A 51,078-nucleotide genomic window follows, 5' to 3' on the forward strand; every position below is an offset into this window, starting at 1 on the left:
GTTGTCGCGTTCGTGCGGGGAGAGCTGGCGCTCGTTGCCGGCCTGGAGCTGGCTGTCGGGGATGCAGCTGATGCCGACCCCATTCAGCAGGTAGCAGGTGACGCCGCGCTGGCTGTCGTGCTGCACGTCGATGACGTTCTCGGTTGCGCTGGCGCCGGTGGCCAGCAGCGCGAGGAGAAGTGCTAGGCGGGCCATGGTCAGCCCTCCGTACCCATCAGGTAGCAGGGCTCAGTTGCCTCTGCCAGCCACTGGCGAAGGCAGCCGCATTCAGCGTGTGGCGGATCTTCGTCGACCCACTGTTGGTCGAGCATCCTGTCGCTCGTCAGCTCAACGTCCCAGTCGGCGTATTCGGATGGGTCATCACCGTTCATTTCGGCCAGGATTCGGCGGGCCTCTTCTTCGCTGGTTGCCGCCACCCAGTCGCAGTCGCCGACCTGGTAACAGGCGAGGGTAGGCCGCGCCGGCTGGCTTCCATCGAGCGCGAATTCCGGTGCTTGGGTTTCTACAGGCATGACTTCGTCCTTGGCCGCTCGCTCGCGGCAGTGAATAGAGGGGAGAGGGGTTACAGCTGGATGGAGTACAAATGTGCTCTTTCGGTCAGGGCTGCTTGCCTCGCGCTCTGCTGGCGCACCCGAAGCACTTGCCGCAATTGATCCCGGGCCTGCACACAACAGCCGGCACGGGAGGTGACTTGATCGCTTCACGCTTCCACACCGGCCAGGTCGCCACTATCTCGGCGCAGCGGTCGCAGTAGTCGCGGAAGGCCTGCTTTGCGTTTTGCTCTGCGCTGTCTGCTCGCATCCACTCCGCCATCTCGCCCATCTGCTCGACAATTGCGCTCTCTTCGGCCGCTGCAGCTGCGATGATCCTGTCCTTGCGTTTCTGGCAGAGCAGGCAATCGACTTTGGACCATTCGCCTGACAGCTCAGAGGTATCGCCCAGCCAGGTGCCGCACGGCGCTTGCTCAAGGTCATCTAGGTCGGTGAATGGTGCGAAATGCGTCTTCACGACTTCACCTGTGGCGCTGCGCTGGCGGATAGGGCGGACTCGAAGCGCTTCAGATACCAGCGAACCCCGCTGAGAGCCGGAAGGTCAGTGTGCTGCAGCTGATGTTTTTTGCAGTTGTGCACGAACTTTCTCATCAGGTCTTCCAGGGAGTTGATGCGCCCCTTCATGTGGTCCCGATCCATGTCGTAGCTGTAGTCGCTCTGCGAAACCATCAGTTCCAACCGCTTGATCTCGGAGCGCAGCCGCTCAACCTCGCCAGGGGCGGCGCGGGTGTAGGCCAGTTCAATACTTGCATAGCTGTCGTGGTTTCCGGACAGGTCCACCATGGTCTTTGGCGGGGAGCCATCTACCCATTCGGTAACGATCTCGCCTAGTTCGTTGATTCCTCGCCACGCCACCGGCTCGCTCTGGTTCTGCTCGGCTGGCTGCGGCGCGTTCTTCAGCAGTGCGCTCCAGAGGGACCTTGCAAGGTCCGGGTGCATGCACACGCCATTGAGCATTTCGCGGGTCAGCTGGCGCGGCACGCTGACCATCTCTGCGTTGCTGGATCGGTTTTCTGTGGGCATGGGGATCTCCTGCCGGCGGCGTCAGGCGGCCAGGCGCTGATAAAGTTCGATGAGGTCGGAAGCGTTGGCGGCAACCAGCGCCCGGGCTTCGTCCTTGCAGACGCTGTTGCCCAGCAGCTTCACCTGGTTGGCACCGGAGATTGCGTTCCAGTAAAGCTGGCCGGTTTTCTCGTCGAGGAACAGCCCTCGGTCGATGATGTAGTCAGCCCTGAAGCCTTGGGCGCGCTTCAGCTCGTGGGGCTTGAGCATGCGAAGCGTGATGTCGATCATCACGTAGTCACCGACCATCACCACATCGGCGTGCTCAGTGAAGTGCTGTGGAAGATACTTGCGCATGAACGCGGCACACTTGCGGGCGCCGGCCAGCTGTTCGTCCGTCAGAGTATGGGTCTGCAGTTGCACGACTTGAACGACGGCCATGCGATCCTTCGACGGGATCGTATGCATCGGCTCTCGCATGGAAATGCCGTCTTTCTCGGCGCCGTAATACTTGACCAGGTAGGCTGTGACCAGCCGCTGGTTGGAGCCCTTCCCCAATATCGTCGAGAACGGATCGACTGCGCTTCTGCCATCGCCCTTGTAGAACCCGCCATTCGCCTGCTCAAGGTGGGCCGAAGCTATAGCGTGGTGCCCGCCGCTTTGGGTGATGCATCCGACGGGCGTGAATACTGGGGCGCCGACGCAACCGCTGCGAAGGGTGACCAAGTTGGCTGTGATCAGCGCGAAGTGTCCGCCCTTGACCTGGGCCACTTGCGTCCGAAGCGGCTCTTCGGCATCGAAGGTCCGCTGTGTTGAGCCATTGGCGTGCTCCGTCAGGCAGCCGGCCACGGCCAATGTCGGCTGAACCAGGGCGTGATGAGTGCCGCCACCGCTGATGGTTGATACTGGATCGTCGACGCTGTGCGTGCTGGTGTGCGACTTCGAGGTTCCGCGCAGGGGGACAATGAACGGGTCGTTGCAGGCCAGGGTGTGTCGCCACAGGCCTTTGGCGATGCGGTTCATGGTGTTCTCCACCAAGGCATCGTCGCGGAAGATTGTGCGCCCCTGCAGCTCCCAGTCGATACATTCGGCGGCGGACCGCCATGCATTCTGCCCTTTGGCCGGGTTCTTGTGATGCGTCGGCGCCGGCCACACGATTGGCTTGCCGTCGCGCCTGGCGATTCCGTACAGCCGCTTGCGAATGGTTGGTGCGCCCTGGTCTGCAGCGATCCGCACCTGGTGCTCGAAGTTGTACCGCAGGCCACGGACCAAAGCCTCCTTCGGCACGTGATCGCCAATCTCGGCCAGAATCTCCGGCAGGTCCGGGTGGTCCTCCGGAATGCCGTTGCCCAGCACGCTCACGAAGGCCCGGAACGTCCGGCCTTTCTCGGCCTTGATCGGGCGCCCCTCATTGTCGAGCGGCCCCCAGTCGGCGAACTCTTCCACGTTCTCAAGGAAGATCAGGCGCGGGCTGGTCTGGTAGGCCCAGCGGATGATGACCCAGGCCAGGCCGCGTATCTTGCGGTTGCGCGGCTTCCCGCCCTTGGCCTTACTGTGGTGCCGGCAGTCGGGCGATGCCCACAAGATGCCCACCGGCTGCCCTTTGGTGGCCAGGACGGGGTCTACCTCGAACACATCCGCTACGTAGTGCTCGGTCTGCGGGTGGTTGGCACGATGCACGGCCAGGGCGATTGGGTTGTGGTTTACCGCCACATCCGGCTCGCGGTACGCCTCGGCAATGCCACTGCTGGCACCGCCGCCACCGGCGAAGAGATCGACGACCAGCTCCTTCTCGAAGGGCAGGGCGAGGGAGGTCATACAGGTCATGTTGTGGTCCTTGCTTGCAGGCATAGCCATCGCTGGCGCGGGCATGGAGGTAAGTTGGGTTTTCTGTGATCAGAGGTCTGATTTGCCGGCGTCGATCATTCGGAGCTCGACGACTTCGATTCGCTGGGTGCCGTCGGTGATCACCCAGCACGGAAGGTCGAGGTGCTGGAAGGTGCCGCGATAGGTTCGGTAGGCGCCGAGCGCTGCCTTGCGGAAGCAGTCGGAGGCGACCCTGCCGATTGCCATCGGCTTACCCCCCCCCTGTGAGCGTCAGATCGAACAACTCGACCTTCTCGATGCGTTTTGCTGCGGCACGGATGGTGTTCGGCGAGAGCTTGAACTCTTCGGCCACCTCGGCGACGTGCTTGTACAGCAGGGCATCGTGTATCGCCTGGTCGCGCTGGCCATTCCGCAGGCCTGCGTAGATGACTTGCATGGGTAAGCCTCCATGGCCTGCGCGGCCTGGTGCGTTATCGTTGAATAGGGGGAAGGCGCTGGCGGGCAGCGCCGGAGGGTCAGACGTCGTGGCCGTAGTGGAAGTCGTAAGCGTCGACTTCCTGGTACTGGACCTTCACGCCACAGGTGTAGAGGTTCAGCAGTAGAGCGTCGAGACCAAACTTGGCGCCGAGGAAGAGAGTTTTCGACGGGTCGTAATCGTTAATCCTGAGGCTGTAGCACTGGCCTTCTTTGTTGAAGTCCATCTGGATGGCGCACGAGTATTTCGACGTGCGCTCCTCGGCATCCACATACAGGTGCCAGTACCCGGCGCAAACACCCTCTGTGGTTTCGACGAAGATGGCGGGGCGATCCTCGCCGCGGCTTTCGTCGCGTTCACCCAGGCCCTTCGTGATCTGGTTCAGCAGCTCCTTCAAGGTGATGCTTTGCGGGAGGGGCTTGATCATCTCGGCCAAGCGCTCTTGTATGGCCTGCTTCACAGCTTGGTTTTGCATGTCGCCCAGCATGCCAGAGACCGTTTTCACTACCAGGTCTCCGAAGCGGCCAACGTCCTCGATATCGGTCGGCATCACGCCAGCCAGCTTCTCTTCGAGCAGCTCCTTGAACTTCGAGCGGTAGCTGAACTGAGATTCGATGGCGCGCTTCACCGTGTCTTCCACATTGCTCTGGATGATCGGCTGCAGCTTTTCCGGGCTCAGCGCAGCGGCTACCGACTCGGCTACGATCCCTTCGATGTTGATGTCGAGTTGCATGGTGAATCTCCTGGGCATGCGCCGCCCTCCGTGCTGGTGGCGGCATTGTGGCAATTTGGGGTGGAATGGGGTAATACAGATGGTCGGCAATCGGGCCGTCTACAGGGAGTGGTAGAAATGGGGAGCGCTATTGAATCATTGGTGCGAGTCGCGACGGCTGGTGGAAGTGTTGTCGTGAGCGGCAACTATGAAGTAGATGGATTGGTTAGAGTTGCCATGGCGCTCAAGACAAAGGGGCAGGGCACGCTCACAATCAAAACATCAAATGCGGCAGTAGACAGCATGGTGCGGATAGCGATGGCAGCGCCTGGACAGGTCGTTTTCGACTTGACCTAGGGCCTGACAATCTCGTCGCCAGGGTTTCGCCTCAGCTCAGCCGTACTAGCCTCTTCGAACTGACGCGCTAGTTTCGGCGAGATGTAAAAAGCTGGCGCGTCAGGTCGTTCAAGTCGGCGCGCCCGCTCATCAGGATCCTGCGCAATCCACGACAGGGCCAGGTCCTGCCAGAGTTCTTGCACCTGGTCGTAGCCGTGGCGCTCGATCTCGGCTGTCAGCGCAGCCTTTATGCCGGCCGGCATGTTGAAGAACACCTTCTCGATGCCAAGCTTCGCGGCCTTCGTCTTCTCGCGCTCGCGGTAGTCCGCTGAATGCTTGGCGGCTCCCGTCTTCTGCACGGCCATGGACGATACCTCTTGATTTGTATGCGCCGCCCTCCGTGTTGGTGGCGGCATGGTGGCAATTTGGGGTGGGATGGGGTATTAGAGGATGCTCAGCGGTCACAACCTCGAGGAAGTCATGGCATTCAAAATTAATGTGTCCGGGAACACTTTCAACGGAGTAGGCACGGCTGTTTCAGTTCCGCATGATGCAGACGCCGAACTCGATTTTACTGATAATAATTTGATCAATTGCAAAAGCGCGATTGTCCAACGAGACCCAAAAGGGCTGGTTCAGGAACTTGGCCTTCCTGCTGATACCCCTATTGAAGATATCCTTGCAGTCCTAAGGACGCTTCAGGCAATGAATGGGGCTACCCATGAAGATAAAGTCGAATCCGTAAAGCAGTCGAAGCTATGGGCGTTCATTGAGCGGTCTGCTAATGTAACGTCTGTAATTCAGGGGTTAGTTGCTTTAGGTGGGATGGCGGTCGGTTTCCCCGCTGCATTCTGATTAATCGGAAGTTATACGCAGCGGCTCGCGATCGCGGAAATTCTCAAGCTTCCGCACCACAGACGGTGAAACTGTGATTTCGTGGCGCGGAGGCGTCAGCAGCGGCAGAGCGCCGCCAGGGCCAAGCCCATGCAGGTGATGAATCATCAGTGTCATCGCCTCGCCCTGTTCCTCGATCCCAGTCCACTCCATCAGATCCAGCAGGGCCTGCTTAATCCCTGGTCGAACCTTCAAACGCAGGTCTTCTTCCTGAAGGCGCTCGGCCTTGGCGCGTCGCTTCTCGTTGCGCTGCTGCTGGGTCATCGCCATACGGCAACTCCTTCAATCCGCTGGGCGGCAAGTTGAACTGATCACGCCGCCTTGTTCTTTGCAGCGCGCTTTGGATTTTTCTGCTCAATCTCTAGATCCATGTCGTTCCAGCCGGCCAGGAACCAAGAGCCGTGAAACGTGTGATAAGCGAATGGGTTGGCCATCTTGCCGCCACCGTTGCGGCGGCATTCCCGGCCAAGGTAATAGACGCTGGGATGCTCGCCGTGCTCGCTCATGACCTACCCCTGGCGTCGCTGAATTGGAAAATCAATGCCGAACTCATCGATGATCCGCACAAGCCGACAGTTGCCGATGCCCAGCTCAATCGTGGCCCGGCATCTGGACTTTCCGGCGTCACGCAGGGCAAGGATCCTGTCGGCCAGGTCACGATCCTCCTGGCTCTGTTCGGCTTTTACCTTCGCCGGTCTCGCCGACTTCGGAGGGCTAAAGAACCTGAATCCTCCCCGAGCCGCTACGCCCCATAGAGCTGTCTTGGTTTCGCCCAGGAGCTTTGCCACCTCGGCGCAGGTCATGGTCTTGGCGAGCTCTTCGATCTGATCTGTGCGTGCTTTGGCGCGGCTTTTCCGCTCGCCGCCCGGCTCTTGCTTGGCTGGCTTTGCCCGCTTCGGTTTTGGTTCTGGGTGCTTGCGCTGAGGCAGGGGCTGGTAGGTGAAGCTATCCAGCACGACCAGCTGGCCGCCAGAAGCGAAGAAGGCAGCCTTTGCTGCCTCCAGGTCAATTGATGGGTTCATGCTGCTTGGCTCCTAAGTTGTTTCTCGTACCCGTCGACCAGCAACTTGAACTCCCACAGGTCCTGCTCCAGCTGCTCGATGTAGTCATCGTCGCGCTTGAACTCGCGCCACCACAGCTGGCGGCCGACTGGCTTGAGGAGGGGGCAGTACATCCCGATGTGCCACCACTTGCGGCCTGTGATCCACATGCAGCCCTGCACCTGGTCGATCACCTCGCTGGCGTCGTTCTCAATATGGAAGGCGCGCAGCTTGTCGGGGGCAAGGAAGCACTTGTACTCACTGCCGCCGTCTTCGTTAATGAAGCCGTCAGCGCTGGCGCCGAATACGCCGTCGTCGGTCTTGACCAGACCGACCTGAGTGACGATCAGGCCCGTTTGGATCTCATGTTCCATCCTGGCCTCGGGTTCGAGTTCGTGACCTCGGCGCATCTGCCAGGTCTCGAAGCCGCCATCCAGCGGCTTGCCGCCGATGCGTTCGACGGCCAACTCGAAGGCATAGGTGAGGGCGGCATTGGACGGCTCGCCGACTTTCTCGCCATCCAGAGCGCGCTGGACCACCTCGGCCTTGGGGGCGGCCTTGTAGCCGGCCAGCTCCCGAGCGCGCGTCTCAGTGCGCCCGTCGAGCATGGCGTCCACGTAGATGCGCTGCTGGGCGGTCAACCCGTTCACCTTCGAGCGGGCGGTGCTGAACATGCTGGCGGTGATAACGCCGGCGCGGGCCTGCAGCCACTCTGGTGAGCCCTGGGCGCAATTGACGATGATCATTGGCTTGCTCCTGCTTGTGGGGCTGCGCTGAGCTGCGAGCCGCGAGCGCTAACCGCTACTTTCAAGGCCTCGTAGAGCTCGTCGGCCGTTTTCTTGTCAGTGGACTTCAGGTCCTGGGCGAACTTGACGCCTGCCTGCCAGACCGCCGTGAGCGAATCTTTGGAGTCAGCGGCGTAGGCCTTCGGGATCCACTCATTCATCAACTCCCCGAAACTTTGGGGCTGGTCACCATCGCCGTTCCCGTCGTTGTCCTCATTCGTCAGCACGACGTTGAAGATCATCATCGTCAGGTAGCGCCGGGCGTAGCTGTAGGTGGAGCCATTGGCGTGCACGCCGGTCTTGTTCACGCTGCCCTTGATGCCGGTGGAATCAATGGGGAGATCGACGTGGTAGCGCTTGGTGTGCCCGGCCTCGTGCATGCAATCGCAGACGGTGCGGATGTGTCCTGCCAGCGGGCTGTCGTCGGTGCCGAACGACAGCGAAAAACCGTGAAGGGTGTAGGTGGGCGCGATCTTCTTGTCGATCGACTCCAGGGCCGCGTAAGAGCTGTTGGTCTGGCTGTTGTACTTGTCGCGGTAGACCGGTCCGATGTCGGACTGGGCGCGAACCATGGCGGCATTGAAGGCGGCCGCAGCAGATCGGTCGGTGTACCGCTCGTACATGGCCATCATGGCCTGCATCTTCTCGGTATCGAACGAAGGGTCGGTAGCCGCGCGCTGGACCATGGTGAGCATGGCGGTGGCTTCAGGGGTGGCCGCAGCCGCGGCGATTTGGCGAGACTCGCGGTTCTCGGCGATAGCTGTGGCGCTCATGGCGTACCTCAGTAGGAGATGGCGATGTTCGGGATCTTGCGCTGGGCGATCAGGGTGACCGCTTGCTTGGCGCAGGCTTCAGGCATGCCCTCGGCGATGAAGGCCTCAAGGGCAGCGCGGTTGATGCTGGCGCGGTGCGCCTTGTCGGCTTCGCGAGCTTCCTGCTGGCGCAGGATCTCGGCGGCGGCCGCATCGGCCCGGCGGCGTTCTTCCTGGCGGGCCTGCTCGGCTGCTTCCTCTTGCCGGCGGGCGGCTGCCTGGCGCTCTTGCTCCATCCGCTGCTCGGTGGAGACGCGGTCGGCCTCGGCCTGCACCCTGGCGCGTTCAGCTTGCTCGGCCTGAAGCTGCAGCTGTAGTCGTTCGTTCTCGGCGGCGCGCTCTTGTGCGGCGGCCTGGTCTTTCAGGTCCTGCTCGCGCTTGGCGGCCGCGTCACGCTCGGCCTGCTGCTCCTGGGCTACGCGCTGGCGCTCCAGCTCGACAGCGGCTTCCTGTGCTGCTCGAATACGGTCCTGCTCGGCTCGCTCTTCTGCTTCGCGGCGCAGGCGGGCCAGTTCTGCCTGCTCGGCGTCGTACTTCTTGCGGGCAGCCATGGCGGCCACCAGAGCATTCATTGACGATTCCTTGGTTCGAGCCGCCTCCGCTTCGAACTCTTCCCAGGACTCGCCAAGGGCAAACTGGGAAAGCTCGGTGGCGCGTGCTTCAATCTGCTCGGCGTCCAAGGATCCCAGTTCTGTCGCCAGTTCCTTCATCCGCGCAATAGCGTCGTTATGGCGGTCGATCCGGGCATCCTCAGCGGCCTGCCACTCGTTCAGCGGCCGGCGCACCTCTTCCTGCCAGGAATCAAGCTTGTCGCGCATCCGCTTGCGCTCGGCGTCGATCTTCTTCGGGATTTCCTTGAGTTCGGCGACCAGTTCCTTGCCGACGTTATCGAGAGCAGTCTTGGACTTGGCGACGTTGTAGGCAATCGAAGCGATCGCCTTCCGACCCTTCACCGTGCTGGTGTCCGGCACGAATGCGTCGATTTCGTCGCGGATCTTCTGGAGGTAAGGGTCCAGGCCATTCGGCGCCTGGAAGACTTGAAGCGCGGTTTCTTTCGGCGGCACGACGGCCAATTCGGTTGATGCGGACATTGGTACACCTCGCGCCAGGCCGGCGCCGTCAGTTGAAAATGGGAAATGCCAGGTCACGCCGGTGGGTGTCTGCTGGACGCCCTGGCTGCCGGTGATGGTTGCGCGCTCTTGCCGGCTTACGCTCCACTCAGGGTACGGCTATCCGCGAGGCGGCCCGCCGTGCTCGGGTGTGTATTCAGGAAGTGATGCTGCCGGCCAGTGCGCTGGCGAGCATGAAGATGGTGCAGGCGAAGATGGCAGAGAAGGAGCCTCGCCAGATGACCAGGCGGCGGGCTCGCTGGTAGACGGTCATGCCCGCACCTCGTACCCGACCGTCCATTCGCCGCAGATGCAGGCCCGGCACTTCCAAGCCTGCGGGTTCTCGATACTGGCCAGCTCTGCTTCGTGCACCGCAGCTTCGAAGGTCGGCCCCTTGAACAGCATCAGCACCCGGTCGGCCGGCATGGCCTGTGCCTCGGGCAACTCTGCGACCTCCTCGTCGATGAGCGTTTGAACGATTGGCGTGGTCATACAACCTCCTTGCGCCCATCAACGATTTTGTTGAGGCGCCCGCAGTAGTGGTTGAACTCTTCGATAGTGAGGCGCTGGTCGGCCAGCATTTCGGTGAGCTGCGTCTGGATCGTTGCGCTCCAGCTGATGGACGTTGCCGGATGCGCCAGGGCGTCCAGCTGCCGGTCGATCAGGACGTGCGGGCTCAAAACCCGCACTCCTGAATGTCGCGCTCCTTGTCGCGCTCGGCAGCAACGGCCTTAGCCGCAACCGGACGCAGCAGGTCGGCGGCGATCTCCTTGAGCGCGCCAGGGCCGCCCAAGAGGTAGGTTGAAAGCTCTTTGATGAAGCCCGCGCTGCCTGTTCCAACTCCGGCCATGACCAACTTGCCGAAGGCGTCCTGCTTGTCCAGGCCATCGATTTGGCGCTGGTTCGCATGATCCTGCACCGCTCGAGCAAGGTCGCACTGGGTGATCTCGCCGCGTTCCCCGCGGTAGCCCCAGGTCACTCGGCAGCCCAATACTAGCTGCGCCGCGTGCTTCTCGATCCACTCCATCTGGTCGGCGTCATCGTCGATCACCGCCGGCGGCATCCGGTTGTCGTACTCAAACTGCGCGGCTCTAAGTGCGCCCATGGCGACCTCTTGTTGGGTTGAGCAACCGCATTAGGCAGATGCCAGCGCAGGTGACCAAACCCGAGCCGTGAAGCTCGCTGGCACCTGTCCAATGCGGTCGAAGTGAAGGGAAGGGGGCAGGCGCCCGGCGCTACCCGGGATGCGTCAAGTCTGGCCAGCTGTTGCCCTCGGACTCGCCTGCGATGGTGTTGATGGCCGGTGCCAATACCGGCATCGGCCCCGTTCATTCCTCGGGGCCTCGCTGGATGGAAGCTCGCTGCTTGGCGGCAGAATTCATCAACACCGCAGAGCGCCCTGACTGTCCCCCTACACTTGAATGTGGGGCAGGGCGCTCTGCGCTGGTGATGGCATTGGTTAGGAGTGTGTGAGGGAGAGCTTGCTAATGATGCAGATTGAGCCGTCACTGGCGGGAGTGGTGTCCGAGTAGTCGACCTGGTTGTAGATGCCCCCGTGGAAATTCAGGCGGGAAGAGCGCCAGGAGCTGTCCATCACCAGCCTGCCGGATGATCTGGCCCGGCCGTTACATTCGGCCGTCACGGACAAGGCACCCGAAGCAAGGACGCGAATGGTGATCCTGAACTTCGCTCCATGCGGGACGGACTCGAGCAGGGTGGTGTTAACCGGTTCTCCTTGATTGAACGTCTTGCGGAACCCTATGGTGATGTCGCCCTCGTTCCAGAAGACCTTCACCGGCGGGCTGTCGTCGTCCTCTACATGCAGCTGCGAGACGACAACCTTCTGTGCAGAGTTGACCTTGGTCAGCGTCATTTCTTGCAGGTTGATGTGCTCGGCAGCGCTCGCCAGCGACCAATACACCGGCTCTTTCCATTCGCATCTTGTGCGGTGCGTGCTCTTGCTCGAGGCTCCCTTGGTGGGCGCCGTGAAGCGAACGGAACCATCGGGCAAGGCCGTGACGATTTTCGGGAACTGCGCGATCGCCTCTGCACCGCTCAGCTCAAGGGCGACAGGGTTGGTCGAGGATGTGGCCACGGGGGTCGTGATCGTTAATCTGCTGATGTTTACGGTCATGGTGTTTCTCCATGTTGGTTTCCCTGATACCCCTCGTGAGAAGGGCATCGAGGAAACCTGCCGAGACCCGCTACTGGCGTCGGTCGCGGCTTGTTGCGTCAGTGATGTGGGCGCCATTCCCGCCGCTGGTTGCAGGTCGAGCGCCATCTTCGTCGTCGGTGCGGGCGGCGAGCTTCCTCCCCAGGTCGGCAATCAGCATCTGTTCGCCTGGATCGCAGGTCCTTACAACATGCACGCTGCAGCTCTGGTGCCCTAACTGGTCGGGGCAGGGTGCATGAGGTCCGGCGCCCGCAGCCGAAGCTGTGGCGGGCGCTAATTCAAATCGGTGTATCTCCCTTCTGCCGCTGGGATTCGCGGGGAGCATTGCATACCGGGTCGTTCGCTCGGTCGGGGCTTGTAGTGGTGTTTCACCTCGAGCAGCCGTATAGGGTTTTCCCCATCGTTGGCAGGCTTTCGGGCCTGTCTGCTCGCCGGTCGCCGGTAGAGGCAATGCGGTCTGTTGGTTGTTGCGCTAGCTGTTAAAGAGCGGCGGCCGGTGAGGGCCTGGCCAGTCCCTGGTTGGTGACTGCTTGAGGTGAAATTTAGCCTCAAGCTAAAATATCGTCAATAGCTCATAGCTAAATTATTTTCGCTGGACGACAAAACTCGCTAAACCGCTTTGCCAATGGCTGCGCCTTTACGCTTCGTTTAGCACTGAGCTATGATTCCGATGCACCTGTACGGATATACAGTAATGGAGGTAGGAAATGGCAGCAGTACTCGAAGACACCTCAATGGGCGCGCGCCCAGAGCTGACCGGCCTGGAGCGCCTGGGTTTGCGGGTATCGGCGACGATCAATTCACCGCTGGCGCAGTTGGGGAGGAGGGTGCTGATCCATCGCCTGGACACGGACAGCGATCAGGACTGGGAGGCAATCATGGAGCTGCTGGCGGAGACCGACGGCCTGGATATGACCTTCTGCGACGACGGATCGGTGATCCTGCAATGGGATGCACCGACGGATGATGATCGGGTGATCGAGAGGGAAGTGGACCTTGATGTAGTCCGGCACGAAGAGGAGGAGGCACCTTTTTGACAAGAGTGAAACAAGCCCGCCGAAGCGGGCTTTCTAGTCCTTGCTGGCGAGCCTTTTTAGAAGGGCTTGCTTGGCTTTTCGCTCTGCGCTTCGATTGGCGATCTTAGCTTCAAAACTTGCAAGCTCTGAAGAGTCGATTACAGCAAACACTGAGCAAACCACAGCGAATGCAAGTGCTGCGCCTACAGCAGCGAGTACATATTCCAGGTATGGAGCGACGGCTGGAAGCGTGGCCGCAAAAAATGCGACTCCCATCCCTGCAGATAATAGTAGATAAATTACTATTAGGAATATCTGTCTGTGCACTTTTCGGCTTGCAATGGAGTCGATTCTTCTTTTCTCCTCCCGGTTTAGCCCTTTAAGCTTTTTGATCCCATTCAAACTGTTAATTAGGCTTATTGAGAGCGTGCCGGGCAAAGCAAATGTGGCCATCAAGGCGATGGGCATCACAGGCTTATCTAAGGGTATAAGGCCGTGAAGGCGACTCATTAGATATCCGCACGCAGCACAAAGCAGGGCAGTGAGAAAGACTCTCTGCGCTGGATGTGCTAATGTGCTGGATTGTTTTTTCACTCGCTACCGTCCAAATTTGAGTCAACTTCACTGGCGCTGATTTTTGATATCAGCCACTGGTGCATTTCATGGAATAATACACCCTCGTCAATCAGTCCGCTATCTAAGAATTTGACTGTAATGTTTCCTGATAATTTTAGCTCGTCCCCGCGAATTTTTCCTCCTCCTTGGAGGTTAATGACTACGTCAGATTCGGGGTTATGGCGTAGGCTCGTAGCCAATGAGTCGATTACCTGTTGGCCTGCCCTAGTAGTCTTTCTAAGGTATGTGATCTCCAATGCGACCTTCAGGTTTGATTCGTCTAAGGACTCATCGAGTTCGAGCCTGTCGAGTAAGCCTGGTGCAACAACTTTGAGCAGTGATGCCGCCAATCCTTGTGGAGTGTAACGGACCTTACTAGCATGGGTCTCCTCGATGTCCTTGACTGGTCGAGGCTCCCTTTTTGCGGCCGAAGGGTCATTCTCGATCTTTGAGGTCAGAGGTGCCCCGACATGTATACTTTTTACCGGCTTCCGTTCCATCTTCGAATAGACAGCCTCAGCAGGCTTGTCTTTAAGAACCAGCATGGTTGACTGGTCGATTTGGGAGGTTTTGGTTCCCAGTAACCACGAAAGGTGAGCTTCTAACTCTCGGGTCTTCAAGGCTGAAGACTGCATCACGACCATGTGGTTGTCCAATACCCCAAAATAAAGCATGGACTCAAGGAACTCCCTCCTTTTTTTGGCTGCTTCAGCTTCAGTCTTTTCCTTGTCGTCAATCTCGGGGATTTTTTCTGAAGATAGCGAGCTTATTGAGTAGAATTCAGCATCATCATCCACCGTGATGAAAGGTTGTTGCTTTCCAGATTCAAGATAAACCAGTTGTCCGAAGGACATGCCGTTGTATTCTTTGAATTTGTTTATGAAAACAACGCTTGTGTCTTCATCGTTTGCTTTCTGCTGGCGCAAACTTGGCCTGCTAGCATTGCCTGTGGCTGAAAGTGCGCCCTTTAATAGTAGCTGGAGGTTTGCGTCACCAGTAATGAAAACGTTCTTGTAATGTATTGCCTTTGGTTTGGTAAGCGTGCTCACTTTGCGCTCCGTTGCATTGCGTATGCTACCTTCCCCAAGGTCGCAAACTTATGTATTGGCGTGACTTTTCTAGACTTTTCTTGCGTTCCAAACTAGTAGTACTTTCGCATGAATTATCACATCATCAATTCTTGCGGATTGCTTTTCGTAGTTTCTGTTGTCTGATATAAGCCAGACATGATCTTCATCTTGGCGCTGCAACCGCTTGATGAGTAAGTCTCCGTGCCAAGTGAGTACGTATACCCCTTCGCCCTGGTAGTCGTTTACTCCGCGATCAACGATCACCGGGTCTTTATCGTTAATCGTCCCCTCCATGCTCTGTCCCCATCCTGTGATCATCGACAGGGCTTGAGCTGAGGTGTAGGTCACACCTTTCTCGCGCAGCACCTCTTCGCGGATAACCACATTGCGGATGACTTCGCTGTACTCGGCGGGCACTTGCCCGTGCCCCATGGCAGCTCGTACGTCGTACTGGGGGATGGAAATATCGCCGTCAGCGGGGGGGGCGATTTGGCTGCTAGGAGAGGGCGCAGGCTGACCTTCCTCGGCCGCTGCCAGCAATCGCTGCCGTGTCTCCTCTGGAATCCCCTTGCCGCTCTTCGCCAGCATCTGCTTGACCAGGTCGGCGGCCGATTTCCCGCCGGCATCCGAGCCCAGGGCTGCTGCGCGCGGCTCATCATCCGAAGGGAGTGAGTCGAACCATCCGCGGGGCAGGCCTTCGATGCCCTCGATCCGCCTGGCCACATCGTCGCCGAGGTTCTTCGCGGTCTTGTCCGAAAGGATTTGGCTCAGGTGCGCAGGCGCCATCCCCCAGCGCTCGGCGCAGGAGCCTTTTCTCTGGCCGCCAATCAGCTTGACCAGGTTGTGCTTGCGAATCTCGTAGATATCCATGACGCGAAGAATGCCAGTGTTTAGCTGACTGCTAAATGTGCGCAGGGCTAAATTATCCTTGCTCATAAATTAGCCATGAGCTAAATTTCTCTCTATGTGTAAGGAGAATCCTCATGAATGATCACCTCCGTGATTGGTTGGGCAGGGCCACGAATGAACGCAGGCAGCAGGTCGCAGCCGACGCGAAGACCACTGTTGGCCACCTGTGGCAGCTCGCAGGTGGTCACCGGAAGGCCTCTACCGAACTTGCCGAACGACTGCAGGACGCCTCGGACGGCGAGATCACGATCGCTGGCCTGCGCCCGGACCTTATCCCCTTTGCACGCAAAGCGCTGAAGGGCGCCGCGTAACTCAATTTTCATAGCAAGGAGCCACCAGCCAATGAGCTACGACGATAGCCGCCATTTGAAAGACCGGGTGATTAAGTCTCGTTACGACGAGGACACCTACGAGGCTGTCAGAGCGGTTGCAAAGCTTCACCGCCTACAACCAGCGGTGTTCGTACGCATGTGTGTAGAGGAGAAGCTCGCTCTGCTGATTGCTCAGGATGATAACGAGACTGCGCACACGGCCTGAAGGCCCGCAAGGGGGACTCATGGCCGAAACGATGGTTTGTCACGGCCTCGAGGAGCGCTTTTACCGAAAGCTTGAAGAGATGGCGATGAAAGCCGGGATGACCCCGGAACAGTACGCCGTCCAGTTGGTGCGGGAAAGCCTCCTCGAGAAAACGAGGCCTAAGGGCGCCGGAAAGCTCCGGCATCTGCCTCGGCCTTAAAAGGCCCTGAATAGGGAAGACCTGGCGACAGGCAAATGGAGCCGGCATGGCTACCTAAAAAATCCGCGCATGCGCGGATACCAAATCAGTGCCCTTTGGCCTCGCACTATCAAAGTACGAACCCCGGGCACAAAAAAACCGCCTGGCGGGGCGGTTTCTTCAACTACTTCTGTGAGGCGGATTATGCATAGCTCCACCCAAAGTGTACAGGCCCTGTCCAGGACCGCGCCACAAAACGCGAACCACAATTCTGTGGCGCGCACGATGAGCAGTTTCGATCTGCTCGTCCTGGTCAATGAGGCCAGGATCCAACACGGCGAAAGTGAAGTCCGGCGCGCCGACTTCACTGCGCGCTGCAAGGATGAGCTCGACGGTGAATACTACGAAACTTTCGTAGTAAAGAATTCCCGCGGGCCGGCCTCGGAAGGCCTGATGCTCACCAAGGATCAGTGCATGCTCGTCTCGATGCGCGAGTCGAAGGCAGTTCGCCGCAGCGTGCTTGATCGGATCAATGCAGCCGAAGCCCCACGCGTTATCGCTACCTTGCCTGATTTCTCCAATCCTGCCGCTGCGGCCAGGGCCTGGGCCGAACAGTATGAGCAGCACCAGCTCGCCCAGCAGGCCCTGGTCATCGCCACCCCCAAAGTTGAGTTTGTCGATAAGTACGTCGAGGCGACTGGTCTGAAGGGCTTCCGTCAAACCGCCAAGCTCTTAAGAGCCAATGAGGCCCGCTTCCGCGAATTCCTGCTCGACAAGAAGATCATGTACCGCATGGGCGGCGAGTGGCAGGCATACCAGCAGCACATCGACGTCGGACGCTTCGAAGTAAAGACCGACACCGCCGACAACGGCCACGCCTTCAACCAGACCAAATTCACCCCCAAGGGCGTCACCTGGGTGGCCGGCCTGTGGGCACAGCACAGCCTGGAGGTCCAATGATGGCCCGCTCAAGAAACATCAAACCAGGGTTCTTCTCGAACGAGTACCTGGCAGAGCTGGACTTTGCCACTCGCCTCTTGTTCATCGGCCTGTGGACCGAAGCGGACCGGGAAGGGCGCCTCGAGGATCGGCCTCGTCGGCTGAAGATGGCGCTGTTCCCAGCTGACAACGTAGACATCGACCGGATGCTCGATGACCTGGATCATTTGGGGTTCATCAAGCGCTACGCCGTGGGCGACTACAAGGCGATTCAGGTCATCAACTGGACGAAGCACCAGAACCCACACGTCAAGGAAGCAAAGAGCGTTATCCCTGAAATGCCTGGTTTAGAGGCTTCGCGGGGAGAGCACCAGGAAAGCCCGGTGCAAGCACCAGACTCGCCCAGTTCTTTCCCTGCTGATTCCCTCTCTCTTGATTCCGGATTCCTGATTCCTGATTCCCTCAACCCGTCGCCCGCGCCGGTGGATTCCGCCGAGCTGTTCGCAAGGTTCTGGAAGCTGTATCCGCGCAAGGTCGGGAAGGACAAGGCGGAGAAAGCCTGGGCGAAGCTCAAGCTCACAGCGGACCTGCACGAAACCATTGTCACGGCCCTGGCCAAGCACCGGCAGCTGTCTGGCTGGACCAAGGACAACGGCCAGTTCATCCCGCACGCAGCCACCTGGCTCAACGGCAAGCGCTGGGAGGATGAGATCCAGGTGCCTGTCGACAACGTGCACCGCTTGCCAGTGCGGCAGTCCGGTGAGCCTGACTTCAACGACACCACCTGGGCCAATGGCCTGAGGGGGCGCCAGTGAAGTCCGTCACCCAGCTGATGGCTACGACCAAGAACGAGCCGCCAGCCCGTATCGCACAGCACGACGACCTGGTGATCACCCAGGACACCGTCGAGGTGGTGAACGACCTGTTCCGGCGCCTGCGCGGGATCTTCCCAGCATGGCGACAGGCCTGGCCATCTACCGAGGCCCTGGCCGCGTCTAAGGAGGAGTGGATCACTGGTTTCGCGGAGGAAGGAATCAGGTCGATTGAGCAGATCGAGCTCGGTATCCAAAACTGCCGAAAGCTCAAGAAACCGTTCGCCCCAAGCGTCGGCGAGTTCATCGCCATGTGCCAGCCAACACCGGAAGACCTAGGCATCCCAACCATGCCGATGGCTTTGGCAGAGGCTCTGGAGAACTTCCACCCTAGCAGGGCAGGCTCCCGCACCTGGTCGCACGCAGCGGTGCGCCACGCTGCCCTGCAGTGTGAGGCCTACAACCTGGGCGACATGAAGCCCGAGCAGGCCGAGAAGGTCTTCGCCCGGGCCTACGACATCACGATCCGCATGCTGGTCGCCGGCGAGCCACTGGGCGACATCGCCACCGGCATTGGCCACGATAGCCAGAAGAGCCTTGCCCAGCTCGCCGACGATTACGCCAGCCAGAAGCAGACTCGCCTGCTCGAGATCCAGCAAATCCCCACTGGTGCCGCCCAGTGCCGAGCCCACCTGCTGGCCAAGTTGAACATCAAGCGCGCCGGGCAGCCGGCCGGGGAGGGGGTGTGAAGAGTGAAGTCTTGAGCAGGAAAACTGATCGGCCTCTTACCCGCGATGACACTTTTCCGCAAGGTTTCCGCGGGCTTGAGGCCGTTGCGCGAGATTTTATAAATCCGAAAAGTGTTGATCAAGAGGGATGGATGACTGAGTTAACCATTCGCTTGCAAGGAGGCCGCGCATGACCATCGACAAGCAAAATCTCCAGCCCCTGCTGTGGTCGGTAGTCGCCTCCTGGCGCGCCGGTAGTGATGCCCTCGAGCGCCATACGGACGCCCTGGACGAGTTCCTCGGCGAGACGACGGTGGAGGAGGTGGCGCTGGGCCTGCTGGAAGAGATCAGCCAGCTCACAGCCCGGGTGCGTGCCGCGGAGAAGCAGCTGAAGGAGGTGGCCAGTGCCTGACCTCAACACGATGTCACAGGCCGCCCGTTCCGCTGCCATGCGCGGCGGCATGGAAGGCTGGGGCCAAATCGGTGGGCTGCCGGGTCACATCCGCTACATGGAGATCCGTAAGAGGCGCCCAGGACGCCAGCCGAAGTGCTGGTGTGGCTGCGAGACCAACAAAACCCACCGCGGCATGGCGAATGGCGTGTGCCTGATTTCAGGCTGCGAGATGGCAATCCGTCGCTGGGTGAAGGAGGGGAATCGTGGCTGAGTTCGCCCTACGCAGTACCCAGGACTTAAACCGCCTTTTCGGCGCCCTGCACGCCATAGACCTGACCAAGCCAAAGGTGGTGGTCATCCGCGACGAGAAGCGCCCAGATATCTGCAGCCGGAAAATGTGGGCAATGCTCCGCGACGTTTCCCTACAGGTGGAATGGTACGGCCGCAAGCTCACCGAAGAGGACTGGAAGCACGTTTTCAGCGCCGCGGTGCAGAAGCAGGACGCGGTGCCGGGCATCGACGGCGGGTTTGTCGTCCTTGGCGTCTCGACCCGCAAGCAGTCGCAGAAATGGTTCAGCGATCTGTTCGAGGTGATGCACGCCTTCGGCGCCGAGCATGGCGTGCGCTGGACTGAGCCGGATCGGTGGGGAGGGCAGTATTGATGCTCGCCAAGGAGATCAAGCCGAAGAAGTGCAAGGCGCCAGGCTGCGGCCAGCGCTTCAAGCCGGCCATGAGCACGCAGTCGGTTTGCAGCATGGCCTGTGCTCGAGCCATGGCGAAGGATCCGAAACTGCAGAAGATCGCGGCCAAGGCGATTGCCAAGCAGGCGCGCGAAGACCTGCAGGTGCGCCGGGAGAAGCTGAAGACCCGCCGCGAGCACATGGCCGAGGCGCAAACCGCATTCAACGCCTACATCCGCGAGCGCGATGCCGGCCTGCCGTGCATCAGCTGCGACTCGCGGCCGAGCGACCACGACCTGATCACCGGCAGCCGCTGGGACGCCGGCCACTACCGGTCAGTTGGCGCATGCCCGGAGCTGCGCTTCGAGCTATTGAACGTCCATCGGCAGTGCGTGAAGTGCAACCGGAACCTGTCGGGCAATGCCGTCGAGTACCGCATCCGTCTGGTGAAGCGCATCGGCGCCGACCAGGTGGAATGGCTTGAAGGGCCTCATAAGCCCCAGCGCCTGACCATCGAAGACCTGCAGGCCATCAAGGCCCTGTACAGGCAAAAACTCAAAGACCTTAGGAGGGCAGCAGCATGATCTACTCGAGCGTATCCGGAGCAGTGGTTGCCGCCCTGGCGGCAGGTGAGAAAGGCGCGGCGAAGGGCCAGGCCTGGCAGAAGCTGTACAACCCGAACGAGGAGGAGGGCGGCTGCCTCGCCTCGCTGTCGTCCGGCGGTGGCGATCTGGACCGAACCCAGGTCGACTACTGGCTGGCGGCGCGCATCCACCACCAGCTGATCCCGCGCCACTGGGATGCCCTGGTGGCGAAGTACAGCACCAGCAAGGCGAAGAAGGTACAGGCGATCGCCGCGGTGAAGCCCCTAATCGCGAGCCCGGCCAAGCCGCTGTTCGTGTTCAAGGCTGTCACCGCCTGGGCCATACCGAAGCTGCCGGGTGCAGGGCGCAAGGGAGCCAGGTCGGTTTCGGTCGACATCTCGCTGGACCTGCCTGAGTGGCGCCGTGAGGCCCTCATTCGTGCCGCAGTGGCTGCTGGCGCGTCGGAGCGCAAGCGAGTAGATGCCGTCGAGGAGGATGTGCTGATCCTCCCGGACAGCTTCTACGACATGAACACCTGGGACCTCGATGCTGTCCCAGAGTCGACCAGGCGTCGGTGGCGTGCCGACATCCACGAAAAGCTCAACGGTATGGTCGATGAGGCGATGACTCAGGTTCAGCAGATCCTGGAGGCTGAAGGCCTGCTTCTGAGCCATGCCGCGTAATCGCCTATTGACATCAGTGAGCGACTGAGCGAAATTACCCCCATCCTGTCATTCCTGCGCGTGTTGAGGAGTGACAAAATAAGCCCGGCCATTGATTCGGGCTTTTTTTCGCCCGAAGAGAACATCAAACGGCCCATCATTGTACCGATCTTTCTAATTGTCCCGGTGGTCTGGTATTTCACATTACGGCAACCTTAGGGCGCATACTCGTTTTAGCTCAGATTTTCTGAGTTATTGAGAGGTACTTATGTCTAGTGACATTACCAAGCCAGATGGATCTTCGGGACTTGAACCTGAAGTTGAATCAGGTACAGAAAAGCGTGAGGGGCAGGACAAATCTAGCCCAGAGGATAGGGACGATTATGTCGACCCTGATACTACGCTCGAAAAAGATCCTGAATCTCCTGAGCATTCGAAGGCTTCAAACGCTGAAAAGTTCAGTAGCGTGCAGGCTGGCTGGACTTATCCTGGGCGGCGCTGGTAGCAGCGCACGCCAACGCATATGTTCTCAGTCAAGCACTCTCCTCGGGGCTGATGATCCATTAGGTTACACCCCAGATGATGACGAGTCAGGCCTTGATAGAGGTCTCGAGAGCGACCGGCGGCCGATGCATACGCATGATGGAATACTTGCTGAGTAATTCATTTATTTGAGCTCGGATAGCCGGGCTCATCAGAGGTTTATATGACAGATAAAAAATCGCACCAGGGTGAAAGAAGTTCTGGTGAAAATACATCTCCCCAAGGGCCAAGGTCGGAGGGAAGCAAGGGTACCAATACAGAGCGGGCCTCAAACGCAGAACTCTATAGTCGGCACGATAAGCTTGCTGAGAGAGACATCAAGAAAAACCCGCAAAAATCATGAAGTAGAACATTTGAGCTGATTGAAGCGCCCGATGAATTGCGGTATCGCCAATAATCACTAGCTAGCCGCCTTCAGGCGGCTTTTTTTGTTCAGGTGAATTAGCTTCCTATCAGATCAACGGATGTACGCTTACCATCCTAAGCCCCGAAACTTCCGGGGCTTTCCGTTATGTGCTGCTTCGCACGTTTGCCCGGTCCCTGAATAGGGCCTCAACGGGCCTTTTATTCCAAGGACACCCCTATGGCCGAACCAACAAGCACTGCCGCCAGCGTAGTGCTGGGCAAATACGGGGTGGTGATGGCTGCATTCATCGGCTCGATCCTCTCTCTTGGCTTCCTGAAGGATCTGACCCGCTTCCAGGCCGCGACTGCTGTCGCCACTGGCTTCGGCTTCTCGGTCTACTTGACCCAGCCCGTCACCGCCTGGCTTGCCCCAAAGCTTGAGCTTGCGGTCACTGAAGATCTGCTGTGCGGGGTGGCGTTTGTGCTTGGGCTCACCGCCATGAACATCATCCCTGCGATCAAAGCTGCCATGGGGTCGTTCGTTACGGCGCGAGGTGCCTGATATGAACAACATCCTGGTTTCAGCGCTGACAGCCCTGGACGTGTTCTTGTGCGTGTTGGTGGTGGTGGCCGCGTGCGACTACTTGCGAAAGGTTCGCCCGGCAGATCAGCCGCTGCTGAGCATCGCCTTCTACCTGGTCGCCATCGGTGGGTTCGGCGCATTCGTCACCGCCTTGCAAGGGCACTGGGTCAACCCATTCGGCGTGATGCTCCACGCCGGTGTGGTGGCCTATGCCTGGGCGCGACGCGGGCATGTGTTCGGCTGATCCGCGCCACAAATTCGATATGCGCCGTTTCGTGGCGCGCCCACCTGAGGATTCACCATGGACAACCAGCACAAGAAGATCACCGGCTACCGCGACCTCACCCAGAGCGAAATCGACGGCATGAACTCGATCAAGGCCCTGGAGGCCGACGCCGGCGAACTGTTCAAGCAGATCGGCCAGATCGAAGGAGTGGACCAGCGCACCCTGGTACTGGCCAAGACCAACCTGCAGCAGGGTTTCATGTGGTTCGTGCGGTCGATCGCCAAGCCAGCCGACCCCTTCGCCTAACGTTTCGCATGGTGAGGCCTGTATGAGCAACGTGACACGCCTGCACCACGTCCTGCCGCTGCCGGCCGATGTGGTGGTCGCTACAAATGCGCTCGATGCGGCGCTGATCAAGGCGATTGATGCAGCCAAGGAGGCGGGACTACCTCAGGGGCTCCTCGTCGCCATCCTGCACGGGCATGCACATGCCGAGACGCACAGGATGGTGATCAAGTGAGGGCGGGCTATTCGTTAAGTAAGTCTTTCGCGAGAACGATTGCGGCGGTAATGGCCGCTCGAGCCTGAGGGCTGTTTCTCCAGCACGTTGATCCCACCGCAGCGGACGCGCGGGCCAGGATGTCGGTGACATTTGCATTGCGCAGATCAGCCAATGACTCGATACCCATCTGCTCAAGTCTGGCAATGACCGTCGGGCCTACGCCTTTTAAGTCCAATAGTGCAGCTCGTTCCATCGGTAGAAATGGCATCAGTGAAATCCCTGTCTGCTTAAAGGTGCCTTGGAAGATTGCCTCATGTTGGAAGTCGCTGCCACATCCGGCTGGAGGCCAAGCACTTTGTATAAACCGCTACCACCTGCTGAACTGCTCGAGTCGCCATTCATCACGCTCAAGCCCGCCCCAGATCTGTGGGGGTGGATTCAGAGCGAGATCCTCGCCGACACCGGCAGCATCCATAACCCCGAGCATGCCCACCTAATCGACGCCAACATCGGCGTGCTGTGGGCATCAAGTGGATTCGCCAAGCAGGGGCGTGTAGTCCTCGGCCAGGCCGAGCAGCTCATGTTCCGCGCTGGCGGGTGGCAGAAAGCCCGACAAGAGCAGCAGATGCGGGAGTGGTTCGGCGACGAGCCTGAGTTCCTCATCACGCTGGCGGCCGACTACTGTGCCCAGTGCTCCGACGCTGAGTTCTGCGCCCTTGTCGAACACGAGCTTTACCACATCGCCCACAAGCTCGATAAGTACGGCGCGCCTGCCTTCACCCGGGACGGAATGCCCAAGCTGGAGATGCGTGGACACGACATCGAGGAGTTCGTCGGCGTAGTGAGGCGCTACGGTGCCAGTGACGACGTACAGCAGCTGATCGATGCTGCAAGCCGGCCGCCTGAGGTGGCCAAGATCAACATTTCGAGGGCCTGCGGAACCTGTCTGCTCAAGTCTGCCTGACCTCTGACAGACCCAAGACGGATGGAAACCTATGGCGGCCCTGAGCAACGAGGTGAAAGCCTTCATCGTTCAGGCCCTGGCCTGTTTCGATACCCCCTCGCAAGTAGCAGCAGCTGTCCGAGAGGAATTCGGCCTCGAGGTGACCCGGCAGCAGTGCGAATCACACGACCCTACCAAGCGCTCCGGTAAGGACCTGGCCAAGCGGTGGGTGACCCTGTTCGAAGACACCCGAGCGCGATTCCGCGAAGAGACGGCTGAGATCCCGATCGCCAATCGTGCCTACCGCCTCCGGGCGCTGGGCAGGATGGTCGAAAAGGTCGAAGGTATGCGCAACTACGGCCTGGCCCTCCAGATCTTGGAGCAGGCGGCCAAAGAGGTCGGCGACGTCTACGTGAATCGCCAGACCAAGAACGAGAATCCCCACGACAACGTGCCGCCCACCCGAGTGCAGGTCGACGTGGTGGATGCGAGGAAGCCTGATGCCGTCGCTTAACGTGCCCCAGGCCAACTTCCTCAGGATGGAGAACAAGTTCCGCGGCTTCGTCGCCGGGTTTGGGTCGGGCAAGACCTGGGTAGGCTGCGCCGCGCTGTGCAAGCACGTTTGGGAGTGGCCCCGGATCGACTCTGGCTACTTCGCCCCGACCTACCCGCAGATCCGAGACATCTTCTTTCCGACCATCGAGGAGGTCGCCTTCGACTGGGGCCTGAAGGTCAAGACGAAGGAGAGCGACAAGGAGGTCGAGTTCTACAGCGGCGGCCAGTATCGCAGCACGACCATCTGCCGCTCGATGGAGAAGCCGCAGACCATAGTGGGCTTCAAGATCGGGCACGCCCTGGTCGACGAACTCGATATTCTGCCCGCGCTGAAGGCCGAGCATGCCTGGCGCAAAATCATTGCCCGGATGCGTTACAACGTGGACGGGCTCAAGAACGGTGTAGACGTCACCACGACCCCTGAGGGGTTCAAGTTCGTCTACCAGCAGTTCGTGAAGCAGCTGCGCGAGAAGCCGACCCTGCAGGGCATGTACGGCCTGGTGCAGGCCAGCACGTTCGACAACGAGCTGAACCTGCCGCCCGACTACATCCCATCGCTGATGGAGTCGTACCCGGCCCAGCTGATCCTGGCCTACCTAAACGGCCAGTTCGTCAACCTCAACTCCGGGTCGATCTACCACGCCTACGACCGGAAGCTGAATTCCTGCTTCGACACCGTAGAGCCTGGAGAACCCCTGTTCATCGGCATGGACTTCAACGTCGGCAAGATGGCGGCGATCACGCATGTCAAGCGCGCCGACGGAAAACCCAGGGCGGTGGATGAGCTGATTGACGGCTTCGATACCCCGGACATGATCCGGCGGATCAAGGAGCGTTATTGGCGGCACAACGGCAAAGGGTACGACAAGACCTGCGAAATCAGGATCTACCCGGACGCCTCGGGCGGGTCGCGTAAGTCGGTGAACGCCAGCGAGACGGACATCGCCATCTTGCGGCAGGCCGGCTTCAGCGTGATTGCGCCCGACGCCAACCCGCCAGTAAAGGACCGGATCAACGCCATGAACGCGATGTTCTGCAACGCGAATGGCGAGCGCCGCTACCTGATCAACCCGCTGCGCTGCCCGACCTACGCAGATGGCCTTGAGCAGCAGGTGTGGGCGCCAAATGGCGAGCCTGACAAGAAATCCGGCGTGGACCACGCGAACGACGCGGGCGGCTACTTCATCCACCACGATTACCCAATTGAACGCCCGGTCTTCACGACCCAATCCCTGAGAATGTGACCATGAGTGATAACCCGAGCATCACGCTGCCCGCTGTCGACACGATGCGCGCCTACTGGGCCGTGATCTCGCCACTCATGGGCGGGACCATGGCGATGCGGGCGACAGGGAAGTCCCTGTTGCCGCAGTACCCAGCCGAAGACGACGAGGCCTATAAAGAGCGCCTGCGACTTTCGACCCTGCTGCCGGTGTACTCCGAGACCGTGGGCAATATGACCTCCCGTGTGTTCGCCGAGCCGCTGCAGGTGGGCGACGATGTGCCAGAGACCATTGTCGAGATGACCAAGGACATCGACCACGCCGGCAACGACCTCAACTCCTGGGCGGTCGGTTTTTTCACCGAGGGGCTGAGCTATGGCCTGTGCCATGCCTTCGTCGATCACCCGCCAGCGCGAGAGCTGAAGACCCAGGCCGACGAGCAGGCCGCCGGTGTGCGTCCCTATGTTGTGCTGGTAAGGCCTGAACAGGTGTTGGGCTGGCGCTCCAAGGGCGGCGTGCTGACTATGGTCCGCTATATCGAGTTGATCGAGGAGGAGGACGGGGAGTTTGGCGCCAAGTGCGTCGAGCAGATTCGCGTGCTGGAGCCGGGCTCTTGGCGAACCTATCGCAGGGCGGCCAAGGCCGTACGGGGCAAGCAGGCCTCAGCTGGCGGCACCTGGGAGCTGCACGAAGAGGGCACCAACAGCCTGACCGCGATCCCTTGGGTTACCTTCTACACCGGCCGCATCGGCTTCATGACTGCCAAGCCGCCGCTGATCGAGCTGGCGCACCTGAACGTGAAGCACTGGCAGAGCCAGAGTGACCAGGACAACATCCTGCACGTTATCCGTGTCCCGATACTGGTGCGCATCGGCATCCAGACCCAGTACGACAACCAGGGGAAGGTGATCCCGCCAGAGTTCAAGGTTGGCACCGGCCAGCTGACTGACCTGCCCAAGGATGGCGATCTCAAGTACGTCGAGCACACCGGCCAGGCCGTTGAGTCGGGTCGCACCGCTCTGCAGGACCTGATCAACGAGATGCGCATGGCCGGGGCCAAGCTGCTGACGCCGGACAAAACGGCTACCAAGACTGCCACACAGGCGGAGGAGGAGGCTGCTCAGGAGCTGTCCCCGCTGGCGCGCATGGCGCACCACTTCGCCGACTGCCTGGCGCAGTTGCTCCAGTTCATGGCCGATTACCGCGGCTTGGGCGAGGGTGGCACCGTCGAGATGCGCGGCAACTTCGATGTCGACTACATGCCAGAGGTATCGCTGCCGACGCTGGTCTCCATGGCAAATGCCGGGATGATCAGCAAGGAGACGCTGTTCACCGAGATGCAGCGCCGCGGTGTGATCAGCGACGAATACGACTGGGAAGAGGAATTGGCGAAGATTGAGGCTCAGGGCCCGGCCCTCGGTACGCTGTGATGAAGACGGCCAACGAGAAGCTGCTGAACGAGCTGATCGGGCATGAGGTCGACCTGTCCAGGCTGAGCAACAGCCAGGTTGTGACGATCATCAAGATCCTCAACAGCAAGGACGCCGACCTGCGCGCCGCGCTGATCGAGGCTATCGACAACCTCGGCAACGACCTGTCAGCCGCAGCTGTCGATATCGCCTTGTCAGCGGTGCTGCGGATCAACCAGCAGACCTTCATCGAGATTCGCCTGGCCCTGGACCAGGTGACCGACGGGCTGATCAGCTACGAGCTGGCATTCCAACAGAGCGCGTTGCGGGCCGTTCTCCCGGCCCAGGTGCAGGAGGCATACCCGGTCGTCTCCCCGGAGTTCAGCGCGGTGAAGGCGATCGCCCAGGCTCGACCATTCCAGGGGCGCCTGTTGAGGGAGTGGATGGCCGGCATCGAGTCCAGCCGCGCTGCTGTAGTGCGCGATGCCGTGCGCTCGGGTGTTGTCGAGGGGCGTACCACTGCGGAGATCGTTCGCACGGTCATGGGTAGTCGGGTTCAGCAATACGCCGACGGAGCCCTCCAGAAGGCCAGGCGCGACGTTGAGGCGGTGGTGCGGTCTGCGGTATTCCATACCGCCGAAATGGCCAGCGACGCAGCGTACGAGGCCAACAGCGACATCATCAGCCACGTGGAGTGGCTCAGTACGCTGGACAACCACACGTCGAGCGACTGCCGGATCCGTGACCGGTTGCCGTACACGCTTGGCACCTACAAGCCCATCGGCCACACGATCCCGTGGCTGGCCGGGCCTGGCCGTATCCACTTCTGCTGCCGATCCTCCAAGATTCCGGTGCTCAAGAGCGCCAGGGCCCTGGGCTTCAGCGATGGCGCAACGCGGGCGAGCATGGATGGTCAGGTGCCCGAGTCAACCACATACGCCGAATGGCTCAGCAAGCAGTCGGCAGCGCGCCAGGACGAGATCCTCGGTCCAGAGCGTGGTCGGCTGATGCGTGAGGGAGGGCTGAAGCTCAGCGCGTTCTACAACGACAAGGGAAAGCTCCTCACGCTTGCGCAGCTGCAGGAGCGGCTCAAGTAACGCCGCGCCACGAATCCATCACCTGCGATTTCGTGGCGCGCAACTTCAAGGCCTCGCCTCGTGCGGGGCTTTTTTCTGCCTGCGGTTCGGATGGACGGGGCGCAACTGGGGCCGGATGGCTCATCAACTGGCCGGATGGCCCAGAGAGACGACATGAAACTCAAGACCGTTGAAGTGGATGGCAAGCAGTACGCCGTGATCGAGGAGGGCAAGCCGGTCTACGTCGAAGACGATGGCAAGGAGGTCGCCTTCGATGCCGTGGGCACCCGCAACACCATCACCCGGCTGAATGCCGAGGCCAAGTCGCACCGTGAGCGCGCCGACGGCTTCGAGAAGACCGCCAAGGCGTTCGAAGGCATCGAAGATGCCGCGGCCGCCAAGAAAGCCCTGGAGATCGTCGCCAACCTCGACGCCAAGAAGCTGGTGGATGCCGGCGAGATCGAGAAGGTGAAGGGCGAGATCAGCAAGGCCTTCCAGACCCAGCTCGACGAAGCCAACACCAAGGCGCAGGGCTTCGAGCAACAGCTGTATGCCGAGAAGATCGGCGGCAGCTTCGCCCGCTCGCAGTTCATCGCCGAGAAGATGGCGGTGCCGGCTGACATGGTCCAGGCCACCTTCGGCAACAGCTTCAAGATCGAGGACGGCAAGGTCGTCGCCTACGACGCCCAGGGCCAGAAGATCTTCAGCCGCAGCCGCCCGGGTGAGTTGGCCGACTTCAACGAAGCGCTGGAAACCCTCGTCTCGCAGTACCCCCATCGCGACCACATCCTGAAGAGTTCCGGCGCCAATGGCGGCGGCGCTCCGAACGGCGGTGGCAGCACCAAAACCACCAAGGGCAACTTCGGCGGCACCAAGGCAGAACGCCTGGAAGCCATCAAGGGCCTGACCGCAAGCGAATAAGGAGGCCCAATGGCCCTTTCGAACATGAAGGTGTTCAACGACTACCTTCGCCACACCACCATCGAGACCCTGTCTCAGGACGTCGAGAAGTTCAACGCCGCGTCCGCCGGCTCCATCCGCCTCACCACCCAGGGTATCGATGGCGACTTCCTGCAGGAGTCCTTCTGGGCAGGCCTGCACAGCGCTCAGCGTCGAGTTGACCGCTACGCCGCCAACGGGAGCCAGACCGCCACCCCTCTGTCGCAGAAGCAGTACGACTCGGTGAAGATCGCAGGCGGCTTCGGTCCGATCCTGTGGGAGCCTTCCCAGCTCTCTTGGGTGCAAAAGAACCCCGAAGAGGCACTGGAGGTCATCAGCCGCAACCTGTCCGAAGCGATAATGTCGGACCAGCTGAACACCGCCATTGCTGCCCTGGTCGCGGCCATCGGCAACCAGTCGGGCGCGCTCAACGACGTGTCTGCAACCGCTGGCGTCGACTACATCGCCATCAACGGCGCGCACGCGCTGTTCGGCGACGCCTCGGCACGGCTGATCGCCCAGGTCATGACCGGTGCCCAGTACCACGCCCTGATCGGCAAGAACCTGGCCAACAACCAGCAGCTGTTCCAAGCCGGTGGTGTTCTGGTCGTAGACGTTCTGGGCAAGGCGGTCATCGTTACCGACGCCCCGGCGCTGTACGAGGCCGGCACCCCGAACAAGCAGAAGGTGCTCAGCCTGGCCGACGGCGCAGCCATGGTGATGGATGGCTCCGACCTGATCACCAACATCGAGACCTCCAACGGCAAGGAGCGCATCGAGACCACCATGCAGGCCGACTACACCTTCGGCCTGGGCCTCAAGGGCTACACCTGGGACACCGCCAACGGCGGCAAGTCGCCGACCAACTCCGAGCTATCCACTGGCACCAACTGGGACCTGGTGGCGAACAGCATCAAGGGCTCGGCCGGTGTCATGACCATCGGCGACGCCACCAAGTAACCGGTACCGCGCCCTTTGGGGCGCCTTCCTCAGGAGATCGCCATGAGCGAGAGCATCATCTACGAGCAGCACCCGGTGTCGGCAGAACGCAAGACCTTCCTGCGTCGCAAGGGCTACAAAATCATCGACGCCAAGTTCGCGCCGGAGGGCTACGAGCACCCCGAGCCGATCAAGGAGGGTAAAGCCTCCAAGGCCAGCAAGTCCGCAGCGGAAAAGAAAGCCGCTGAAGAAGCCGAGCAGAAGGTAAAGCTGCAGGCTGCGCTGACCGAGAAGGGCGTCCAGTTCGTGCCTGAAGCCACCCTGGAAGATCTGCAGAAGCTGCTGGAAGGGGCCGCGTAATGACGACCTACATCAGCATCGAGCAGGTCGACGCGCTGCTGGGCCAGGCCTGGGCGCCCGATGAAAAGAAGGCGCGCGCGGTGCTGATGGCCAACACCTGGCTCACCAGCCAGGGTCTGCCTGAGTTCGACGCGGTTCCTGCCGACGTCGTGCAGGCGGGCGCAGAGGTTGCGGTGGAGGCGGCAGCAGGCAACCTGTACCAGGCGAAGGAAACCGGCGTGCTGAGCAAGTCCGTGGATGCGGATGGCGTGTCGAGCAGTAAAACCTACTCGGCTACGTCCAAGGCTATCAGTGCTGGCGAGTCCTTCGCCTTGGCTCTGCTGGCGCGGTATCTGGGCACCGGCCAGGTCAAGATCGTCAGGGGGTGACATGGGGCTTCGACGCGAGTTACAGGCCGAGCTGGCCCAGGCCTTCGATACGGATCTGGCCGACACAGTGGCGGAGGTCGATGGCAGCCGGTCTGTGCCTGGCGCCTATGACCCTGAGAAGGGCGGCAGTACGCCGGCGACAACGCTGCATTATACCGGGCGCGGTGTCTTCGGCCAGTACAAGGCCAGGGAGATCGACGGAACGCGCATCCTGGCGTCAGACGTACGCCTCAAGGCGCTGCAGAACGAGTTGTTCGTGAAGGACGGCGACGCGGTCACGGAAGCCCCTGCCATCCCCGCCATCGGCGATCGCATCAGCGGCTACCGAGTCATGAACGTCGGACAGGACGCGGCCAAGGCCACCTGGACCATTCAACTGAGGAAGTGACCATGGCCCGCGGCTCACACATGACCAGCCGTTACGGCGGCCTGGACGGCGGCTTTGCTGCGCAGTTGGAGCAGTTCGCAGAGGCAGCCAAGGAGGTGATGGACCTGACCTTCCGTGAGGTCGTGATCATGGTCGGCCGGAGGCTTGTGACCATGTCGCCGGTCGGCAACCCGGACCTCTGGAAGGTGAACGTCGAGGCCCAGCGCGGCACGGCTGAACAGATCGCGGCTTACAACGCCAAGGCGGCGGCCATCAATGCCGGCATCACGTCCGACCAGGCCAACTACACCAAAAGCGGCAACCTGAAAGGCGACCTACGGCTGCGAAAGCCGCTGACCAAGCGCGAGCAGCGCGAGAACTTCGGGTTCGGCGTTCGGAGGGTTGGCCAGGGCTATGTGGGCGGTCGCTTCCGCAGTAACTGGCAGCTCACCACTGGCGTGCCAGCCGCAGGCGAGATCGAGGATATCGAGAGCGCCGGCGAGACGCTGGACAGGCTTCTCCTGGCTGCCGGTGATCTCTCCGCCGGCGAGGTCGCCTACATCGTCAACAACCTGCCGTATGCCATCCCTCTGGAGTACGGCCACAGTTCCCAGGCGCCTGGTGGCATGGTGCGAGTCACCGTCGCCGACTTCCAGCGCATCGTCGAAGAAGCCATCAGGACCCACCGAGCATGAGCCACGCAAGAGCACGACAGGCCATCGAGATCAAGTTGATGGCCTGGGCCACGGCGCGCCCGATCAGGGTCGCGAACTTCGAGCAGGGCTTCGAGGCCGAGCCAGATGAAACCTATTTGCAGGCGTTCCAGTTGCCGGCAGGCGTCACCTGCCGCTACCTGGGTGGCGAGGCCTACGAGTACATCGGCGTCTACCAGGTGAGCATCGTTTGCCCGGCGGGCCAGCCGCTGGCAACTGCCGAGACCCTGGTCGGGGAGCTTTCGAGCCTCTTCCGGGCTGATTCGGAACTCAGCCGCAACGGCTTCGAGGGCCTGGTGACCGAACCCGTTGACCAGGGCCCAGCCATCACCGAGTCGGCGACCTACACGGTCCCGACCAGCTTCACCTACCGCGGTGTCGCGGACCAACCGCCCGCTGGGGCATAACCAACCGCCCCCCGGCGGGCAAAAACGAGGAAACACTTCATGGCCGCAAAATTCCCGCTGCCGAACGGCTCTGTGCTGGAAATCGCCAGCGTTTTCGGCGCCGCCGTCGCCTTCACCGCCCTGACCAACGCCGCTCCACCGGTGGCCACCTCTGCCGGTCACGACATCGAGAATGGCGATGTCCTGCTGGTCAGCTCCGGCTGGGCGCTCATCGCCGACCGCGCCGTCAGTGCCGCAAGCGTGGCCGCCGACACCTTCGCGTTGAAAGGCCTCAACACCACCAACGTGGACAAGTACACCCCTGGCGCCGGCGTAGGCTCGGTGCTCCCTGTGACCGCGTGGGCGCAGATCTCCAAGGTCACCGCGTTTACCTCGGCTGGCGGTGAGCAGCAGTACCTCACCGTGGGTTACCTGGAGGATGACGACGACCGTCAGTTCCCGACCAACCGCAACCCGATCACGCTGTCGATCACCGTCGAGGACCAGCCGAGCGCTGCCTACGTCGCCCTGGTCGAAAACTACGGCGACAGCAAGGAACTCGCGGTGGTGCGCCTCAAGTTGCCGGGTGGCGACCAGATTCTCTACCCGGGCTACGTCAGCATCACCACCACCCCGACCATGGACCGGAACAGCCTTATGACACGCACCATCAGCATCGCGCTGTCGGGCCGTCCCGTTCGTATCCTGGCCGGCGTGTAAGGAGCCCTCATGGCGAAGATCAAAATCGCTCAGAACCCGACGTTCACCGCTGTTGTGCAGGTTCCGCGCATTGGCGCCGAGCCGGCGCCCGTGGAGTTCCAGTTCCGCTATATGGACCGCGTGGCCCTGTCCATGATGTTCGATCGTTGGAACAAGGCGCGCGACGCCTGGGCGGAGAAGGTCCAGAAGGACGGGGCCACCTGGGAGGAGGTCACCACCGGTGAAATCGCCCTGCAGGCGGGGCAACTGGGTGAGATCGTAACCGGCTGGGATCTGGAGGACGAATTCAGCGCCGAGGCCATCGCCGACCTGGTGCGCACTTGCACCGGAGCGCCGAAGGCGGTCATCGACGCCTACCAGGCCGCCTACAGCCCGGCCCGCCTGGGAAACTGAGGGCGGCGGCCCGGGCCTGCTACGAGCGCGGTCCGTCTGCCGAGCAACTGGCGGCGCTGGGCCTGACCCTTGATGACATCGAGGAGGAGGTGGTGGAGGTCTGGCCAGATTCATGGCCAGCCTTCTGCCTGTTCGATGTCATGGGTACACAGTGGCGGGTGTCTTCTGGCGGCCCGTCAGGCCTGGACTACGCCGCCATTCCTGCAGCGGCCTCAATGCTCGGCATCAAGCGCCGCGACCTCACCGACATTTTCCCCGATCTCCGCGTCATGGAGATTGAGGCACTGGCCGTCATGGCCGAACAGCAGGAGTAGATCATGACCACCATTGCCTCTCTCGGTCTGCAGATTGATTCCGGAGATGCCGTTGAGGCGAAGGACAACTTAGACCTCCTGGCGCAGGCGGGCGGCAGGGCAGAGCAGGCTGCCGATAGCCTGGCGGCGGGTTTCGGGAAGGCAGCATCGGCTGCTGGGGGGCTCGCAACGGCCGAAGCCAAGGTCGCGGAAACGACCGATGATGCAATGGCCCGCCTGACGGCGATGGCCAAAGCCTCATTGGAAGCTAGCGATTATCACAAGTCGCTGGCCGCAAGTGTTACCGGTGCCGGCGCCGCCATGGGATCTGCGAAGGCTTCAGCTGCTGATTGGTCCGCCTACCAGGAGCAGATCAATGCCCGCGGCCGAGCGATCATCGAAACCGAGGACCGTCTTGCGGAAACCGCAAAGAGGGCGGCGGCCACTACCGGCCTTCAGGCCGAGGGCTTGCAGGACTTGCTCGGCAAGATCAACCCTGTAGTGTCGGCCCTCGACAAGCTCGACAAGCAGCAGGCCGACCTGCAGAAGTACCGCAATGCGGGCTTGATCGACGCAGACACGTTCCGCGAGTACAGCGCAAGAATCGAAACCAGTCGGCAGAAACTGGGCGAGTTCAGCGAGGGCATGCATCAAGCTGGCGTATCGACAGGGCAGACTCAGGCGGCGCTGCGTCAGTTACCGGCCCAATTCACCGACATTTTCACCAGCTTGGCCGGCGGTCAAAATCCGCTGCTGGTATTGATCCAGCAGGGCGGCCAGATTGCTGACTCGTTCGGCGGTATAGGCCCGACAATCGATGTGCTTGGCGCGAAGATCAAGTCTGTGCTTGGTCTGGGCGGAGGGATTGGAACTGTAGGTGATGCACTCGAGGTAGTCGGTACCGGAGGCAAAGCTGCCGCTGAAGGAGCGGAGGCTGCGGGCGAAAGCCTGGGCGATATGGCTGATAGTGCCAACACTGCGGCCGACGCGGCGAAAAACGCGAAGGACGCGGCAGATGCCATGTCCTCGGCGACCCCGCCGCTTGCATCAGGGTTGGGTATCGCATCTGTGGCTGCTGCTGCACTTGCCGCAACCATTGGCGCATTGATCTATGGCTACAAGAAGGGGAGCGAGGAAGCCGACAGGTTCGGTGACGCCCTTGTATTGACCGGAAACTACGCTGGTATCAGCGCAGATGCCTTGGGCGACATGGCTCGTAGGGTCCGCGATGTCAACGGCACGATAGGTGATGCCGCTGAAATCATCGCCAAGCTTGCCGGTAACGGGAAGATTGCAGAGGCCAGCTTTGAAGGCATCGCGAATGCTGCAGTCGCCATGGAGGACGCCACCGGAAAGGCGTTCGATGCCACCATCGCCGAGTTCGTCAAGATCGCTGACGACCCTGTGAGGGCGGCCAAGACGCTCAACGACCAGTATCACTTCCTCACTGCATCGGTGTATTCGCAAATTGTTGCGCTGAAGGAGCAGGGCAACGAAATCGGTGCGACCAAATTGTTGACCGACACCTACGCGGACACTGTAAAAACGCGGGCGGAGCAGATCACCAACAACCTTGGCAGCATCGAGAAGGCCTGGAAGAACATCAAGGACGAGGCTAGCGCGACTCTTGATGCAATCAAGAATGTTGGCCGGGAAACCACTGTCTCGCAGCAGCTGACAGAGCTTGAACGGCGAGCAGCAGCGGCCCGCAGTGCGCTGAAAGGTAACCCCGAAGACACCGATGCGAAGGCCAAGCTTGACGAATCCGAGGCCCAGTTGAGTTCGCTGCGACTTTCGCAGCAGGAAAAGCTGAACCGTCAAACCGCCCGGAAGACGGAGCAGGACCGCCAGAGCGCAGCTGTTCTGGGGATCCAGTTGATCAGCAAGGAGGCAGAGGCGGCTCGGAGTGAGGTCGCCAAGCTGGAAGATCGCCTCGACAAGCTCCGAAAGGCGCGAGACAAGAATATTGCCAACAACAGCTTCGATGGCGATACGAAGAAAATGTATGCCCAGGCGGAAAAGGACCTGCAGAAGCGAATTACAGATGCGCGGAAGAAGGGGACAGGGCGAACGTCTGAGGTTGATTTGACTGGTTTCAATGACCAAAAGAACGCGCTGACGAGGATTCTCGGCGAGTACAGGAACTATCAAAAAGAACTGGACGCCACCCAGCGGGCCGGCCTGATCTCTGAGGAGTCCTATGCTGCCCAGCGCACGGCACTGATTGAGCAGCAGAAGGGCGAGGTCACCAACGCTTACGAGGCGGAGATCAACGCCCTGGAGGAGGCGAAGGGGCGTAGCACCACATCGGCACAACAGCGCATCCAGCTTGACCAGAAGATCGCCGATGCCCGCACCGCAATGGTCAAGGCGCAGAAGGACGCCGACACCGAGCTCGCGGTGCTGGCGACCAATGAGCAGGGCCGGCTGGCTAAGCAGGCCAGAGCTGTGCAGACCTACACCGATGCGCTCGACCAGCAGGTCCTGGCACTGAGGCTGCAAGGGCAGCGCTCCGCTGACGGCCTTGGGCTCGGCGATCGCCAGCGGGGCCTGCAGGATCAGCAGAACGGCATCACCGACCGCATGAACCAGCAGCGCCTGGACCTGGCCAACCAATATGGTGACGGCTCTCGCGGCATGAGCCTCGATGAGTACAGCCAGAAGCTGGCGGCCTTAGGCAAGACGGAGAAGGACCTGCAGGCAACCACCATCGCCAACTACGACCAGATGACGGCGGCCCAGGGCGACTGGCGCAAGGGGGCGTCGTCGGCCTTCCAGAACTACCTGGAGCAGGCGCGTGACGTAGCGGGCCAAACCAGAACGCTGTTCACCAATGCGTTCAGCTCCATGGAAGACGCGGTGGTGAACTTCGCGATGACAGGAAAGTTCTCGTTCGCTGACTTTACCAAGTCGATCCTGGCGGACATGGCGCGCATTGCTACCCAGCGAGCTATCGCAGGGATCGCAGGCAGCATCTTGGGTTCTGTAGCTGGATCCTACTTTACCCCCGGTGGCCAGACTGTAAGCACGAGCGGATTCAGCGAGGGCGGCTTCGTCCAAAACGCCAAGGGTGGTGTCTATGACTCGCCTAGCCTATCTAGCTTCAGCAACCAGGTGCATGACACGCCACAGTTCTTCGCATTCGCGAAAGGGGCAGGGGTATTCGGCGAGGCGGGGCCAGAGGCAATCATGCCGCTGACCCGGGCGCCGGATGGCAACCTCGGGGTGCGCGCTATGGGTGGCACCTCGGGGGCGTCGAGTGCCGGCACGGAGCAGAAGATGGAGATCACCATCAATATCAACCGCGACGGGTCGGGCGACGTGGAAGCTGATACCGAGCTTGGGCAAAAACTGGCACCTCAGTTCCTCCAGATGGTGCGCGCCGAGATCGCCAGCAACGAGCGGAAGACGCTTGGTCCAAGCGGAGCCACCTGGCGCGCAATCAAAGGGAGAGCCTGATGGCAATCGAAACCTTTCGCTGGCCCACCGAGCGCGGCGAGACGCCCGACATCCAATACCGGGTGCGGGAGTCTCGCTTCGGCGGCGGATACCGGCAGGTCGTAGGTGATGGCCCGAACAACAAGGAAGACAGCTACCCGGTGACCATCACCGGCAGGAAGTCCCGGGTGCTGGAGGTCATGGCCTTTTTCGACCGGCACGCCGGCGCGAAGGCCTTCCTCTGGAACACCCCGCTCGGCGAGCTGGGCCTGTTCACCTGCGTCGACCCCAAGCCGACCCCCATGGGAGGCGAGCAATTCAAGGTCACCGCGACCTTCCGCCGAGCCTTCCACCCGTAAGGAATCACCATGTCACTGATCAAAGACATCCAGCTGCTCCAGCCGGGCAGCGAGGTGCTGCTGTTCGAGCTCGACGGCTCGGACTGGGGCGCCGACATTCTGCGCTTCCATGGGCATGCGATCCCGCACACGCCCATGGAACTGGCAGCAGCAGGCGCCAATGCCGACCAGCTGCCAGCCAAATCCATCTGGTGGCAGGGCAGTGAGTATGGCGCCTGGCCGATGCATATCGAGGGCATCGAGGCGAACTCGGATGGTACCGCCGTGCGCCCGACGATCTCGGTCGGCAACGTTGGCGGGCGGATCACTGCTCTGTGCCTGGCCTTCGACAACCTGCTCGAGTTCAAACTGACCATTCGGCACACGCTGAAACGCTACTTGGACGCAGCGAATTTTCCAGGCGGGAACCCTGAGGCCGACCCGACAGAGGAGAGCACAGAGGTCTGGTACATCGACCAGAAGGTTTCTGAGAACGGGACCACGGTGTCGTGGGAGTTGGCCAGCCCGGGGGATGTCGGCGGCGAGAGCATCGGCCGGCAGATGACCCAGCTGTGCCACTGGGCCATGACCAACGGCTACCGTGGGCCGAACTGCGGCTACACCGGGCCTTACTTCGACTTTGACGGCAACCCCACTGACGATCCCGCCAAGGATCAGTGCAATGGTTGCCTGGATACCGGCTGTGCCGTTCGCTTCGGGCAGGGAAACCAGCTCAACTTCGGCGGGTTTCCAGCCGTCTCCCTGATCGCCAGGAGCTGACCATGCTGAAACACATCCTCGCCGCCGTGCAGGCGCACGCCGCTGCGGAGCACCCGCGCGAGTGTTGTGGGCTGATTCTGGCCGTGGGCCGGAAGCAGGTCTACTTTCCTTGCGTGAACGTGGCCACCGAGCCGACCGAAGAATTCCGCATCGCGCCTGAGCAGTACGCCGAGGCGGAAGACCAGGGCCAGGTAATCGGCATCGTGCACTCGCACCCAGATGCAACCAGCAGGCCGTCGCCGCGCGACCTGGCCATGTGCGAGGCCACCGGCCTGCCATGGCATATCCTGTCCTGGCCGGAGGGCGACCTGCGCACGATCACCCCCACCGGCGAAACGCCGCTGCTGGGGCGCCCGTTCGTGCACGGCGCCTGGGACTGCTGGCAGGTTTGCGCCGACTGGTACCGGCGCGAGTGGGGCCTGACCTTTCCCGCCTATGCCCGAGAGGATGGCTGGTGGGAGCAGGCAGGCGGGCCGAGCCTGTACGAGCAGGCCTACGAGGCTGCCGGCTTCTACCAGGTGGACCGGCCTGAGTACGGCGACATGATCGTCATGGCCGTGGGCCGGACGGCACACCCGAACCATGCCGGTATTTACCTGGGTGCCGACCCAAAGCTGCCCGGCGAGCAGGCCGACCTGTACGGTCCTGGCCCGTTCCTGCTGCACCACTTGTACGGCAGACCATCAGAAATCATCGTGTTTGGCGGGCCTTGGCTCGACCGAACGCGCCTTGTACTGCGCCATCGGGGCGCTAAATGAAGCGGCCAGGCCGCAGGAGTGATGAAATGAAACTTGTGCTTGAAACCACCAAGAGCGGCAAGGTTGTAGTCGCGGGCATCGGCTTGGGTGAGGGGGCGCCAAGTGCTGCCGCACCGGCGCCGAAGATCTGTCAGGAAACTTTCGACTGCAAGAAGTTGAGCATGTCCAAGTAGTTGGCCTGACTGCCGCCTTGGATTTGGGTTGCCTTGTAGGATTCAAGGTCATCCCACAGCGCTTGCCGGTCAACAGAATCCAGCTTGGTCACAGCATTGATGATTGCGCCAAGCGCGTTCAGCGTCACAGCCGATACGGTGTTGGCTGCCTGTTCAAGAGCGGCGAGACGATGTTCTACGGTTTGCATTTGACCTCCTAGGTCATCTTGCCCCAGTCCATGGGCTTTCCGGCAACGGACCGGGGCGGTTCGTTGGGAGGCACAACGCTACTACGGCCCCGGCTCGGCCGGTTACTGGCTTTCCGTCCAGGGTGGATGGGTGGACAGAATTATGATGGCAAATTGACGCTTCGCCAGGTGAGCATTAGATTCAACGCCTCACCAAGGTCGAAGGCGTTCTGCCTTGGCCGAACCAGCAAAGGAAAAGTGCAAGTGGCCAAGTTCATGTGGATCGTCACCATCATCATGTCGCTGATCGGCGCGATCATCGGTTTTACTGGGATGCACACGGCAACCAGCGCTCCGCAGGAGGCGGCCGCTGCTGCAATGGGACTGGCTTGGGCCGTCATCCCATATTGCATCGCTAAGGCATGCACTGAGTTGCGATCTCTCTAACGTCGGTGCGTCGAACAGAAGCCCAGCCCCGCACTGGGCTATTTTATACCTGGCGTGCATCACCCTAAAGCCGACGCTTCCCTGAGTGGTGCTTCCCCAAGGCGCTGGCGTGGAGAGCCCGTCGCAGGTGCAGCTTCTCCAGCTCCTCGACAGTGGCGATCGCCTCGGCACGCTCGCTGGCCCGCATGGCCTCAACGGCCTCAGCCCAGTGCCTCAAAGCCTCGGCAAATCTCCGCTTCTCATTCTCGGGCATCTCGGCACCCTTCGCGTGAGTGGTTGAGATGGGTAAGGATAGTCCGAATGGCAGTATTGCCTGGGTCGCTTGTCGGCTGGCGCTGGCTTCAAGCTGGCTGTGGTAGATTTCGATCTCCAACAGGGAGGTGCCAATGAGCAAGAGAGGAAAGGATCGCCAGATCGACAACATTGAGTTCAACGTCAGCAACATCAAGCGCAGTAAGGGTTTTTACGGCGCGGTGTTCGGTTGGACTTTCGTCGACTACGGCCCAACATACACCGAGTTCAGCGACGGTAGACTCACTGGCGGCTTTAGCACTGGCGAGCCTGTCAGGCCAGGCGGTCCGCTGATCATCTTGTATTCAGACGACCTCGCTGATGCCCAGAGCAGGGTCATGGCTGCAGGCGGCAAGATCAGTCGAGAGGTGTTTTCGTTCCCAGGCGGAAAGAGGTTCCACTTCACCGACCATGATGGCTATGAGTTGGCAGTCTGGACCGAAACGAACTGAACAAGTGAAGCTCAGCGACCTGCAGCGCATACTGCGTCGTGCCCGGCGTGGCTGTGGTAGATTGCGGGCCTCAACAAGGAGGGATGACATGCGAATTCTGGTCGGGGCGGTTGGGCTGGCGTTGCTGGCGGGGTGTGCGAATGTTGCTGATATTCGGGCAAACCCTCCTGTGCTTTCCCTCATATCGCAAAAGTCGGCTGAGCAGACGGCTGAATGTATACGCGACGGATGGCAGTCGACCTCGCTGATAGGCGGAAGCGTCGGCGGTGTGCTTCAGAAGTCTGGTCGCGGGTTTAGTGTCATAGCTCCGAACCCAGAGTCTCCATGGCATGTCGCAGACGTCGTGCCTTTAGGGGCTACGACATCGAAGGTTTCCTACAGATTTCATCGAACCTGGCAGGCACCGAGCGATAAGGTCCTAGTGGTCGTGAAATCCTGCGCAAGCTGACAGCGCCATTTTTCATCAAGCCTCCTTCGGGAGGTTTTTTTATGCCTGGAGGGCACGTGATGACAGCAGCTCACTACACGCCAAGGACCAAAATCCGTTTGGGCGGCTTTTTGGGGCGGAAGTACGGTAAGTACCACAGCCTACTGCTGGATCGTGGTGATCCGAGAGAAGCAGCGAAAGCTATAGATGTAAACCATCCTGGCTTTGCTCGTGACTTGATCGAGGCGGAAGGCAGAGGGCTACATTTTGCAGTCTTCAAAAATGGCAAGAATATTGGTGAACGTGATCTTGATCTTGGCGGTGCCAGTGAGCTTTGGTTTGTGCCTATCGTTGCGGGGAGCAAGCGTGGCGGCATGCTGCAAACCGTTCTTGGAGCAGTCTTAATCGCGGTGGCATATTTTAACCCATTTGGGTTTTTCTCCGGTCCAGCTGTCAGCGCTTTGTATGCAGCAGGTGCGGCAAACGTTGCCGGCGGCGTCATCCAGATGCTCAGCCCCCAGGCCAAAGGTCTGTCACAGAGCGCTGCGCCTGAGAACCTGCCGTCCTACGCCTTCGGCAGCGCAAAGAACACCACCGCCAGCGGCAACCCTGTGCCGATCTGCATCGGTGAACGCCGGTGGGGTGGGGCGATCATTTCGGCATCCATCTACGCCGAGGACAAGGCGTAGCCGATTGACCTGGTGAGCCTTTTCCAGTAGTTTTCAGCTATGTGGTACAAGTTGGATCAAGTAGGCGCCTGATGGCGCTTTTTTTGTGCCTTTAAGAAATGCCTGAGCCCTGGTCGCGTAAGCGTATCGGGGCTTTTTTGTGCCCGCGAATCCCCTTGGGGATACCGGTGCAGGCTAGGTCAGATCAACCGAAAAGGGTCGGTTTGCTCCGCCTACGCCCCTGCCTGCACTTCCTTCTCTATTAGGCGGAAGGAGCTGATCATGAACAATGTCATTCCGTTTCACTACCAAGGCCAAGCTGTTCGATTCAACAGTGAAGGCTGGATCAACGCCACCGATGTGGCCAAGCGATTCGGCAAGCGGCCGGTTGACTGGCTTAAGCAGGGCGAGACAAAGGAATACCTCAATGCGCTTGCCGAGGCGCTTACATGTGACGCTGGATCACTTGTAGAAACGAGCAAGGCGCGCTCGGATCGTGGCGGCGGCACATGGTTTCATCCGAAGCTGGCAGTGGCATTTGCTCGATGGCTCGACCTCAAGTTTGCCGTCTGGTGCGATCTTCACATTGACGCCCTGCTGCGCGGCGAGCTGAACGAAAAGCAACAGTTCGACCGAGCATGCCGAGCCTTAGACGACGGGCAGCAAGTAGCCAGCTTGAGTGGTCGGGAGCTTGCCCGATGGAAAGGGCGCAAGCCGGCCCTGACTCATCAAGTCGAGTATTGGCGTGAACAGCTTCAAATGACTCTAGGTCTGGATGCTGCCTGACTGCCGCAAATTTCCGCAACCGCCTACGGGCGGTTTTTTATTGCCCGGAGGAAAGCATGGGCTCAGCACTTCCCCGAGACATTACTGGCGCCAAGGGCGGCGAGAAGAAGCCAAAGGCTCCGTACGAGGCTCCCGACAGCCTGCGGTCCACCAACATCGCCAAGCTGCTGCTGGCGGTGGGCGAGGGTGAATTCGACGGCACGCCGACGGACCGCGACATCTACCTCGACAACACGCCGATCATGGATGCCAGCGGCAACGTCAACTTTCCCGGCGTGAAATGGGAGTGGCGCGGCGGCGCGATCGAGCAGGACTACATCCAGGGCATCCCGGCTGTTGAGAGCGAAACGTCGGTCGGCGTCGAGCTGCGCAGCGATGCACCATGGACGCGAGCACTCAGCAACACGCAGCTGTCGGCGGTTCGCCTGCGCTTCAGCTGGCCGCGCCTGCTCAGCCAGGACCCGAACACTGGCGACACCAACGGCTACCGCATCGAGTACGCCATCGATGTGGCCACCGACGGCGGTGCATTCGTGGAAGCCAACCTGGGCGCGGTGGACGGCAAGACTACCAGCACATACCAGCGCTCTGTGCGTGTCGACCTGCCGAAGGCGTTGACCGGCTGGACCCTCCGCGTGCGCCGCCTGACGCCGAACCAGAACAAGGGCGCCGTCGCCGACACGATGACCATCGCTGCCTATACCGAGATCATCGACCAGAAACTGCGCTACCCGAACACCGCTCTGCTCTACATCGAGTTCGATGCCGAGCAGTTCCAGAACATCCCGTCGGTGACCGTGAAGTGCAAGGCCCGGCGCTGGCCGGTACCAGCAAACTACGACCCGATCACCCGGACCTACAGCGGCACCTGGGATGGCACCTTCAAGCAGGCTTGGACCAACAACCCGGCGTTCGTCACCTACGGCCTCTGCGTTGAAGACCGCTTCGGCCTGGGTAAGCGCATCAAGTCGTGGATGGTCGACAAGTGGGAGATGTACCGCATCGCCCAGTACTGCGACCAACTGGTGCCGGACGGAGTAGGGGGGCAGGAGCCGCGCTTCCTGTGCGACATGAACCTGCAGGGCAAGGCCGAGGCCTGGACCTTACTGCGCGATCTGTCGGCGATCTACCGGGGCATGGTGTACTGGGCGCAGGGTGCGTTGTTCATGCAGGCCGACATGCCGCGCGCGCAGGACTTCGACTATGTGTTCACCCGCGCCAACGTCATCGACGGTGAGTTCACCTACGGCGGCGCCGAGCGCAGCACGCACTACAGCCGCGCCCTGGTCAGCTACGACAACCCGGGCAACAACTACGACACCGACGTGATTCCGGTCACCGACTTGGAACTGCAGCGGCGGTACCAGGACCGGCCCATCGAGATCTCCGCCATCGGCTGCACGCGGGCCAGTGAAGCCCAGCGCCGCGGGAAGTGGGCGCTGCTGAGTAACAACCAGGACCGAACCGTCACCTTCAAGACCGGTATGGAAGGGCGCATTCCACTGCCTGGTCATGTCATCCCGGTGGCGGACGAGCTGCTGTCGGGGCGCCCGAACGGCGGCCGCATCGCCGCCGCAGCCGGCAAGGTCGTGACCTTGGACCGTGACACCCAGATCAAGGCCGGCGATCGCCTGATCATCAACCTGCCCAATGGCAGCGCCCAGGGCCGCACAGTGCAATCGGTCGCTGGCCGCGCCGTGACGGTGACCACGGCCTACAGCGCGCCGCCGGAGCCCGAGCTGCAGTGGGCCATCGACGCCGACGACCTGGCGGTCCAGCTGTTCCGTGTGCTGAAGACCTCGCGCACCGCCGAGGGCGAGTACGAGATCACGGCGCTGGAGTTCAACCCGAGTAAGTTCGCCGCGATCGATACCGGTGCCAAGCTCGAGGAGCGGCCGATCAGCGTCATCCCGGTGACGACCGTGCCGCCGCCGGCGAGCGTGACCCTGACTTCCGGCTACGCGATCAACCAGGGCCTTGCCGTCAGCACCATGACGATCAGCTGGCCGGCCGTGGACGGGGCTGTTGCCTACGACGTGGAGTGGCGCAAGGACAGCGGCAACTGGATCCGCCTGCAGCGCACAGGCACCGCCTCGGTCGATGTTGTAGGCATCTACGCCGGTCAGTACCTCGCGCGCGTCCGCGCCGTCAGCGCCTTCGATATCACGTCGACCTGGCGCAGCTCCATGCTCACCGAGTTGAAGGGCAAGGAGGGCACCCCACCAGCGGTAACCTACCTCACCGCGACCAGCGAGATCTTCGCGATTCGCCTGAAGTGGGGGATGCCTCCTGGGGCAGAGGACACTCAGCGCACCGAGATCTGGCACGGGGCTACGACAGACCTCGCCCAAGCCACGAAGCTGGCTGACCTGGCGTATCCCCAGGCTGAGTACCTGATGTCCGGCCTGGCCGCGGGTGCCCGGTTCTTCTTTTGGGCACGCCTGGTTGATCGCACTGGCAACATCGGCCCGTGGTTCCCGGTGGCGCCGACCGTTGTTCAGGGCATCGCCCAGACCGACCCGGGCCCCATCCTCGACATGATCAGCGGCGAGATCGACGAGTCGATGCTGGGGCAGGAGCTGAAGGACAAGATCGACGGCCTGCAGGACCAGATCGACGCCTTGGATGGGTTGAAGGCCTACGACAAGGGGCTGCCCTATGAGGTTGGCCAGATGGTTGTGGTCGATGGCCGGATCTATCAGGCCAAGGTCCCGGTGCCGGCTGAAGCCTCGGGCGCGAACTCGCCGCCCAACGCATCGCTGTGGCTCGATGTCGGCCAGTCTGTCGAATCGGTCAACGGCCTGGCCCAGCAGGTCGCGACCAACACGACAAAAATCGAAGAAGTCGACGGCAAGGTCACATCCACAGCAGAGAGCCAGCAGGTCCTGCGCGCCTCTGCGCGTGACGACAATGCCGAGGGTGACCTGGCGGGTGCCCTGAAACTGTGGGATGCGACGGCTGGCTTGGCGCGCGAGCAGCTGGTGCGAGCAACCCAGACCGACGCACTCGCCCGCAGCTCCGAGACATTGGACGCCAAGATCGGCCAGACCAACGCGACGGTTCAGACCGTCAGCCAGGCCCAGGCCGCGCTCGACGGCAAGGCCAGCACGATGTGGTCGGTCAAGATGCAGCTGACGGCCCAGGGCCAGTACGTCGCTGCCGGCATCGGCCTCGGCATCGAGAATGGGCCGGCCGGCCTGCAGAGTCAGTTCCTTGTTTCCGCCGACCGCTTCGCCGTGGTCAACGGGATCAATGGCACGCTGTCGAGTCCGTTCGTTGTCCAGGGCGGGCAGGTGTTCATCAACCAGGCGTTCATCAACACAGCGTTCATTCAGCAGATCATCCTTGGCATGACGCTGCGATCCCAGGCAGTTAACGCCCAGGGCTTGCCGCTGATCGAACTGAACATGGTCACTGGGGCATTCACACTGCGCGGCCAGGATGCAAACGGCCAGACCATCATCAACAACGGCGGCTTGTACGTGTACGACGGCGCCGGCGTGCTTCGCACTGAGGCGGGGAGGCTTACGTAGTGGCTGCACAATATGGAATCCGAACGCGTGATGCGTCCGGTGCGGTAACGCTCGACACTACGGTGACGCCGATTCGCTCCCTGAAGATGATGCAAGTGGTGGGCAATGGGGCTTTCGATCAGTACATCGCTATACCCGAGATCAAGGCTGAGTCATTTGTTGTTGTCGACACCCTTGAAGACGCCGGGCTATTCACATTCTCGCCGGCGGCCTGGTGGACAGAGGGCCAGCTGCAACTTCGGCAGCCACAAAACAAAACTTGGCAGGTGATGATCCTATCGAAGGGCGGCGAGCAACACAGCGCGACTGGAACATATGGCATACGCACGAAGAACAACGGCATCGCTACGCAAATAGATGCTGTGAACAAAGCACTCACTATTCGGTACTCGGGGAAATTCTCATTTATCTACGGAAGCGGTGATTTAAATATTGAAGGAGACGACTACCGATCTTTCCCATCCCCGATCACTACATACGAGCGCCCCCTGATATTCATCAACGCAAACGACTACTTCATGGTCGGGCAGTTCAGTGTCATCGGCTCGCCGGGAAACTGGACGGGGTTCCGTTTGCGGGATTTCCGGAACGAAGCGCACGGCGCAGGGTGGAACCTGCCGATCCGTATTTCTTGGTTCTGTGCGAGCTACATGACCGATTCCTCGCCGGCGGGTCAGTACGGTATTTCAGTGAGGGGGCCTGCGGGGGAGAGGCTGTTCGCGTCGACAATGAACCTCACAGCGCTCAACAGCCAGCCCACTGCCAACTCGTTTGTGACTGCCGGCGATCCTATCGTGAGGCCTGGCTATTACGCGACAAGCCAGCAGATGGCGTGGACCGGAAACTACGCGGATTTCATTCTTGCCAACGCCCTGTTCTCGCAGACGAACCTCACACAGACCACTCAGCCCTTAAGAATAAACTTCGGCGGATTTCTTCCGGGGAACCGGAGTGTTCTGCAAATGTACTGCGAGAACAATGACGGTGTGAATCCCGTACTTGCGAACGGAAGAACACTTTTTGCCGCTCGGCCAATGAGATCCATCTTTTAAGGAAACAACGCATGCCATGGTATAGACAAGGCGCAGTGGCGATCACTGCCGGGCAGACAACGGTGACCGGTACCGGGACCAACTTCGCATTGAATGCGCGCGTCGGTGACGCATTCCAAGGCCCTGACGGGCGGTGGTACGAGGTCGCAAACATCGCCAGCGCTACGGTGCTGAGCATTCTCCCAGCCTATCAGGGGTCAACTGTCGCCAGCGGATCGTACGCCCTCGCTCCAATGCAAGGCTACGTGAAGGAATCGGCAGACCGTCTACGTCAAATGGTCGAACAGTACGGCTCAACGCTTGCCCTCCTGGGTACTCCGGCAGATGTCACTGGGCTACGGGCGAACATCGGCGCAGCCGCCCGCGGCGCAAACAGCGACATCACCGGATTGTCTGGGCTCACAACCGCATTGAGCGTGGCCCAGGGTGGCACGGGCGGCAAGACACCTGCCGAAGCGAGGGCAGGCCTCAACCTGGGGTCTGCAGCGATAGCTGCCGTCGTCGGCGAGGTGAGCCAGTCTGGCGGTATCCCGACAGGGGCAATCATGCAATACATCACAAATGCCGTCGGCGAGTGTTGGAAGTTTGCCTGCGGGCTGATGATCACGTCCCAGACGATCAGCGTGGCCTCCGGAGCCTGGGCTGGCGGCGGCAGCAGTGCGAGCCCTCGATATCGTGATGTTGGGGCAAGCTTGCCAGCAACATTTATTGCTGTGCCGAGATGCATCTTTACGGTGAAAGACGGCGATATCGCCGGACGCGCAGCATGGGTAACGACTTACTCGGCAACGGTGAGCTCCGCGACGCCGTGGTTTGCGGCATCACCGCTGACAACCGGAACTGGTGCATTCAGCTTCGACATCGTTGCTGTGGGGAGGTGGTTCTGATGCGAATCAAACTTTTGCCGATCATGTCGAGCGCCCGGCTGGTTGTTTTCCGCGATGGCGACGAGCTGCAAATCAATGGCCAGCGCTACGACTTTTCGCGCGTAACAGAGGGGGCGACGCTGCCCGGCACAGCGATCGCGGAGGCCTGCGTTTTTGGTCCCGTGGAGCGGATCGGTGGTGTGCTTGACGTTACGTTGCTACTGCCTCACGCCGATGATGCCCCTGAAAGCGTCCGCTTCCCCGTGGACATCATCAATCCATCGAACGGAGTGGTACATCTGCCAGGGCAGAATCCAACAACCACCAGCCAGGTTATGACTGGCGTGATCGACTGGTCGCAGATGGTCACAGCTGAGCAGAAAGCTGCTGCTGCGGCAGCGCAGGTGCTGGCTGAAGCTGTATCCGAAATCGCCCTACGGCGCGCTAAGGCCGATCAAGAGATTGCACCGCTGCAGGATGCCGTCGACATCGATGATGCGACTCAAGCAGAAGCCGCTCTGCTGAAAGACTGGAAGCGCTACCGCGTTGCACTGAACCGCTTGCCCGAACAGGCCGGCTACCCCGCAACAATCGATTGGCCCGCGCCACCGGCCTGATCCACGCCAACACCACCGACCGCCGCCTGGCGGTATTTTTTTGTCTGGAGAAAACCCATGACCCAACTGCTTCCCCGCGGCGTACGCAATTGCAACCCGGGCAACATTGATTTCAACCCGGCAAACAACTGGGTCGGCCAGATCGGTAAGGAGCCTGAAGGCCGCTTCTGCATCTTCGACACTCCCGAGAACGGTATCCGCGCACTCGGCAAGCTGCTGCAGACCTACTACAACAAGCATGACCTGCGCACCGTAGCGGCCATCATCAAGCGCTGGGCGCCGGATGTGGAGAACGACACCGGCGCTTATATCCGTGCTGTGGCGCAGCGCTGCGGGCTGGGCCCGAGCGACCCGATTGCGAGCATCAAGGACCAGCAGGTGCTGCGTGGTCTGGTGCACGCGATCATCAAGCACGAGAACGCAAACTACGAGTACCCGCCTGGCGTCTTTGCCGAAGGCATACGGAGGGCGTTGGCGTGAAAGGCTGGGGCCTGTGCGCAATCGCACTGCTGGCAGTTGTCAGTTCGTATTGGCTCGTTTACCAGCACGGTCGCCAGGTCGAGCGCGCGTATGCCGTAGCAGCATCGGCGCACCGGGACAGCGGAGATCGGCTGGTCGAAGTGATTGGCGAGCGTGCCGCGCGGGATGAAGAGCAACGACGCGCCCAGGCGCAGGAGGAGGTAAGGGCGCATGCTCAGGAACAACGAACGATTGCCGATGGCGCTGCTGCTGGGGCTGATGCTGCTGGTCAGCGGTTGCGCGACGAAGCCAGCAGACTCGCCGCCGCTGTCGGTTGCCCCGGCCCGGATCCCGCCGTTGCCGCTCGAAGCGAGGCAGCCCGCCGCGCCGCAATGGTGCTCTCCGACTTGCTCTCGCGGGCTGATGCTCGAGCGGGAGAGCTGGCGGCAGCGTTTGACCGCGCCAGAATAGCTGGACTGGCATGTGAACAGGCCTATGGCAGCCTCGATAAGTGATGTGAAATGAGCAAGCCTCAGAGCGAACTTGCAATCGCCAGCGCTAACTGCTCATCAGACATATACGGCTGGCCATAGGCCGAGTGGTAGTAGCGGACGGCTTGCTCAAATTGAGCTCCGCGGATCTCGCCACCGGAGCCGATATACGCGAGCGCATCGGCCTTTGCCGACTTCATATTCGAAGGGCCATAGACCGTTAGCGCCGTGGTGCCGCCAACGATAATGAAGGGGAGAATTGTCGTGCCGAAAGTCGCGCTTTCGAATGGATCATTCGTTTCGTGTGCCACCGTTGGAGCGCAAGCCATTACCAGCAAAAGCACGCTTAGAGTTCTCAAGAGGTCCATTCCTAACTGCTTCCTTGCGCCTGCCTGGAGGGCCTTTTCGTAAGGCGATGTATGCGTTGCAGATCTGATTCCGATAGAAAGAATGGAATCTGCACCATAGCGCTGCGTCATAGCAAGATCGGAGTATCGCCGCAATCTATACTGCTCTGGTCAAGCTACTAGGATAGTGCCGTGAAGCGAACCATCGAGGGAATGATCGAAGCAGGTGAGCCGCTCATCCTGGAGGCATTGGAAGCGCAGCGCGCTTACCATGCTGCCCAGAAGAATGGTGCCCCGAATGAAGAGTTGGAGCGCTTTCGCCTATTGGCTGAGTCGCTGTGCCAAGCCGTTTTAGATTTCCAGCTCTTGGCCTCGGGGCAGCCACCATCCACGATCCATTGAGCGAAGAGCTATGAGCAAGAAGCCCCCATTGCCACTTCTCCCTGATCATCCGATGTTTGCGGATGCGATTGCGGCACTGAAGCGCTATCACGAGGCGCAAGAGGCCGGTATGCCAGCAGAAGAGGTTGAGCGACTGAGCCTGATCGCTGAGTCGGCGTTCCAGGCCGTAACGGACTACCACCTGTATACGCTTGGTCACCAACCCCTCGTGCGGCATTGACGTTGACGGCCAAGCCGCTGGGCGGTAGTGGTGCGGCATAAGCATGGATGATCAAATACTGTATCTATATACAGTATTGGTGCGCCATGTACTTCCTCCTCGTCCGGCGCCGCGAACGCGGCGTTGCAATTCCGAGCGATCAGCTCAAGAAGATCCAGCCCATGCGCGCTGACGTGCACATCGAGTACGGCCTTAGCAAAGTGCTCGGCCGGTACTGCATCGAGGCCTGGGTCTTCAACCCGACCCCGGGGCCTGACATCATCCCGCGCCTTCATGATGCATGCGTGACCGGCATGGCCCAGCTCGGCATGAACATCACCGGCCTGGAGGAGGTCGACGGGGTGCTCTACGCGCAGTCGTGGTGGTGTCGTGCGCAGTAGTGCGGCGGGCATCCCGCAGCCATGGATGGATGAGCTCAACGACCAGGTGGCGCTGAACGCCGACCCGGATGGCCGTGCGGAGGTGATGGTGGAAATGGCCATGGCCGCACGTCGCCGGCAGGACGTTGATGCGGCGGCGCTGGCCGAGATGTTGGAACTCGCCGAGGCGGCCAGGTTGTGGGCTCATGCTGAGCGTGAAGCGGAGTGAGAGTAGCGTCAGTCAGGACGGCTGACGGGGCGGCAGAACGCCGGAGGAGGGGTGA

General features: G+C 60.8%; 77 protein-coding genes (1 of these 77 only partly in view). 52 read left to right on the forward strand and 25 right to left on the reverse strand.

Annotated elements, in window-relative coordinates; translation table 11 throughout:
* The 8 genes from NGM28_RS04035 to NGM28_RS04070 all read right to left on the reverse strand — a co-directional run.
* Positions 1–195, reverse strand: the 5' portion of a protein-coding gene (locus NGM28_RS04035; RefSeq protein WP_252088765.1) for a hypothetical protein. The gene continues 57 nt to the left of window position 1, outside the view; 195 of the gene's 252 nt are visible here — the first part of the coding sequence; it begins with the start codon at positions 193–195; the stop codon falls past the left edge of the window.
* 2 nt (positions 196–197) lie between these two features.
* On the reverse strand, positions 198–512 hold the full coding sequence (locus NGM28_RS04040; RefSeq protein ID WP_252088766.1) for a hypothetical protein: 315 nt from the start codon (positions 510–512) through the stop codon (positions 198–200).
* An 85-nt stretch (positions 513–597) separates the two neighbouring features.
* Complete coding sequence (locus tag NGM28_RS04045) at positions 598–1,008, reverse strand: hypothetical protein (RefSeq protein WP_252088767.1); 411 nt, start codon at positions 1,006–1,008, stop codon at positions 598–600.
* A complete protein-coding gene (locus NGM28_RS04050) occupies positions 1,005–1,574 on the reverse strand; it encodes a hypothetical protein (RefSeq protein WP_252088768.1) in 570 nt (189 codons plus the stop codon). Before NGM28_RS04050 ends, NGM28_RS04045 begins: the two co-directional genes overlap by 4 nt.
* 21 nt (positions 1,575–1,595) lie before the next feature.
* Positions 1,596–3,380, reverse strand: a complete 1,785-nt coding sequence (locus tag NGM28_RS04055; RefSeq protein ID WP_252088769.1) for a DNA cytosine methyltransferase — start codon at positions 3,378–3,380, stop codon at positions 1,596–1,598.
* 69 nt (positions 3,381–3,449) lie between these two features.
* Positions 3,450–3,626, reverse strand: a complete 177-nt coding sequence (locus NGM28_RS04060; RefSeq protein ID WP_252088770.1) for a hypothetical protein — start codon at positions 3,624–3,626, stop codon at positions 3,450–3,452.
* A gap of 4 nt (positions 3,627–3,630) precedes the next feature.
* Complete coding sequence (locus NGM28_RS04065) at positions 3,631–3,816, reverse strand: hypothetical protein (RefSeq protein ID WP_252088771.1); 186 nt, start codon at positions 3,814–3,816, stop codon at positions 3,631–3,633.
* 79 nt (positions 3,817–3,895) lie between these two features.
* The gene (locus tag NGM28_RS04070) at positions 3,896–4,588 is read right to left on the reverse strand and encodes a hypothetical protein (RefSeq protein ID WP_252088772.1); all 693 of its coding nucleotides are present in this window, start codon (positions 4,586–4,588) and stop codon (positions 3,896–3,898) included.
* 174 nt (positions 4,589–4,762) lie between these two features.
* Between NGM28_RS04070 and NGM28_RS04075 the strand changes: the two genes are divergently transcribed.
* Positions 4,763–4,924 (forward strand): hypothetical protein, encoded by a 162-nt coding sequence (locus NGM28_RS04075; RefSeq protein ID WP_252088773.1) that lies wholly within the window; start codon positions 4,763–4,765, stop codon positions 4,922–4,924.
* Here NGM28_RS04075 and NGM28_RS04080 read toward each other — a convergent pair.
* A complete protein-coding gene (locus tag NGM28_RS04080; protein ID WP_252088774.1) occupies positions 4,921–5,268 on the reverse strand; it encodes a hypothetical protein in 348 nt (115 codons plus the stop codon). The two genes, NGM28_RS04075 and NGM28_RS04080, sit on opposite strands and share 4 nt — an antisense overlap.
* A gap of 115 nt (positions 5,269–5,383) precedes the next feature.
* On the opposite strand from NGM28_RS04080, the gene NGM28_RS04085 reads away from it, so the two are divergent.
* Positions 5,384–5,758, forward strand: a complete 375-nt coding sequence (locus NGM28_RS04085; RefSeq protein WP_252088775.1) for a hypothetical protein — start codon at positions 5,384–5,386, stop codon at positions 5,756–5,758.
* Here NGM28_RS04085 and NGM28_RS04090 read toward each other — a convergent pair whose 3' ends face one another.
* The 10 genes from NGM28_RS04090 to NGM28_RS04135 all read right to left on the reverse strand — a co-directional run bounded on the left by NGM28_RS04090 (position 5,759) and on the right by NGM28_RS04135 (position 11,677).
* Entirely contained in the window at positions 5,759–6,067 is a 309-nt protein-coding gene (locus tag NGM28_RS04090; protein WP_252088776.1) for a hypothetical protein, read from the reverse strand.
* A gap of 41 nt (positions 6,068–6,108) precedes the next feature.
* Entirely contained in the window at positions 6,109–6,303 is a 195-nt protein-coding gene (locus NGM28_RS04095) for a hypothetical protein (RefSeq protein WP_252088777.1), read from the reverse strand.
* Positions 6,304–6,306: 3 nt separating this feature from the next.
* A complete protein-coding gene (locus NGM28_RS04100) occupies positions 6,307–6,819 on the reverse strand; it encodes a hypothetical protein (protein WP_252088778.1) in 513 nt (170 codons plus the stop codon).
* Entirely contained in the window at positions 6,816–7,583 is a 768-nt protein-coding gene (locus NGM28_RS04105) for a lambda exonuclease family protein (protein ID WP_252088779.1), read from the reverse strand. Before NGM28_RS04105 ends, NGM28_RS04100 begins: the two co-directional genes overlap by 4 nt.
* Positions 7,580–8,395 carry an ERF family protein gene (locus NGM28_RS04110; RefSeq protein WP_252088780.1) on the reverse strand — a complete coding sequence of 272 codons (816 nt, stop codon included), beginning with the start codon at positions 8,393–8,395 and terminating at the stop codon, positions 7,580–7,582. The genes NGM28_RS04105 and NGM28_RS04110 overlap by 4 nt, the downstream gene beginning before the upstream one ends.
* An 8-nt stretch (positions 8,396–8,403) precedes the next feature.
* Positions 8,404–9,525 (reverse strand): coiled-coil domain-containing protein, encoded by a 1,122-nt coding sequence (locus NGM28_RS04115; protein ID WP_252088915.1) that lies wholly within the window; start codon positions 9,523–9,525, stop codon positions 8,404–8,406.
* 288 nt (positions 9,526–9,813) lie between these two features.
* Positions 9,814–10,035 carry a hypothetical protein gene (locus NGM28_RS04120; protein ID WP_252088781.1) on the reverse strand — a complete coding sequence of 74 codons (222 nt, stop codon included), beginning with the start codon at positions 10,033–10,035 and terminating at the stop codon, positions 9,814–9,816.
* A complete protein-coding gene (locus tag NGM28_RS04125; RefSeq protein WP_252088782.1) occupies positions 10,032–10,223 on the reverse strand; it encodes a hypothetical protein in 192 nt (63 codons plus the stop codon). Before NGM28_RS04125 ends, NGM28_RS04120 begins: the two co-directional genes overlap by 4 nt.
* Positions 10,220–10,648, reverse strand: coding sequence for a hypothetical protein (locus NGM28_RS04130; RefSeq protein WP_252088783.1), 429 nt, complete (start codon positions 10,646–10,648; stop codon positions 10,220–10,222). The genes NGM28_RS04125 and NGM28_RS04130 overlap by 4 nt, the downstream gene beginning before the upstream one ends.
* 354 nt (positions 10,649–11,002) lie before the next feature.
* A complete protein-coding gene (locus tag NGM28_RS04135; protein WP_252088784.1) occupies positions 11,003–11,677 on the reverse strand; it encodes a polysaccharide lyase family 7 protein in 675 nt (224 codons plus the stop codon).
* Between NGM28_RS04135 and NGM28_RS04140 the strand changes: the two genes are divergently transcribed.
* Positions 11,664–11,933 carry a hypothetical protein gene (locus NGM28_RS04140; RefSeq protein WP_252088785.1) on the forward strand — a complete coding sequence of 90 codons (270 nt, stop codon included), beginning with the start codon at positions 11,664–11,666 and terminating at the stop codon, positions 11,931–11,933. The two genes, NGM28_RS04135 and NGM28_RS04140, sit on opposite strands and share 14 nt — an antisense overlap.
* 490 nt (positions 11,934–12,423) lie before the next feature.
* Entirely contained in the window at positions 12,424–12,753 is a 330-nt protein-coding gene (locus tag NGM28_RS04145; RefSeq protein ID WP_252088786.1) for a DUF1654 domain-containing protein, read from the forward strand.
* Between the two features lie 33 nt (positions 12,754–12,786).
* Here NGM28_RS04145 and NGM28_RS04150 read toward each other — a convergent pair whose 3' ends face one another.
* The 3 genes from NGM28_RS04150 to NGM28_RS04160 all read right to left on the reverse strand — a co-directional run bounded on the left by NGM28_RS04150 (position 12,787) and on the right by NGM28_RS04160 (position 15,287).
* Entirely contained in the window at positions 12,787–13,242 is a 456-nt protein-coding gene (locus NGM28_RS04150) for a hypothetical protein (RefSeq protein ID WP_252088787.1), read from the reverse strand.
* Between the two features lie 80 nt (positions 13,243–13,322).
* On the reverse strand, positions 13,323–14,396 hold the full coding sequence (locus NGM28_RS04155; protein ID WP_252088788.1) for a hypothetical protein: 1,074 nt from the start codon (positions 14,394–14,396) through the stop codon (positions 13,323–13,325).
* Between the two features lie 69 nt (positions 14,397–14,465).
* Positions 14,466–15,287, reverse strand: coding sequence for a S24 family peptidase (locus NGM28_RS04160; RefSeq protein ID WP_252088916.1), 822 nt, complete (start codon positions 15,285–15,287; stop codon positions 14,466–14,468).
* Positions 15,288–15,400: 113 nt separating this feature from the next.
* Here NGM28_RS04160 and NGM28_RS04165 point away from each other — a divergent pair, with 113 nt between their 5' ends.
* The 15 genes from NGM28_RS04165 (at position 15,401) to NGM28_RS04235 (ending at position 23,057) form a co-directional block, all read left to right on the forward strand.
* Positions 15,401–15,637, forward strand: a complete 237-nt coding sequence (locus NGM28_RS04165; RefSeq protein ID WP_088851912.1) for a helix-turn-helix domain-containing protein — start codon at positions 15,401–15,403, stop codon at positions 15,635–15,637.
* A gap of 31 nt (positions 15,638–15,668) precedes the next feature.
* A complete protein-coding gene (locus NGM28_RS04170; RefSeq protein ID WP_252088789.1) occupies positions 15,669–15,863 on the forward strand; it encodes a hypothetical protein in 195 nt (64 codons plus the stop codon).
* Between the two features lie 463 nt (positions 15,864–16,326).
* The gene (locus tag NGM28_RS04175; protein ID WP_252088790.1) at positions 16,327–17,001 is read left to right on the forward strand and encodes a phage antirepressor KilAC domain-containing protein; all 675 of its coding nucleotides are present in this window, start codon (positions 16,327–16,329) and stop codon (positions 16,999–17,001) included.
* On the forward strand, positions 17,001–17,795 hold the full coding sequence (locus NGM28_RS04180) for an LvrA C-terminal domain-related protein (RefSeq protein WP_252088791.1): 795 nt from the start codon (positions 17,001–17,003) through the stop codon (positions 17,793–17,795). The genes NGM28_RS04175 and NGM28_RS04180 overlap by 1 nt, the downstream gene beginning before the upstream one ends.
* Positions 17,796–17,812: 17 nt before the next feature.
* Positions 17,813–18,541, forward strand: a complete 729-nt coding sequence (locus tag NGM28_RS04185; RefSeq protein WP_252088917.1) for a replication protein P — start codon at positions 17,813–17,815, stop codon at positions 18,539–18,541.
* A 169-nt stretch (positions 18,542–18,710) separates the two neighbouring features.
* Entirely contained in the window at positions 18,711–18,932 is a 222-nt protein-coding gene (locus NGM28_RS04190; RefSeq protein WP_252088792.1) for a hypothetical protein, read from the forward strand.
* Positions 18,925–19,185, forward strand: coding sequence for a hypothetical protein (locus NGM28_RS04195; RefSeq protein WP_252088793.1), 261 nt, complete (start codon positions 18,925–18,927; stop codon positions 19,183–19,185). The genes NGM28_RS04190 and NGM28_RS04195 overlap by 8 nt, the downstream gene beginning before the upstream one ends.
* On the forward strand, positions 19,178–19,576 hold the full coding sequence (locus tag NGM28_RS04200) for a recombination protein NinB (protein ID WP_252088794.1): 399 nt from the start codon (positions 19,178–19,180) through the stop codon (positions 19,574–19,576). Before NGM28_RS04195 ends, NGM28_RS04200 begins: the two co-directional genes overlap by 8 nt.
* Positions 19,576–20,178: a recombination protein NinG gene (locus NGM28_RS04205; protein WP_252088795.1), complete on the forward strand. Its 603-nt coding sequence runs from the start codon at positions 19,576–19,578 to the stop codon at positions 20,176–20,178. Before NGM28_RS04200 ends, NGM28_RS04205 begins: the two co-directional genes overlap by 1 nt.
* Positions 20,175–20,861, forward strand: coding sequence for a hypothetical protein (locus tag NGM28_RS04210; RefSeq protein ID WP_252088796.1), 687 nt, complete (start codon positions 20,175–20,177; stop codon positions 20,859–20,861). The genes NGM28_RS04205 and NGM28_RS04210 overlap by 4 nt, the downstream gene beginning before the upstream one ends.
* Positions 20,862–21,108: 247 nt before the next feature.
* Complete coding sequence (locus NGM28_RS04215) at positions 21,109–21,345, forward strand: hypothetical protein (RefSeq protein WP_240063453.1); 237 nt, start codon at positions 21,109–21,111, stop codon at positions 21,343–21,345.
* Positions 21,346–21,966: 621 nt separating this feature from the next.
* Entirely contained in the window at positions 21,967–22,290 is a 324-nt protein-coding gene (locus NGM28_RS04220; RefSeq protein ID WP_252088797.1) for a peptidase M48, Ste24p, read from the forward strand.
* Position 22,291: 1 nt separating this feature from the next.
* Positions 22,292–22,555: a hypothetical protein gene (locus tag NGM28_RS04225; protein WP_252088798.1), complete on the forward strand. Its 264-nt coding sequence runs from the start codon at positions 22,292–22,294 to the stop codon at positions 22,553–22,555.
* 57 nt (positions 22,556–22,612) lie between these two features.
* Positions 22,613–22,843: an Acb2/Tad1 domain-containing protein gene (locus tag NGM28_RS04230; protein ID WP_252088799.1), complete on the forward strand. Its 231-nt coding sequence runs from the start codon at positions 22,613–22,615 to the stop codon at positions 22,841–22,843.
* A 22-nt stretch (positions 22,844–22,865) separates the two neighbouring features.
* A complete protein-coding gene (locus tag NGM28_RS04235; RefSeq protein ID WP_240063457.1) occupies positions 22,866–23,057 on the forward strand; it encodes a hypothetical protein in 192 nt (63 codons plus the stop codon).
* A gap of 7 nt (positions 23,058–23,064) precedes the next feature.
* Here the strand turns inward: NGM28_RS04235 and NGM28_RS04240 are convergent, their stop codons facing one another.
* Complete coding sequence (locus NGM28_RS04240) at positions 23,065–23,307, reverse strand: helix-hairpin-helix domain-containing protein (RefSeq protein ID WP_252088800.1); 243 nt, start codon at positions 23,305–23,307, stop codon at positions 23,065–23,067.
* A gap of 45 nt (positions 23,308–23,352) precedes the next feature.
* Between NGM28_RS04240 and NGM28_RS04245 the strand changes: the two genes are divergently transcribed.
* The 19 genes from NGM28_RS04245 to NGM28_RS04335 all read left to right on the forward strand — a co-directional run bounded on the left by NGM28_RS04245 (position 23,353) and on the right by NGM28_RS04335 (position 39,037).
* Positions 23,353–24,003, forward strand: a complete 651-nt coding sequence (locus NGM28_RS04245) for a putative metallopeptidase (protein ID WP_252088801.1) — start codon at positions 23,353–23,355, stop codon at positions 24,001–24,003.
* 31 nt (positions 24,004–24,034) lie between these two features.
* A complete protein-coding gene (locus NGM28_RS04250; RefSeq protein WP_252088802.1) occupies positions 24,035–24,496 on the forward strand; it encodes a DUF2280 domain-containing protein in 462 nt (153 codons plus the stop codon).
* Positions 24,483–25,781, forward strand: a complete 1,299-nt coding sequence (locus NGM28_RS04255; RefSeq protein WP_252088803.1) for a terminase large subunit domain-containing protein — start codon at positions 24,483–24,485, stop codon at positions 25,779–25,781. The genes NGM28_RS04250 and NGM28_RS04255 overlap by 14 nt, the downstream gene beginning before the upstream one ends.
* A gap of 2 nt (positions 25,782–25,783) precedes the next feature.
* Positions 25,784–27,190 (forward strand): DUF4055 domain-containing protein, encoded by a 1,407-nt coding sequence (locus tag NGM28_RS04260; RefSeq protein ID WP_252088804.1) that lies wholly within the window; start codon positions 25,784–25,786, stop codon positions 27,188–27,190.
* Positions 27,190–28,266: a hypothetical protein gene (locus tag NGM28_RS04265; protein WP_252088805.1), complete on the forward strand. Its 1,077-nt coding sequence runs from the start codon at positions 27,190–27,192 to the stop codon at positions 28,264–28,266. Before NGM28_RS04260 ends, NGM28_RS04265 begins: the two co-directional genes overlap by 1 nt.
* 153 nt (positions 28,267–28,419) lie before the next feature.
* The gene (locus NGM28_RS04270; protein ID WP_252088806.1) at positions 28,420–29,166 is read left to right on the forward strand and encodes a DUF6651 domain-containing protein; all 747 of its coding nucleotides are present in this window, start codon (positions 28,420–28,422) and stop codon (positions 29,164–29,166) included.
* A 9-nt stretch (positions 29,167–29,175) separates the two neighbouring features.
* The gene (locus NGM28_RS04275) at positions 29,176–30,144 is read left to right on the forward strand and encodes a major capsid protein (RefSeq protein WP_252088807.1); all 969 of its coding nucleotides are present in this window, start codon (positions 29,176–29,178) and stop codon (positions 30,142–30,144) included.
* 42 nt (positions 30,145–30,186) lie between these two features.
* The gene (locus NGM28_RS04280) at positions 30,187–30,483 is read left to right on the forward strand and encodes a hypothetical protein (RefSeq protein WP_252088808.1); all 297 of its coding nucleotides are present in this window, start codon (positions 30,187–30,189) and stop codon (positions 30,481–30,483) included.
* A complete protein-coding gene (locus NGM28_RS04285) occupies positions 30,483–30,851 on the forward strand; it encodes a hypothetical protein (protein WP_252088809.1) in 369 nt (122 codons plus the stop codon). The genes NGM28_RS04280 and NGM28_RS04285 overlap by 1 nt, the downstream gene beginning before the upstream one ends.
* Before the next feature lies 1 nt (position 30,852).
* Positions 30,853–31,239, forward strand: a complete 387-nt coding sequence (locus tag NGM28_RS04290) for a hypothetical protein (protein WP_252088810.1) — start codon at positions 30,853–30,855, stop codon at positions 31,237–31,239.
* A gap of 2 nt (positions 31,240–31,241) precedes the next feature.
* The gene (locus tag NGM28_RS04295; RefSeq protein ID WP_252088811.1) at positions 31,242–31,913 is read left to right on the forward strand and encodes a hypothetical protein; all 672 of its coding nucleotides are present in this window, start codon (positions 31,242–31,244) and stop codon (positions 31,911–31,913) included.
* Positions 31,910–32,338, forward strand: a complete 429-nt coding sequence (locus tag NGM28_RS04300) for a phage tail terminator-like protein (protein ID WP_252088812.1) — start codon at positions 31,910–31,912, stop codon at positions 32,336–32,338. The genes NGM28_RS04295 and NGM28_RS04300 overlap by 4 nt, the downstream gene beginning before the upstream one ends.
* A 39-nt stretch (positions 32,339–32,377) precedes the next feature.
* Positions 32,378–33,037, forward strand: coding sequence for a phage tail protein (locus NGM28_RS04305; protein ID WP_240063472.1), 660 nt, complete (start codon positions 32,378–32,380; stop codon positions 33,035–33,037).
* A gap of 9 nt (positions 33,038–33,046) precedes the next feature.
* On the forward strand, positions 33,047–33,430 hold the full coding sequence (locus tag NGM28_RS04310; protein ID WP_240063473.1) for a phage tail assembly chaperone: 384 nt from the start codon (positions 33,047–33,049) through the stop codon (positions 33,428–33,430).
* 62 nt (positions 33,431–33,492) lie between these two features.
* Positions 33,493–33,744, forward strand: coding sequence for a DUF1799 domain-containing protein (locus NGM28_RS04315; protein ID WP_252088918.1), 252 nt, complete (start codon positions 33,493–33,495; stop codon positions 33,742–33,744).
* A 3-nt stretch (positions 33,745–33,747) separates the two neighbouring features.
* Complete coding sequence (locus tag NGM28_RS04320; protein WP_252088813.1) at positions 33,748–37,182, forward strand: phage tail tape measure protein; 3,435 nt, start codon at positions 33,748–33,750, stop codon at positions 37,180–37,182.
* Entirely contained in the window at positions 37,182–37,520 is a 339-nt protein-coding gene (locus NGM28_RS04325) for a phage tail protein (protein ID WP_252088814.1), read from the forward strand. The genes NGM28_RS04320 and NGM28_RS04325 overlap by 1 nt, the downstream gene beginning before the upstream one ends.
* Before the next feature lie 9 nt (positions 37,521–37,529).
* Positions 37,530–38,279, forward strand: a complete 750-nt coding sequence (locus NGM28_RS04330; RefSeq protein ID WP_252088815.1) for a phage minor tail protein L — start codon at positions 37,530–37,532, stop codon at positions 38,277–38,279.
* Between the two features lie 2 nt (positions 38,280–38,281).
* Entirely contained in the window at positions 38,282–39,037 is a 756-nt protein-coding gene (locus NGM28_RS04335; protein WP_252088816.1) for a C40 family peptidase, read from the forward strand.
* A gap of 130 nt (positions 39,038–39,167) precedes the next feature.
* Here NGM28_RS04335 and NGM28_RS04340 read toward each other — a convergent pair whose 3' ends face one another.
* Positions 39,168–39,398: a hypothetical protein gene (locus NGM28_RS04340; RefSeq protein WP_240063478.1), complete on the reverse strand. Its 231-nt coding sequence runs from the start codon at positions 39,396–39,398 to the stop codon at positions 39,168–39,170.
* Positions 39,399–39,641: 243 nt separating this feature from the next.
* Between NGM28_RS04340 and NGM28_RS04345 the strand changes: the two genes are divergently transcribed.
* From NGM28_RS04345 to NGM28_RS04390, 10 genes are all read left to right on the forward strand, one after another.
* Positions 39,642–39,824, forward strand: a complete 183-nt coding sequence (locus NGM28_RS04345) for a hypothetical protein (RefSeq protein ID WP_252088817.1) — start codon at positions 39,642–39,644, stop codon at positions 39,822–39,824.
* Between the two features lie 386 nt (positions 39,825–40,210).
* On the forward strand, positions 40,211–40,567 hold the full coding sequence (locus tag NGM28_RS04350; protein WP_252088818.1) for a VOC family protein: 357 nt from the start codon (positions 40,211–40,213) through the stop codon (positions 40,565–40,567).
* A 507-nt stretch (positions 40,568–41,074) separates the two neighbouring features.
* Positions 41,075–41,683: a tail assembly protein gene (locus NGM28_RS04355; RefSeq protein WP_252088819.1), complete on the forward strand. Its 609-nt coding sequence runs from the start codon at positions 41,075–41,077 to the stop codon at positions 41,681–41,683.
* A gap of 261 nt (positions 41,684–41,944) precedes the next feature.
* Complete coding sequence (locus NGM28_RS04360) at positions 41,945–42,448, forward strand: KilA-N domain-containing protein (protein ID WP_252088820.1); 504 nt, start codon at positions 41,945–41,947, stop codon at positions 42,446–42,448.
* Between the two features lie 56 nt (positions 42,449–42,504).
* Positions 42,505–45,981 carry a TipJ family phage tail tip protein gene (locus NGM28_RS04365; protein WP_252088821.1) on the forward strand — a complete coding sequence of 1,159 codons (3,477 nt, stop codon included), beginning with the start codon at positions 42,505–42,507 and terminating at the stop codon, positions 45,979–45,981.
* Positions 45,981–47,033: a hypothetical protein gene (locus tag NGM28_RS04370; protein WP_252088822.1), complete on the forward strand. Its 1,053-nt coding sequence runs from the start codon at positions 45,981–45,983 to the stop codon at positions 47,031–47,033. The genes NGM28_RS04365 and NGM28_RS04370 overlap by 1 nt, the downstream gene beginning before the upstream one ends.
* Positions 47,034–47,044: 11 nt before the next feature.
* Complete coding sequence (locus NGM28_RS04375; RefSeq protein WP_252088823.1) at positions 47,045–47,920, forward strand: phage tail protein; 876 nt, start codon at positions 47,045–47,047, stop codon at positions 47,918–47,920.
* Positions 47,920–48,516, forward strand: a complete 597-nt coding sequence (locus tag NGM28_RS28660; protein ID WP_286088892.1) for a tail fiber assembly protein — start codon at positions 47,920–47,922, stop codon at positions 48,514–48,516. Before NGM28_RS04375 ends, NGM28_RS28660 begins: the two co-directional genes overlap by 1 nt.
* 57 nt (positions 48,517–48,573) lie before the next feature.
* The gene (locus tag NGM28_RS04385; RefSeq protein WP_240063493.1) at positions 48,574–48,996 is read left to right on the forward strand and encodes a structural protein; all 423 of its coding nucleotides are present in this window, start codon (positions 48,574–48,576) and stop codon (positions 48,994–48,996) included.
* A complete protein-coding gene (locus NGM28_RS04390; RefSeq protein ID WP_240063494.1) occupies positions 48,993–49,490 on the forward strand; it encodes a DUF2514 domain-containing protein in 498 nt (165 codons plus the stop codon). The genes NGM28_RS04385 and NGM28_RS04390 overlap by 4 nt, the downstream gene beginning before the upstream one ends.
* A 17-nt stretch (positions 49,491–49,507) precedes the next feature.
* Here the strand turns inward: NGM28_RS04390 and NGM28_RS04395 are convergent, their stop codons facing one another.
* Entirely contained in the window at positions 49,508–49,834 is a 327-nt protein-coding gene (locus NGM28_RS04395; RefSeq protein ID WP_240063495.1) for a DUF2388 domain-containing protein, read from the reverse strand.
* A 171-nt stretch (positions 49,835–50,005) separates the two neighbouring features.
* Here NGM28_RS04395 and NGM28_RS04400 point away from each other — a divergent pair, with 171 nt between their 5' ends.
* The 4 genes from NGM28_RS04400 (at position 50,006) to NGM28_RS04415 (ending at position 51,023) form a co-directional block, all read left to right on the forward strand.
* Complete coding sequence (locus NGM28_RS04400) at positions 50,006–50,215, forward strand: hypothetical protein (protein ID WP_240063496.1); 210 nt, start codon at positions 50,006–50,008, stop codon at positions 50,213–50,215.
* 10 nt (positions 50,216–50,225) lie between these two features.
* Positions 50,226–50,435 carry a hypothetical protein gene (locus NGM28_RS04405; protein ID WP_240063497.1) on the forward strand — a complete coding sequence of 70 codons (210 nt, stop codon included), beginning with the start codon at positions 50,226–50,228 and terminating at the stop codon, positions 50,433–50,435.
* 86 nt (positions 50,436–50,521) lie between these two features.
* Positions 50,522–50,815: a hypothetical protein gene (locus NGM28_RS04410; RefSeq protein WP_240063498.1), complete on the forward strand. Its 294-nt coding sequence runs from the start codon at positions 50,522–50,524 to the stop codon at positions 50,813–50,815.
* Positions 50,805–51,023, forward strand: a complete 219-nt coding sequence (locus NGM28_RS04415; RefSeq protein ID WP_502943821.1) for a hypothetical protein — start codon at positions 50,805–50,807, stop codon at positions 51,021–51,023. The genes NGM28_RS04410 and NGM28_RS04415 overlap by 11 nt, the downstream gene beginning before the upstream one ends.
* Positions 51,024–51,078 lie beyond the last annotated feature (55 nt).

Source organism: Pseudomonas sp. MWU13-3659, from assembly GCF_023757525.1.
Lineage (GTDB): Bacteria > Pseudomonadota > Gammaproteobacteria > Pseudomonadales > Pseudomonadaceae > Aquipseudomonas > Aquipseudomonas entomophila_E.

Bases quoted from the DNA above. Each gene is read 5' to 3' on its own strand.
- NGM28_RS04180 (WP_252088791.1), top strand. From the start codon at position 17,001: ATGGCCCGCTCAAGAAACATCAAACCAGGGTTCTTCTCGAACGAGTAC.
- NGM28_RS04165 (WP_088851912.1), top strand. From the start codon at position 15,401: ATGAATGATCACCTCCGTGATTGGTTGGGCAGGGCCACGAATGAACGC.
- NGM28_RS04410 (WP_240063498.1), top strand. From the start codon at position 50,522: ATGTACTTCCTCCTCGTCCGGCGCCGCGAACGCGGCGTTGCAATTCCG.
- NGM28_RS04205 (WP_252088795.1), top strand. From the start codon at position 19,576: ATGCTCGCCAAGGAGATCAAGCCGAAGAAGTGCAAGGCGCCAGGCTGC.
- NGM28_RS04280 (WP_252088808.1), top strand. From the start codon at position 30,187: ATGAGCGAGAGCATCATCTACGAGCAGCACCCGGTGTCGGCAGAACGC.
- NGM28_RS04115 (WP_252088915.1), bottom strand. From the start codon at position 9,525: ATGTCCGCATCAACCGAATTGGCCGTCGTGCCGCCGAAAGAAACCGCG.
- NGM28_RS04170 (WP_252088789.1), top strand. From the start codon at position 15,669: ATGAGCTACGACGATAGCCGCCATTTGAAAGACCGGGTGATTAAGTCT.
- NGM28_RS04095 (WP_252088777.1), bottom strand. From the start codon at position 6,303: ATGAGCGAGCACGGCGAGCATCCCAGCGTCTATTACCTTGGCCGGGAA.
- NGM28_RS04405 (WP_240063497.1), top strand. From the start codon at position 50,226: ATGAGCAAGAAGCCCCCATTGCCACTTCTCCCTGATCATCCGATGTTT.
- NGM28_RS04185 (WP_252088917.1), top strand. From the start codon at position 17,813: ATGGCTACGACCAAGAACGAGCCGCCAGCCCGTATCGCACAGCACGAC.
- NGM28_RS04040 (WP_252088766.1), bottom strand. From the start codon at position 512: ATGCCTGTAGAAACCCAAGCACCGGAATTCGCGCTCGATGGAAGCCAG.
- NGM28_RS04360 (WP_252088820.1), top strand. From the start codon at position 41,945: ATGAACAATGTCATTCCGTTTCACTACCAAGGCCAAGCTGTTCGATTC.
- NGM28_RS04070 (WP_252088772.1), bottom strand. From the start codon at position 4,588: ATGCAACTCGACATCAACATCGAAGGGATCGTAGCCGAGTCGGTAGCC.
- NGM28_RS04215 (WP_240063453.1), top strand. From the start codon at position 21,109: ATGTCTAGTGACATTACCAAGCCAGATGGATCTTCGGGACTTGAACCT.
- NGM28_RS04225 (WP_252088798.1), top strand. From the start codon at position 22,292: ATGAACAACATCCTGGTTTCAGCGCTGACAGCCCTGGACGTGTTCTTG.
- NGM28_RS04090 (WP_252088776.1), bottom strand. From the start codon at position 6,067: ATGGCGATGACCCAGCAGCAGCGCAACGAGAAGCGACGCGCCAAGGCC.
- NGM28_RS04190 (WP_252088792.1), top strand. From the start codon at position 18,711: ATGACCATCGACAAGCAAAATCTCCAGCCCCTGCTGTGGTCGGTAGTC.
- NGM28_RS04230 (WP_252088799.1), top strand. From the start codon at position 22,613: ATGGACAACCAGCACAAGAAGATCACCGGCTACCGCGACCTCACCCAG.
- NGM28_RS04275 (WP_252088807.1), top strand. From the start codon at position 29,176: ATGGCCCTTTCGAACATGAAGGTGTTCAACGACTACCTTCGCCACACC.
- NGM28_RS04250 (WP_252088802.1), top strand. From the start codon at position 24,035: ATGGCGGCCCTGAGCAACGAGGTGAAAGCCTTCATCGTTCAGGCCCTG.
- NGM28_RS04265 (WP_252088805.1), top strand. From the start codon at position 27,190: ATGAAGACGGCCAACGAGAAGCTGCTGAACGAGCTGATCGGGCATGAG.
- NGM28_RS04055 (WP_252088769.1), bottom strand. From the start codon at position 3,380: ATGACCTGTATGACCTCCCTCGCCCTGCCCTTCGAGAAGGAGCTGGTC.
- NGM28_RS04385 (WP_240063493.1), top strand. From the start codon at position 48,574: ATGACCCAACTGCTTCCCCGCGGCGTACGCAATTGCAACCCGGGCAAC.
- NGM28_RS04325 (WP_252088814.1), top strand. From the start codon at position 37,182: ATGGCAATCGAAACCTTTCGCTGGCCCACCGAGCGCGGCGAGACGCCC.
- NGM28_RS04110 (WP_252088780.1), bottom strand. From the start codon at position 8,395: ATGAGCGCCACAGCTATCGCCGAGAACCGCGAGTCTCGCCAAATCGCC.
- NGM28_RS04140 (WP_252088785.1), top strand. From the start codon at position 11,664: ATGTTTACGGTCATGGTGTTTCTCCATGTTGGTTTCCCTGATACCCCT.
- NGM28_RS04050 (WP_252088768.1), bottom strand. From the start codon at position 1,574: ATGCCCACAGAAAACCGATCCAGCAACGCAGAGATGGTCAGCGTGCCG.
- NGM28_RS28660 (WP_286088892.1), top strand. From the start codon at position 47,920: ATGCGAATCAAACTTTTGCCGATCATGTCGAGCGCCCGGCTGGTTGTT.
- NGM28_RS04150 (WP_252088787.1), bottom strand. From the start codon at position 13,242: ATGAGTCGCCTTCACGGCCTTATACCCTTAGATAAGCCTGTGATGCCC.
- NGM28_RS04340 (WP_240063478.1), bottom strand. From the start codon at position 39,398: ATGCAAACCGTAGAACATCGTCTCGCCGCTCTTGAACAGGCAGCCAAC.
- NGM28_RS04175 (WP_252088790.1), top strand. From the start codon at position 16,327: ATGAGCAGTTTCGATCTGCTCGTCCTGGTCAATGAGGCCAGGATCCAA.
- NGM28_RS04305 (WP_240063472.1), top strand. From the start codon at position 32,378: ATGGCCGCAAAATTCCCGCTGCCGAACGGCTCTGTGCTGGAAATCGCC.
- NGM28_RS04235 (WP_240063457.1), top strand. From the start codon at position 22,866: ATGAGCAACGTGACACGCCTGCACCACGTCCTGCCGCTGCCGGCCGAT.
- NGM28_RS04210 (WP_252088796.1), top strand. From the start codon at position 20,175: ATGATCTACTCGAGCGTATCCGGAGCAGTGGTTGCCGCCCTGGCGGCA.
- NGM28_RS04285 (WP_252088809.1), top strand. From the start codon at position 30,483: ATGACGACCTACATCAGCATCGAGCAGGTCGACGCGCTGCTGGGCCAG.
- NGM28_RS04330 (WP_252088815.1), top strand. From the start codon at position 37,530: ATGTCACTGATCAAAGACATCCAGCTGCTCCAGCCGGGCAGCGAGGTG.
- NGM28_RS04245 (WP_252088801.1), top strand. From the start codon at position 23,353: ATGTTGGAAGTCGCTGCCACATCCGGCTGGAGGCCAAGCACTTTGTAT.
- NGM28_RS04260 (WP_252088804.1), top strand. From the start codon at position 25,784: ATGAGTGATAACCCGAGCATCACGCTGCCCGCTGTCGACACGATGCGC.
- NGM28_RS04255 (WP_252088803.1), top strand. From the start codon at position 24,483: ATGCCGTCGCTTAACGTGCCCCAGGCCAACTTCCTCAGGATGGAGAAC.
- NGM28_RS04335 (WP_252088816.1), top strand. From the start codon at position 38,282: ATGCTGAAACACATCCTCGCCGCCGTGCAGGCGCACGCCGCTGCGGAG.
- NGM28_RS04350 (WP_252088818.1), top strand. From the start codon at position 40,211: ATGAGCAAGAGAGGAAAGGATCGCCAGATCGACAACATTGAGTTCAAC.
- NGM28_RS04065 (WP_252088771.1), bottom strand. From the start codon at position 3,816: ATGCAAGTCATCTACGCAGGCCTGCGGAATGGCCAGCGCGACCAGGCG.
- NGM28_RS04085 (WP_252088775.1), top strand. From the start codon at position 5,384: ATGGCATTCAAAATTAATGTGTCCGGGAACACTTTCAACGGAGTAGGC.
- NGM28_RS04310 (WP_240063473.1), top strand. From the start codon at position 33,047: ATGGCGAAGATCAAAATCGCTCAGAACCCGACGTTCACCGCTGTTGTG.
- NGM28_RS04130 (WP_252088783.1), bottom strand. From the start codon at position 10,648: ATGGGCGCACTTAGAGCCGCGCAGTTTGAGTACGACAACCGGATGCCG.
- NGM28_RS04270 (WP_252088806.1), top strand. From the start codon at position 28,420: ATGAAACTCAAGACCGTTGAAGTGGATGGCAAGCAGTACGCCGTGATC.
- NGM28_RS04145 (WP_252088786.1), top strand. From the start codon at position 12,424: ATGGCAGCAGTACTCGAAGACACCTCAATGGGCGCGCGCCCAGAGCTG.
- NGM28_RS04160 (WP_252088916.1), bottom strand. From the start codon at position 15,287: ATGGATATCTACGAGATTCGCAAGCACAACCTGGTCAAGCTGATTGGC.
- NGM28_RS04240 (WP_252088800.1), bottom strand. From the start codon at position 23,307: ATGCCATTTCTACCGATGGAACGAGCTGCACTATTGGACTTAAAAGGC.
- NGM28_RS04290 (WP_252088810.1), top strand. From the start codon at position 30,853: ATGGGGCTTCGACGCGAGTTACAGGCCGAGCTGGCCCAGGCCTTCGAT.
- NGM28_RS04375 (WP_252088823.1), top strand. From the start codon at position 47,045: ATGCCATGGTATAGACAAGGCGCAGTGGCGATCACTGCCGGGCAGACA.
- NGM28_RS04105 (WP_252088779.1), bottom strand. From the start codon at position 7,583: ATGATCATCGTCAATTGCGCCCAGGGCTCACCAGAGTGGCTGCAGGCC.
- NGM28_RS04300 (WP_252088812.1), top strand. From the start codon at position 31,910: ATGAGCCACGCAAGAGCACGACAGGCCATCGAGATCAAGTTGATGGCC.
- NGM28_RS04060 (WP_252088770.1), bottom strand. From the start codon at position 3,626: ATGGCAATCGGCAGGGTCGCCTCCGACTGCTTCCGCAAGGCAGCGCTC.
- NGM28_RS04355 (WP_252088819.1), top strand. From the start codon at position 41,075: ATGACAGCAGCTCACTACACGCCAAGGACCAAAATCCGTTTGGGCGGC.
- NGM28_RS04395 (WP_240063495.1), bottom strand. From the start codon at position 49,834: ATGGACCTCTTGAGAACTCTAAGCGTGCTTTTGCTGGTAATGGCTTGC.
- NGM28_RS04135 (WP_252088784.1), bottom strand. From the start codon at position 11,677: ATGACCGTAAACATCAGCAGATTAACGATCACGACCCCCGTGGCCACA.
- NGM28_RS04320 (WP_252088813.1), top strand. From the start codon at position 33,748: ATGACCACCATTGCCTCTCTCGGTCTGCAGATTGATTCCGGAGATGCC.
- NGM28_RS04100 (WP_252088778.1), bottom strand. From the start codon at position 6,819: ATGAACCCATCAATTGACCTGGAGGCAGCAAAGGCTGCCTTCTTCGCT.
- NGM28_RS04365 (WP_252088821.1), top strand. From the start codon at position 42,505: ATGGGCTCAGCACTTCCCCGAGACATTACTGGCGCCAAGGGCGGCGAG.
- NGM28_RS04295 (WP_252088811.1), top strand. From the start codon at position 31,242: ATGGCCCGCGGCTCACACATGACCAGCCGTTACGGCGGCCTGGACGGC.
- NGM28_RS04220 (WP_252088797.1), top strand. From the start codon at position 21,967: ATGGCCGAACCAACAAGCACTGCCGCCAGCGTAGTGCTGGGCAAATAC.
- NGM28_RS04080 (WP_252088774.1), bottom strand. From the start codon at position 5,268: ATGGCCGTGCAGAAGACGGGAGCCGCCAAGCATTCAGCGGACTACCGC.
- NGM28_RS04120 (WP_252088781.1), bottom strand. From the start codon at position 10,035: ATGACCACGCCAATCGTTCAAACGCTCATCGACGAGGAGGTCGCAGAG.